Source organism: Pseudomonas sp. VEM90 (assembly GCF_054611535.1).
Genome location: NZ_JBTRAR010000015.1, coordinates 56,507 through 113,567, shown reverse-complemented (window position 1 = coordinate 113,567; position 57,061 = coordinate 56,507). Strand labels below are relative to the sequence as shown.

Here is a 57,061-nt window from a genome sequence, read left to right as displayed (position 1 = left end):
ACGGTTTCGAACGACACGTCGGCGCCACCGTAGGCCTTGGGTACGCTGATGCTGCCCAGTCCGCTGCGGGTAAACAGTTCGATTTCGGCCCAGGGCAGTTTGCGTTGCTGGTCGCGGCGGGCAGCGTGTTCGCGGGCGACCTTGGCCAGTTCGCGGGCGGCTTGCAGGGCTTCGGCGTCGTTGCGCAGTACCTTGGCCGGCAGCAGCGGGGGCGAGCTGTCCAGATCGCTATGGAATTGGGTGTTGGCTTGGCTGGGCATCAGTGCCGCTCCTTGGCTGCACTCAATGCCCTGGCGTTACGCACTGGGGTGATCGTGATCCTGACCATTCCTGACCTCACAAAAATAATGATGTCGCTGCAGTTGATTGCGACAGATGTGTGTTGGTCCGGTGGTCCGGTTTATATACCCTAATGATTTATAAAAATTTTATGAACTAACTCTTTGGAATATGTATAGAAGGGGGATTTGTTATGGGCGTGCCGGCGTCTTCGCGGGTAAACCCGCTCCTACCCATGCCTCAAGATCTGTGCAGTCACTGTAGGAGCGGGTTTACCCGCGAAAGGGCCGGGACAGGTCTACTCGGAGGCAGCAGTCCCGAGGAACTTGCGCAGGAACTGCCGCGTACGCTCTTCCTTAGGCGCCGCAAACAGGACCTTGGCCTCGCCCTGCTCCACGATCACGCCCTTGTCGAAGAAGATCACCCGGTTCGCCACATCCCGGGCAAAGCTCATCTCGTGTGTGACGATGATCATGGTGCGCTTTTCCTCGGCCAGGCCGCGGATGGTCGCCAATACTTCACCGACCAGCTCCGGGTCCAGCGCCGAGGTCGGTTCGTCGAACAGGATTACCTCCGGCTCCATGGCCAGGGCACGGGCGATGGCCACCCGTTGCTGCTGGCCGCCGGACAGGCGCCGTGGGTAGGCGTCTTCCTTGCCCGCCAGGCCGACTTTGGCCAGCAGGCGCCGGCCAAGCTCGATGGCCTGCTCGCGAGGCGTCTTCTTGACGACCACCGGCCCCTCGATCACGTTCTCCAGGGCGGTGCGGTGGGGGAACAGGTTGAAGTTCTGGAACACGAACCCGGCCTGCTGGCGCAAACGGCGAATCGCACTCTGCTGCCCGCCCAAAGGGCGGTTGGCATCGATACTGATGGCGCCGATCTGGATCTGCCCGGCATCGGGAGTTTCCAGCAGGTTCAGGCAGCGCAGGAAGGTGGTTTTACCCGAGCCACTGGGGCCGATGATGGCCACCACTTCACCGGGCTGCACGGTCAGGTCGATACCGTTGAGCACGGTCTGGCCCTTGAACCGCTTGGTCAGGCCTTTCACTTCAATCATGCTCAATGCTCCTGGTCATGCTGGTTGACCCGCGCTTCCATGCGGTTCTGGAAGTGCGCAAGGATGCTGCACAGCACCCAATAGATGACCGCGACCGCCACGTACATGGTGAACACTTCGAACGTGCGCGCGGTAATCAGCTGGGCTTGGCGGAACAGCTCGGGCACCTGGATGGTTGCCGCCAGGGCGGTGTCCTTTACCAGCGAGATGAAGCTGTTGCCCAGCGGTGGCAACGCGGTGCGCAGGGCCTGTGGCAGGATCGCCCGGCGCATGGCTTGCACGCGAGTCATGCCGATGCTGGCGGCTGCTTCCCACTGGCCGCGGTCGATCGAGGAAATCGCTGCGCGCAGGATCTCGCAGATGTAGGCCGCCATGTTCAGCGACAGGCCGATCAGTGAAGCGGGGATCGGGTCCAGCTCGATGCCGATTTGCGGCATGCCGAAATAGATCACGAACAGCTGCACCAGCAGCGGCGTGCCGCGGAAGAACGACACGTATACCCGCGCCAGCCAGTTCAGCGGCAGAATCTTCGACAGCCGCATCAGTGCCAGGGCAAAGCCCAGCACCAGGCCGAAGAACATGCCGCCGACACTGAGCAGCACTGTATAACCCGCGCCCTTCAGCAGGAAGGGTGCGGAGTCGATAACGAGTTGCAGGCTTTCAGCAATCATTTGGTGACATCGGCACCGAAGTACTTCTCGGACAGCTTGGCCAGCGTGCCATCAGCTTTGAGCTTGTCGATGGCCTTGTTGATGGCTGCCAACAGTTCCGGCTCACCCTTGCGCATGGCCACGCCGCTTTCCAGGCGCGAGAAGGCATCGCCGGCAAGCTGGGTGTCCTTGGCTTTTTGCGCGTATTCCAGCGCGGCCAGGCGGTCGATCAGAATGGCGTCGATACGGCCGTTGCGCAGGTCGGCGAACTTGCTTGGGTCGTCTTCATAGGTGCGCACATCGGCTTGCGGTACGTCCTTTTTCACCCACTGCTCGTAGTTGGTGCCAAGGCCTACGCCGACCTTTTTGCCGGCCAGGTCCTGCGCGCCCTTGATGTTCAGCTGCTCGGCCTTCTTCTTCAGGATCAGCGCCTGGATGCCGGAGATAGTGTAGGGCTCGGAGAAGTCGTACTTTTTCTTGCGCTCTTCGGAAATGGTCACCTGATTGACCACCACATCCAGGCGCTTGGATTCCAGCGCGGCAAGGATGCCGTCCCACTTGGTCGGCTGGATCTTGGCCTTGACCCCCAGCTCCTTGGCCAGCAGCTCGGACAGCTCCACTTCGAAGCCGGTCAGTTTGCCGTTTTCGTCCTGGAAGCTGAATGGCGGGTAGGTGCCCTCTAGGCCGACGTTGATGACGCCTTTTTCCTGGATGGTCTTCAATTGCTCGCCGGCGAACGCCTGGCTGAGCAGGCCGGCACCCAGCAGGAGGGCCAGGCTGGCGTTGAGTAGCGGTTTGGCGAATTTCGACATTTCAGAGCCCCGCGCGTGTTGTCTAGGTAGTGAGGTGGCGACTATAGGATTGGCTGCTTTGAGGGTAGGTGACGATCCCCACCCCGTCATCGCGGCTTATGCCTGACTTAGCGCAGGATGGAATAAAGCGTTGTTTTTTCCAAGCCTTGGATTTGCCGTAAAGTGGACTGCATGTAGGCAGGTTCGGTCCTTTCGCGGGCCTGGCGACAAAATCAGATGGCCTATACGGCAGGAGAAAACCGTGAGCGAACAACCTTCATCCGCGCATTGGCAGTTGCAGAGCATTGTCACTGGCCTGCGCGGGGCCCGTGAGCAATGGCGCACCCGCAATGGCCGCAGCATTGGCGAGCAGGGCGGGCGCGAACTGCCGTCGCGCGAAGCGATGCGGCAAATTCTGGAGCAACTGTGCGGCGCGCTGTTCCCCATGCGCCTGGGGCCAGTCGACCTGCGCGAAGAAAGTGAAGACTTCTACGTCGGCCATACCCTGGATGCCGCGCTGACCGCCCTGCTGGCCCAGGCTCGTCTTGAACTTCGCTATGCGGCACGACAGAGCAAGGCTGAGCTGGCTGGGGTCGACGCCCGTGCGCTGGGCCTGATCCAGGGCTTTGCCGCTGCGCTACCGGAACTGCGCGTACTGCTCGACACCGATGTGCTGGCCGCCTACCACGGTGACCCGGCGGCGCGCAGCGTCGATGAAGTGCTGCTGTGCTACCCGGGCATCCTGGCGATCATCCACCACCGGCTGGCGCACCACCTGTACCAGGCTGGCCTGCCGCTGCTGGCGCGGATCAGCTCTGAGCTGGCGCATTCGGCCACCGGCATCGACATTCACCCGGGCGCGCAGATCGGCCCGAGCTTCTTCATTGACCACGGCACCGGTGTGGTCATTGGTGAAACCGCGATCATCGGCGAGCGCGTGCGCATCTACCAGGCGGTGACCCTGGGCGCCAAGCGTTTCCCCAGCGATGAGTCGGGGACTCTGCACAAAGGCCTGCCACGGCACCCGATCGTCGAGGATGATGTGGTGATCTATGCCGGGGCCACGGTGCTGGGGCGCATCACCATCGGCAAGGGTTCGACCATTGGCGGTAATGTGTGGCTGACCCGCAGTGTGCCGGCAGAAAGCAACATTACTCAGGCCAACCTGCAGCTGGATTGCCAGGACAAGAACTGATCCCGCATTGCAATTGCCTGTGCTGGCCTCTTCGCGGGCAAACCGCTCCTACAAAGAACATACCAATGTAGGGGAGGGCTAACCCGCGAAAAGGCCGGAGCAGGACGACACCAATCAGCGCCCCAATTCGCATTGAAATCCGATCCATGTTTAACTTGAACGCTTGTTCAATGAAAAAACGCTGGTCCGCTGCCGGTGTTCAACAGGAGGATTCCTTTGCTGAACCCGTTCATTCCGAACCTCACGTCATTCGACGAGGTGCACGCCCGATGAGTGCACCGAACCCTTCCCTTGCCAATGGCAAGATCCGCATGAACCCCCCGGTGTTCTACTTTGCGGCGAGTTTCATCCTTATCTTTGGCCTGGTAGTCATCTCCAACCCGCAAGCCGCAGGTGACTGGTTGCTGGCGGCGCAGAACTGGGCGGCCAACACGGTCGGCTGGTACTACATGCTGGCGATGACGCTGTATCTGGTCTTCGTGGTGGTCACCGCCTTGTCTGGCTACGGCAAGATCAAACTCGGTGCCGACCACGACGAACCCGAGTTCAGCTACCTGTCGTGGGCCGGCATGCTGTTCGCCGCCGGCATCAGCATCACGCTGTTCTTCTTCTGTGTCTCCGAACCGCTCACCCACATGCTGCAACCGCCCCAAGGCGAAGCAGGCACGGTCGAGGCCGGGCGCCAGGCGATGCAGATCCTGTTCCTGCACTGGGGCCTGCATGGCTGGGGGGTGTTTGCCTTCGTCGGCATGGCATTGGCCTATTTCGCCTACCGGCACAACCTGCCACTGGCTTTGCGTTCGGCGCTGTACCCGTTGATTGGCAAGCGCATCAACGGCCCGATCGGCTATGCGGTGGACGGCTTCGGCATCATCGCCACGGTGTTCGGCCTGGGTGCCGACATGGGCTTTGGGGTGCTGCATCTGAACGCGGGCCTGGACTACCTGTTCGGCATCAGCCACAGCCAGTGGGTGCAGGTGATCCTCATCACCCTGATGATGGGCGCGGCTGTGGCCGTCGCCGTGGCCGGGGTGGAGAAGGGCGTGCGGGTGATGAGCGATATCAACCTGTTCCTGGCCTGTGCGCTGCTGCTGTTCGTGCTGTTTGCCGGGCCTACCCAGCACCTGTTCAACACGCTGATCCAGAACCTGGGCGACTACCTGGGTGCATTGCCGCGCAAGAGCTTCGACGTGTATGCCTATGGTGAAAACCGTGGCTGGCTGGGCGGCTGGACCGTGTTCTATTGGGCCTGGTGGATTGCCTGGGCGCCGTTCGTGGGCCTGTTCATCGCCCGCATTTCCCGGGGCCGCACCATTCGCGAGTTCGTCTTTGGCGTGTTGCTGATCCCGCTGGGCTTTACCCTGGCGTGGATGTCTATCTTCGGCAACAGCGCCCTGGACCAGGTGATCAACCACGGCATGACCGCGCTGGGCCAATCGGCGCTGGATAACCCGTCGATGAGCCTGTACCTGCTGCTGGAAACTTACCCTTGGAGCAAGGCTGTAATCGCCACCACGGTGTTCATCAGCTTCGTGTTCTTCGTCACCTCGGCGGACTCGGGCACCGTGGTACTGTCGACCTTGTCGGCCAAGGGTGGGGGAGCTGATGAGGATGGGCCGAACTGGCTGCGTATCTTCTGGGGGGCGATGACTGCGCTGATCACCAGTGCGCTGTTGTTCGCTGGCAGCATCGATTCGCTGAAGTCTGCAGTGGTACTGACTTCGCTGCCGTTCTCGCTGATTCTGCTGTGCATGATGTGGGGGCTGCACAAGGCGTTCTACCTGGAGTCGCAACGGCAGATCGCGCAGATGCACTCGCTGGCCCCGTTCGCCCAGTCACGCCGCGGCCGTGGCGGCTGGCGCCATCGCCTGAGCCAGGCGGTGCACTTCCCGTCGCGTGATGAGGTGTACCGCTTCATGGACGATGTGGTGCGCCCGGCGATTGCCGATGTGCGTGAAGTGTTCGAGCAGAAGGGCTTGGCACTGATTACCCAGGACGACCCTAGCCATGACAACGTCAGCCTGAAGATTGGCCATGGCGAGGAGCAGCCGTTCATTTACCAGGTGCAGATGCGTGGCTATTTCACACCATCGTTCGCCTTGGGGGGGCTGGGTACGCAGGAGTTGAAGAACCGCCGCTATTACCGGGCGGAGGTGCACCTGAGCGAAGGCAGCCAGAACTATGACCTGGTGGGCTACAGCAAAGAGCAGATCATCAACGACATCCTCGACCAGTACGAGCGGCACATGCAGTACCTGCATTTGGTCCGCTAGACCGACGGGGCCGCTCTGCGGCCCATTCACAGCACAAGGCTGCACATGCAGGTTCATCCTGCAGGGCTGTCGTGCGTCGCGGTCAACCCATCCCGCATTCCACGTCGCAATGCCGCTGGCCTACAGGGGATCGCCTCCGTAGGTCAGCCACTCCCGCGCTAATCAAGAACGAAACTCAGCAGGCTATAAGCAAACGTTTGCTTATAGCTAAAAGCTATTATTAGTTGCGATTCTATAGTGATCGGTAGTAAAAATTTCTAACATATTCCTTAAAAATCTTACAAATTCATAAAACGGTCATTTTGGTTTTATAGGATTGTCATTATCCTGTAGTGCAGGTGGCGTCTTAGACCAAAGTCGCGAAACGTTTAGAAACGATTGACTTGATGGTCACGCTTTGGGACTAAATCGCCCATCCCGGTGAGCGGGGCATCAGACCCCTCCGCCAGAGATACACAAAAATTAGAACGTAGAGGAGCAAAACATGTACAAGTCCAGCCTGGCTGTGGCCGTGGCACTGGGGGTTCTCGCCCAGCAAGCAGGCGCTGCCGGTTTCGTTGAAGACAGCAAACTGTCGCTCAGCTCGCGCACCATGTACTACGACAACAACAACCGTGAAGCCCACGGTACTGTTCGTCCGGATCAGCGCGAAACTGGTCAAGGTTTCAAGCTTGACTATGTTTCGGGTTTCACTGAGGGGACTGTTGGCTTTGGTGTTGATGCCCAGGCATTGTGGGGTATCCACCTGGATGGTGGCCGTGGCTACCACAAAAGCGGCTTCATGCCAGACGACAGCAATGGCTCTTCTGTAAACCAGTGGGCTCGTTTCGGCGCTAACGCAAAAGCGCGCTTCTCCAAAACCGAAGTGCACTACGGTAGTGCGCTGGCGCCTAACCTGCCGATCCTGGTCGCCAACGACGGTCGTGTGCTGCCTCAAACCTTCGAGGGTGGCACCATCCAGTCGAAGGAAATCGACAACCTGACCATCAATGCTGGCCAGCTGACTCACGCCATGGGTCGTGCTTCGAGCAACCGCACAGGGCTTTCCGTTGCCGGCGCATCTGCTGACAGCAACAAATTCCGCTATGGTGGCCTGGACTATAAGCTCACTCCAGACCTGACGTTGCAGTACTACTATTCGAACCTGGAAGATTTCTACAAGCAGCATTTCCTGGGCGCGACCCATGTATTTAAAATCGCTGACGATCAGTCGTTCAAAACCGACCTGCGCTACTTCGACAGCAGCAGCGACGGCAAGAACGGTAGTGGTGGTTACAACTTCGATAACAACAAGGGTTACGCCAAAAACACCGGCGAGGTCGACAACAAGACCTGGTCCGCAATGTTCACGTACACCTTGGGTGGTCATTCGCTGATGTTGGGCCATCAGCAAGTCAGTGATGACGGTGGTTTCGTCTGGCTGAACCAGGGCAGCGTGCTTGACGGCAACGGCGGTAACGAAGGCGCCAGCGGCTCCAGCTTCTACCTGTTCACCGACAGCATGATCAACCAGTTCGCCAAGGCCGGTGAGAACACCACCTTCGGTCAGTATGCCTACGACTTCGCTCGCCTGGGTGTGCCGGGCCTGAAAGCGTCGGTTTCCTACCTGAAAGGTGAAGATGGCAAGAACCGCGATGGCAACGGCCACTTCAGCGAGTGGGAACGTGACGCCCGGGTCGACTACGTTATCCAGGACGGCACCTTCAAGGGCCTGGGCGCCAGCCTGCGTCACGGCGTCTACCGTGGCACCGGCACCAGCTCGCTGGCTGACCAGGACCAGACCCGCCTGATCTTCAACTACACTTACAACTTCCTGTAAGCCGTAGCTGAACAAGAAGCCTCGCCTGATGCGAGGCTTTTTTATGCCTGCAGATCAGTATGTATTTTGGTTATAAATAAATTGTTATTTATTCCTTTTATTCTTGATCGATTGCAGGCACATTGAACCCCTACGGTACAGAACCCAGCCAAGGAGCCGCAGCCCATGAGCCTCAAACTCGGCGATATCGCCCCCGATTTCGAACAGGACTCCAGCGAAGGCAAGATCCGCTTCCACGAGTGGCTGGGCAACAGTTGGGGGGTGCTGTTCTCCCACCCGGCAGACTTCACCCCGATGTGCACCACCGAGTTGGGCCTGACCGCCAAGCTCAAGGACGAATTTGCCAAGCGCGGGGTCAAGGCCATCGCCCTGTCGGTGGACCCGGTCGACTCGCATCACAAGTGGATCGATGACATCAACGAAACACAGAATACCGTGGTCAACTTCCCGATCATCGCCGACGCCGACCGCAAAGTGTCCGACCTGTACGACCTGATCCACCCGAACGCCAGCGACACCCTGACCGTGCGCTCGCTGTTCATCATCGACCCGAACAAGAAGGTGCGCCTGACCATCACCTATCCGGCCAGTACCGGGCGCAACTTCAATGAAATTTTGCGGGTGATCGACTCGCTGCAACTGACCGACAACCACAAGGTCGCCACACCAGGTAACTGGCAGGACGGCGACGAGGTGGTGATCGTGCCTTCGCTTAAGGATGAGGAGGAGATCAAGCAGCGCTTCCCCAAAGGTTACCGGGCGGTCAAACCCTATCTGCGCCTGACCCCTCAGCCCAATCGTTAATGGAATCCTCGTTGCATTGCTCTTAGCCAAGCAGGGATTTTCGGGCCGTTTCGACGGCCCTTTTTTATGCCTGTAAAAAACCTGTGGGAGCGGGCGCGCCCGCGAAGAGGCACTCGCGGATAAAGACAATAATGGAATAAACAAATGAATAAATATGATTTCTAGATATATAAAGCGGCTGTTAATGTTACCTCCAACAGAACACAAGGAAGCGCAGCAATGCTGGTCGTCTCAATCGGTGGTAGCCCAAGTCTCCGTTCACGCTCCGGCGTGCTGCTCGAGCGTTCGCGCCAGTGGCTGCAGGAGCGCGGCGTTGAAGTGGTGACCTTTCAGGTGCGTGACTTCCCCGCCGAAGACCTGTTGCATGCCCGTTTCGATAGCCCCCAAGTGCAACACTTCCAGCAGTTGGTGGCCCAGGCGGATGGCCTGATCGTTTCTACCCCTGTCTACAAAGCATCGTTTGCCGGTGCGCTGAAGACATTGCTCGACCTGCTGCCCGAACGCGCACTGGCCCACAAGGTCGTGTTGCCGATCGCTACTGGCGGCAGCATCGCCCACCTGCTGGCGGTGGACTACGCATTGAAGCCGGTGCTGTCGGCACTCAAGGCACAAGAGACCCTGCAAGGGATCTTCGCTGACGACAGCCAGGTGGCTCACGCAGAAGGCACAAAGCCCGCGCAGTTGGTGCAGGCGCTGGAAGAGCGCCTGCAGGACTCGCTGGAAACCTTTCACTCGGCCTTGGCCCGTCGGCCGAACCCCGTGGCGCCCGGCGTACTGAACGAACGTCTGATCAGCGCTCGCTGGAGCATCTGACCGGCATTACCCGCTTCACCACCTTACTCGCCCGTTAACGAGGCAAGCAGGTGCAACCCGAACCCCATTCGCACAGGAGAGCGCCATGCGCACAGTCTTCTTGCGTCGTGGTCTGGTCGCCCTGTTTGCGGCGGCTGTGTCCTTCGGCGCCATTACTCAAGCCCAGGCCGAGAGCCTGCGTATCGGTTACCAGAAATACGGCACCTTGGTGCTGCTCAAGGCCAAGGGCACGCTGGAGAAGCGCCTGGCCGAGCAGGGAGTACAGGTGCAATGGACCGAATTCCCCGGCGGCCCGCAGCTGCTTGAAGGTCTGAACGTCGGCTCCATCGATTTCGGCGTAACCGGCGAGACCCCGCCTGTGTTCGCTCAGGCCGCTGGCGCCGACCTGCTCTATGTCGCCTACGAACCGCCAGCGCCGCACAGCGAAGCGATCCTGGTGCCCAAGGGCTCGCCCATCCAGGCGGTGAAGGACCTCAAGGGTAAAAAGGTCGTCCTCAACAAAGGCTCCAACGTGCACTACCTGCTGGTCCGCGCCCTGGAAGACGCCGGCCTCAAGTACAGCGACATCCAGCCTGTCTACCTGCCACCGGCCGACGCCCGCGCCGCCTTCGAGCGCGGCAGCGTGGATGCCTGGGTGATCTGGGACCCGTACCAGGCCGCCGCCGAGCAGCAACTGCAAGCGCGCACCCTGCGTGACGGCAAGGGCCTGGTCGACAACCACCAGTTCTACCTCGCCACCCGCAACTATGCGACACAGCACCCTGCGGTGATCAACACCGTGATCGAGGAAGTGCGCGCCGTGGGTGAATGGTCCCAGGCCAACCCGCAGGAAGTGACCGACCAAGTCGCCCCGCTGCTCGGCCTGCCTGCCGACGTCACCCTCACCTCGGTCAAGCGCCAAGGCTACGGCGCTGCGCCGCTGACCCCGGACGTGGTGGCCGCGCAGCAGAAGATCGCCGATACGTTCCAGGCGCTGAAGCTTATTCCCAAGCCGCTGAGCATCAAGGACGTGATCTGGACACCCCCGGCCAAGGTCGCTAGCGCGCCTTGATTGACTGCCTGTGCCGGGGCGCCGCTCCGGCTAGAGCCACCCTTGAGGAGACGACTCCAATGAGCCTTAACATTTTCTGGTTTCTTCCAACCCACGGTGACGGCAAGTACCTGGGCACTTCCGAAGGCGCACGAGCGGTCGATCACGGTTACCTGCAGCAGATCGCGCAGGCCGCCGACCGCCTTGGTTTTGGTGGGGTGCTGATCCCGACCGGGCGCTCCTGCGAGGACTCCTGGCTGGTGGCCGCGTCGCTGATCCCCGTGACCCGGCACCTGAAGTTCCTGGTAGCGCTGCGCCCGGGCATCATTTCGCCCACCGTGGCAGCACGCCAGGCGGCCACCCTCGATCGCTTGTCCAATGGCCGTGCGCTGTTCAATCTGGTGACCGGTGGTGACCCGGACGAGCTGGCGGGTGACGGCCTGCACCTGAACCACCAGGCGCGCTACGAAGCTTCGGTCGAGTTCACCCGTATCTGGCGCAAGGTGCTGGAAGGCGAAAACGTCGATTACGACGGTAAGCACATCCAGGTAAAGGGCGCCAAGCTGCTCTACCCGCCAATTCAGCAACCACGCCCACCGCTGTATTTCGGCGGCTCGTCCGAGGCCGCTCAGGATTTGGCGGCCGAACAGGTCGAGCTGTACCTGACCTGGGGCGAGCCACCGGCAGCCGTTGCCGAGAAGATTGCTCAGGTGCGCGAAAAAGCAGCTGCTCAGGGGCGCGAAGTCCGCTTCGGTATTCGCCTGCACGTGATTGTGCGGGAAACCAACGAAGCGGCTTGGGCAGCCGCCGACCGCCTGATCTCACACCTGGACGATGACACCATCTCTCGTGCCCAGGCTTCGCTGGCGCGCTTCGACTCGGTGGGCCAGCAACGCATGGCTGCCCTGCACGGCGGCAAGCGCGACAACCTGGAAGTCAGCCCCAACCTGTGGGCGGGCGTTGGCCTGGTACGTGGCGGGGCTGGCACCGCGCTGGTGGGCGATGGCCCGACGGTGGCGGCGCGGGTGAAGGAATATGCCGACTTGGGGATCGATACATTCATCTTCTCGGGTTATCCACACCTGGAAGAGTCGTATCGGGTGGCTGAACTGCTGTTCCCCCACCTCGATGTGCAACGCCCGGAGCAACCGAAATCCGGTGGCTACGTAAGCCCGTTTGGCGAGATGGTGGCCAACGACATCCTGCCCAAATCCGTGTCGCAGAGCTGAGGGCCGGGCCATGAGTCGTGCAACTTCCTCCAACCTGACCCAGCGCCTGGCGCCGTGGGCGCTGCCGGTGCTGCTGTTGGCAATATGGCAGCTGGCCGTGAGCGCTGGCTGGCTGTCGACGCGTATCCTGCCGGCACCGAGCGCAGTGGTAAGCGCTGGCGTCGAGCTGGTGCGCAGCGGCGAAATCTGGACCCATCTGGCCATCAGCGGCTGGCGTGCAGGCCTGGGCTTTGTGATCGGCGGCAGCATCGGCCTGGTACTGGGTTTCATCACTGGCCAGTCGAACTGGGGCGAACGCCTGCTCGACAGCTCGGTACAGATGATTCGCAACGTGCCGCACCTCGCGCTGATCCCGCTGGTGATCCTGTGGTTCGGTATCGACGAGTCGGCAAAGATCTTCCTGGTCGCGCTGGGCACGCTGTTTCCGATCTATCTGAACACCTACCACGGCATTCGCAACGTTGACCCAGCGTTGGTGGAAATGGCGCGCAGCTATGGCTTGTCCGGCTTCGGCCTGTTCCGCCAGGTGATCCTGCCTGGGGCGCTGCCTTCGATCCTGGTGGGTGTGCGTTTTGCCCTGGGCTTCATGTGGCTGACGCTGATTGTTGCCGAAACCATTTCGGCCAACGCAGGCATCGGCTACCTGGCCATGAATGCTCGCGAATTTCTTCAGACCGACGTGGTCGTGCTGGCCATCGTCCTGTACGCCGTGCTCGGCAAGTTTGCCGACCTTGCCGCCCGAGGCCTGGAGCGTACCTGGCTGCGCTGGCACCCGGCCTATCAAGTTGCCAGGAAGGAGGGCGCATGACCGTGTTCAAGGAACAGCCGCCACGCCTGCTGCGTGGCATCCCGCTGGCCTCCAAGGGCCTGCGCAAGGCCTTTGGCCAGCGCGACGTGTTAAAGGGCCTCGACCTGCACATCCCGGCCGGCCAGTTCGTGGCTATCGTCGGCCGCAGCGGCTGCGGCAAGAGCACCTTGCTGCGGCTGCTGGCCGGGCTGGACCAGCCCACCGCTGGTCAGTTGCTGGCTGGTGCCGCGCCGCTGGAAGAGGCCCGTGAAGAAACCCGCCTGATGTTCCAGGACGCGCGGCTGCTGCCGTGGAGGAGGGTGATCGACAACGTTGGCCTTGGGCTGTCTGGCGACTGGCGCTCGCGTGCGCTGGAGGCCTTGGAGGCGGTTGGCCTGGCCGACCGCGCCAACGAATGGCCGGCAGCGCTCTCGGGTGGCCAGAAGCAGCGCGTGGCCTTGGCCCGAGCCTTGATTCACCAGCCCCGCCTGCTGTTGCTGGACGAGCCGCTGGGTGCGCTGGATGCATTGACCCGTATCGAGATGCAGCAACTGATCGAGCGCCTGTGGCGTCAGCACGGCTTCACGGTGCTGCTGGTCACCCACGATGTCAGCGAGGCGGTTGCCGTGGCTGACCGGGTGATCCTGATCGAGGACGGCGAGGTCGGGCTCGACCTCACTGTTGACCTGGCACGGCCCCGGGCGCGTGGTTCACACCGCCTGGCCGCGCTGGAAAGCGAAGTGCTCAACCGTGTGCTGTCCGCCCCGGGCACTGCGCCCGAGCCGGACCCTGTAGCCCCTCTGCCCACGCAACTGCGTTGGGCGCACTGAATCCCGGAAGCCAAAAGGAAGCAAACCATGACTATCAAAGCCATCAACGTTCGCAACCAGTTCAAAGGTACTGTGAAAGAAATCCTCGAAGGCCCGGTACTGTCGGAAATCGACGTGCAGACGGCTTCGGGTATCGTCACTTCGGTGATTACCACCCGTTCCGTGCGGGAGCTGGAGTTGCAGGTGGGCAGTGAAGTGATTGCCTTTGTGAAGTCGACTGAAGTGTCTATCGCCAAGCTGTGATGCGGCTGCTCGATATTGGGGCTGCTTTGTAGCCCTTCGCGGGCACGCCCGCTCCCACAGGTACTTCGCAAGCTCCAGGGTGCGCGCGGGCTCTGTGGGAGCGGGCGTGCCCGCGAAGGGCCGCCAAGCGGCCCCAAATTTCTCAGCTGGAACGCTTGGCCAGATACGGCGGCAGATACAACCCCAGATACGCCTCGAATACACGCTTGCCTTCCTCGGCCATGCGCGGGGTGATCGCCTCGTGCAACTGCACCGACCGTGCATACACCCGGTCGCTCAATTCCATGCCCAGGGCAAACACATCCACATCCAGTGGCATCACCGGCAGGTGAAAATGCTGTTCGAACAACTTGTGCATCAAGTCGCCCAGTTCCATGTCGTGCTGCCGGTCGGCCTGCACCACCTCACTCAGGCCATGTTGCGCCAGGATCAGCTGCCGCGCTGCCGCATCCTCGTTATAGATATCAAGCATGCGTTCTTCGATCAGCCGTGACAGCTCGTGCCAGGTGCTGAACGCGCTGCTGTCGATCGGTGCGCTGAGGGCTTCGCGAAACGCCCGGTGTACATCCGCAGTCAGCGCCTCCAGCAAGGCCGGCACGCTGGCGAAGAAGTGATACACCGACGAGGGCGGAATCTGCGCCCGCTCGGCCACGCTGTAGATAGAAAGTGCCGCCACCCCTTGCTCGGCCAACAGCTCACGCGCCGCCGCCAGGATCGCCTCGATCCTGGCCTGGCTGCTGGCGCGCGGTTTGCGCGGGGTGGTGGTGCGGTTCATCAACTGCTGATTGCCAGGATGCTGGCCTGGTAGGCGCCGACGAACAGGTCGAAGTCACCGACTTCTTCCTGTTCCAGCTCGGACTGCCTGGCGAGCGACTCGCGGGCCAGCGTCTCGAATGCCCGCTGTTTTTCGTTGCTCAGTGGTTGCTCGCGGAAAGTCTCGGCGTGCACACGGCTCTGGCGCAGCGAGAACTGGACGAAGCTCTCGTCATGCTCGGTCATGCGTGCCAGCACCTGGGCAGACGGGGTCAGTGAGGTGTCGTCGACCTTGGCCTGCTGGGCATCCAGGGCCTTGGCGTGCTCATCAGAGCCTTGCGCCTGGTCGAGCAGGTTGGCCAACTGGCGGATACGCTCGATCAGCTCGCTGGCCCAGTCCTTCAGGCTGATTGGCTGACCATTGCGGTGCAACTCCAGGCCCGGACGACGACCTTCCTTGACCACGGTCAGGAAGTTGCTGGTGCACTGGCCGCACTCACCGTTGTCCAGTTGCGGGCTGTCTTCCAGCGCGCAGAACAGCAGGAATGCGTCGAGGAAGCGTGCCTCGGTCAGGTCGATGCCGACCGGCAGGAACGGGTTGATGTCCAGGCAACGCACTTCCACATACTGCACACCGCGTGAAGTCAGGGCCTGAATCGGCCGTTCGCCGGAGTAGGTGACCCGCTTGGGGCGAATGTTCGAGTAGTACTCGTTTTCGATCTGCAGAATGTTGGTGTTCAGCTGAACCCACTCGCCATCCACATGCGTGCCGACTTCAACGTACGGCGGGTAGGGCGTGCCAACGGCCTTGCGCAGGCTGTCGGTGTAGCTGGCCAGGTTGTTGTAGCAGGGAGTGAGGCCGGCCTGGGCATTGCTCTGGTAGCCCAGGTCGCTCATGCGCAGGCTGGTGGCGTAGGGCAGGAACAGGGTTTCGGCATCCAGCTCCTCGAGCTGGTGCGGGCGGCCACGCAGGAAGCCTTTGTCCAGTGCCGGCGAGGCGCCGAACAGGTACATCAGCAGCCAGCTGTAGCGGCGGAAGTTACGAATCAGCGCGATGTAGGCCGACGACTGGTAGTCGCGGTCATTTTCCGAACTGCCTTCGTCTTCGCGCAGCAATGGCCAAAGCGCTTCGGGCAGCGAGAAGTTGTAATGAATACCGGCGATGCACTGCATGGTGCGGCCATAACGCAGGGCCAGGCCTTTGCGGTAGACGTGTTTGAGCTTGCCGATGTTCGAGCTACCGTATTCGGCGATCGGGATGTCCTCCTCGGCCGGCAGTGTGCATGGCATCGACGGGCTCCACAGGTATTCGTCGCCCAGCTTGCTGTAGACGAAACGGTGGGTCTCCTCGAGGCTTTCGAGCACCTTGGCCGGGTCGGCCAGCGCCGGGGTGATGAACTCCAGCAGCGACTCGGAATAATCGGTGGTGATCTGCTCGTTGGTCAGCGCCGATCCCAGTGCTTCCGGATGCGGGGTCTGGGCCAGGCGACCTTCGTCGGTCACGCGCAGGCATTCGCGCTCAATACCGTGCAGGCACTGCTTGAGCAGGGGGAGATTGGCGCCGAGCAGGCTCAGGCGGCGGTTGAGGAGGTCGCTCAAGATGTATTCCTTCACGCGTCAGTCGCCCCAATATGGGGGTAGAGATAACGGTCTACAAGGGTAGGAAGAAAGGAACTGGCGTTGTCGCCTGGTTTACGCGGTTCCAGCAGTGCCAGCGCACTGCTGAAAATACCGCAGATATTGCTTGGTGAGCTAGAGAACCGCGAAGGTTCCTTGCGCTTTGGCCACCAGCTTGTCGCCCTGGACTACGTCGGCGTCGACCACCAGCGTGCGCCGCCCGGCGTGCAGCACGCGGGCGGTACACAGCACTTCGCCGTCGCTGACGGCACGCATGTAGTTGATCTTGCACTCGATGGTGACGCTTTGCTGGTCAAAGCCATGGCTGGCCGAGCAGGCCAGGCCCATGGCGATATCCACCAGGCTGAAGATCGCCCCGCCGTGCAGCTTCTGGCCACGGTTGCGCAAATGTGGCTCGAGCGCCAGGGCTACCTCGGCAACACCGGTGTCCAGGTGTTGCAGGCGGCAGCCCAGAAGCTGGCTGAAGGCGCTTTCGACGTATTCACGTGGTACGTCCATTACTTCTTCTTCAACTGCTTTGCGTTGGCGAACAGGGCTGCCATGGCGTTGTTGGCCGGGGCGGCAGTGGCGGTTTCGCGCTGACGCGGTGCCTGCTGCTGGCGATTGCCGCCATTGCCACGGTTGCCACCGCGATTGCCTTCGACCTTCTCGCCCGGGGTGTCGCTCATGCGCATGGACAGGCCGACGCGTTTGCGCGGGATGTCGACTTCCATGACCTTCACCTTGACCACATCGCCGGCCTTGACGGCTTCACGCGGGTCTTTGACGAACTTCTCCGACAGCGCCGAGATATGCACCAGGCCGTCCTGGTGCACACCGATGTCGACGAAGGCACCGAAGTTGGTAACGTTGGTCACCACGCCTTCGAGGATCATGCCCGGTTCCAGGTCCTTGAGGTCTTCGACGCCGTCCTGGAAGGTGGCGGTCTTGAACTCCGGACGTGGGTCGCGGCCGGGCTTGTCCAGCTCTTGCAGAATGTCGGTGACGGTTGGCAGGCCGAAGGTTTCGTCGGTGAACTTTTTCGGGTCCAGGCGCTTGAGGAAGCTGCTGTCACCAATCAGCGAACGGATGTCGCGGTCGGTATCGGCAGCAATGCGCTGCACCAGCGGGTAGGCCTCAGGGTGCACCGCAGAGGCGTCCAGCGGGTTGTCGCCGTTCATCACACGCAGGAAGCCGGCGGCCTGCTCGAAGGTTTTCTCACCCAGGCGGCTGACCTTTTTCAGCGCTGCACGGGTGGCAAACGGACCATTGGCATCGCGGTGGGCGACGATGTTCTGTGCCAGCGTGGCATTTAGGCCGGAGATGCGCGTCAGCAGCGCCACCGAAGCGGTGTTCACGTCCACGCCCACGGCGTTCACACAGTCCTCGACCACCGCGTCCAGGCCACGTGCCAGCTTCAGCTGGGAGACGTCGTGCTGATACTGGCCGACACCGATGGATTTCGGATCGATTTTCACCAGTTCGGCCAGCGGATCCTGCAGGCGGCGGGCGATCGACACGGCGCCGCGGATCGACACGTCCAGGTCCGGGAACTCGCGGGCGGCCAGTTCCGATGCCGAGTACACCGAAGCACCGGCTTCGGAGACCATGATCTTGGTGATTTTCAAGGCTGGATATTTCTTGACCAGCTCGGCCACCAGCTTGTCGCTTTCGCGGCTGGCGGTGCCGTTGCCGATGGCGATCAGTTCCACCGAGTGTTTGGCGCACAGTGCGGCCATGATGGAAATGGTGCGGTCCCAGTCGTTCTTCGGCGCGTGCGGATAGACCGTGGTGTGGTCCAGCAGCTTGCCGGTTGCATCGACCACGGCGATTTTGCAGCCGGTGCGCAGGCCCGGGTCGAAGCCCAGGGTAGCGCGCGGGCCGGCCGGGGCGGCCAGCAGCAGGTCGTGCAGGTTGTGGGCGAACACGTTGATCGCCTCGCCTTCGGCATTGTCGCGCAGTTCGCCGAACAGGTCGGTTTCCAGGTGGGTGTACAGCTTGACCTTCCAGGTCCAGCGCACCACTTCACCCAGCCACTTGTCGGCCGGTCGGCTGCGGTTTTCGATGCCGACGTGGTTGCCGATCATCAGTTCGCACGGGTGCAGGGTGCCGGGCAGTTCTTCGCCTACCTTCAGCGAGACGCTCAACACGCCTTCGTTGCGCCCGCGGAAGATCGCCAGGGCACGGTGCGACGGTGCAGTACGCAGCAACTCGTCATGAGCGAAATAGTCGCGGAACTTGGCACCTTCTTCTTCCTTGCCGGCCACGACGCGGGCGCTGAGCACGGCTTCCTGCTTGAGGTAGCTGCGCAGCTTGTCGAGCAGGGCGGCGTCTTCGGCAAAACGCTCCATCAGGATGTATTTGGCGCCTTCCAGCGCGGCCTTGACGTCGGCCACGCCCTTTTCGGCGTTGACGAAGCGTGCGGCTTCGCTTTCCGGGGCCAGGGTCGGGTCGTTGAACAGGCCATCGGCCAGTTCGCCAAGGCCGGCTTCCAGGGCGATCTGGCCCTTGGTGCGGCGCTTCTGCTTGTAGGGCAGGTACAGGTCTTCGAGGCGGGTCTTGGTGTCGGCCAGCTTGATCTCGCGGGCCAGTTCCGGGGTCAGCTTGCCCTGTTCCTCGATACTGGAAAGGATGCTGGCGCGGCGCTCGTCGAGTTCGCGCAGGTAGCGCAGACGCTCTTCCAGGTGGCGCAACTGAGTGTCGTCAAGGCTACCGGTCACTTCCTTGCGGTAGCGGGCGATGAAGGGCACGGTCGAGCCTTCGTCCAACAGGCTCACGGCCGCCTCGACCTGCTGTGGGCGTACGCCCAGTTCCTCGGCGATACGGCTGTTGATGCTGTCCATGTAAACCACCTGACATTTGTGAATACGGGGGTCGCCTGTGGGCCTTTTGCCCGGCGGCGCTGGATGAAAGCCGCGCATTATACCCATCGCAAACGGCTTGCGGTGATGGCGCCCGGCCAGCCGGAACTGGCGCCGGGGGAAAAATCTGCTAACAATGCTCACGCAACGTGCAGCAATGGCTACGCCATAATGCGCGGCGATATCAGAGGAGTTATTCATGACCGGCACGCCAAACACCGCTGAAGGTGACAAGATTCTCATCGTCGACGACGATCCGGGGCTGAGCAGCCTGCTGGAACGTTTCTTCACCAGCAAGGGCTACCGTGCCCGTGCAGTGCCCAACACCGAGCAGATGGACCGTCTGCTGCAGCGCGAGGTGTTCAACCTGGTGGTGCTCGACCTGATGTTGCCGGGTGAGGACGGCCTGTCCGCGTGCAAGCGACTGCGCCAGCAGAACAACCAGATCCCGATCATCATGCTGACCGCCAAGGGCGACGAGCTCAGCCGCATCAAGGGCCTGGAGCTGGGCGCCGACGACTACCTGGGCAAACCGTTCAACCCGGACGAGTTGATGGCCCGGGTCAAGGCGGTGCTGCGCCGCCAGGCGCCGAGCGTGCCGGGAGCGCCGGGCAGCGAAGATGAATCGGTCACGTTCGGCGACTATGAACTGTCGCTGGCTACCCGCGAGCTCAAGCGTGGCGACGAAGTGCACATGCTTACCACTGGTGAGTTCGCTGTGCTCAAGGCCTTGGTGATGCACGCCCGCGAGCCGTTGACCCGCGACAAACTGATGAACCTGGCGCGCGGCCGCGAATGGGATGCGCTGGAACGTTCCATCGACGTGCAGATCTCGCGCCTGCGTCGCATGATCGAGCCGGACCCGTCCAAGCCGCGTTACATCCAGACTGTCTGGGGCGTGGGCTACGTGTTCGTACCGGACGGAAACGCCGGAAAATGATGCCTGGACGTCGATGAAAACACCGCTCTGGTTTCCGCAAAGTTTCTTCGCCCGCACCCTGTGGCTGGTGTTGATCGTCGTTCTGTTCTCCAAGGCGCTGACCCTGGTCTACCTGCTGATGAACGAGGACGTGCTGGTCGACCGTCAGTACAGCCATGGTGTAGCGCTGACCTTGCGCGCCTATTGGGCCGCCGACGAAGAAAACCGCGACAAGATCGCCGAGGCGGCAGGCCTTATCCGGGTGACCGGCTCGGGTGTGCCCGAAGGTGAGCAGCATTGGCCTTACAGTGAAATCTACCAACGGCAGATGCAGGCCGAGTTGGGTGAAGACACCGAGGTGCGGTTGCGCATTCATGCGCCTCCGGCGTTGTGGGTCAATGCGCCAAGCCTTGGCCCAGGTTGGCTGAAGGTGCCGCTGTACCCGCACCCCTTGCGCGGGCAGAAGATCTGGAACGTGCTGGGCTGGTTCCTGGCCATTGGTTTGTTGTCCACCGCCTCGGCGTGGATTTTTGTGCGCCAGTTGAACCAGCCGCTCAAACGCCTGGTGTTCGCCGCCCGCCAGCTTGGCCAGGGGCGCAGTGTGCGCCTGCCGATCAGCGATACCCCCAGCGAGATGACCGAGGTGTACAAGGCGTTCAACCAGATGGCCGAAGATGTCGAGCAGGCCGGGCGTGAGCGCGAGCTGATGCTGGCCGGGGTTTCCCACGACTTGCGCACACCACTGACGCGGCTGCGCCTGTCGCTGTCGTTGCTGAACAGCGACAACGAGCTGAGCGATGACATGGTTCGCGATATCGAGGACATGGACGCGATCCTCGACCAGTTCCTGGCCTTCATCCGCGATGGCCGTGACGAGCCGGTGGAGGAGGTCGACCTTGCTGATCTGGTGCGTGAGGTGGTGGCTCCGTACAACCAGCCGGAAGAGCGCGTGCGCCTGTGCCTGGAGCCGATTCCACCGTTTCCGCTGCGCCGGGTTTCGCTCAAGCGCATGCTGGGCAACCTGATCGGCAACGCCCTGCACCATGCTGGCAAGGGGGTCGAGGTGGCTGCCTATGTGTCGGGGGATGAGAGTGCGCCGTATGTGGTGCTCAGCGTGCTGGACCGCGGTGCCGGTATTGACGAGTCGGAGCTGGAAACCATCTTCAACCCGTTCATTCGCGGTGACCGGGCGCGGGGTGGCAAGGGCACCGGGCTGGGGCTGGCGATCGTCAAGCGGATTGCTGCGCAACATGGCGGGAATGTGGAGTTGCGTAACCGGTCTGGCGGCGGGATCGAGGCGCGGGTCAGGTTGCCGCTGGGGCTGCTGCTGCCGCGTAATGCTGTGTGAGGCTCACTGGCCTCTTCGTGACTGAAGCCGCTACAGGGGTTGTGCAGTACCTGTGGGGCTTTAGCCGCGAAGAGGCCGGTACAGGCTGAATCAGCCTTTGCCCTTGGTCCGGGTCTGATTGGGCCCGCCATTCTTCTCCAGATGCTCGATGATCATCCCGGCCACGTTCTTGCCCGTGGTGACTTCAATGCCCTCCAGCCCCGGTGACGAGTTTACCTCCATCACCAACGGCCCGTGGTTGGAGCGCAGGATGTCCACGCCCGCCACGCTCAACCCCATCACCTTGGCCGCCCGAATTGCGGTAATGCGTTCTTCAGGGGTGATTTTTATCAGGCTGGCGACGCCACCTCGGTGCAGGTTGGAGCGGAACTCGCCCGGCTTGGCCTGACGCTTCATCGAGGCAATTACCTTATCGCCTACCACGAAGCATCGAATATCTGCGCCACCGGCTTCCTTGATGTACTCCTGAACCATGATGTCCTGCTTGAGGCCCATGAACGCTTCGATCACCGACTCGGCCGCCTGGGGAGTTTCGCACAGCACCACGCCGATGCCCTGGGTGCCTTCCAGCACCTTGATCACCAGCGGGGCACCGTTGACCATCTGGATCAGGTCGGGGATGTCGTCCGGCGAGTGGGCGAAACCAGTGATCGGCAGGCCGATGCCGCGCCGCGACAACAGCTGCAACGAGCGCAGCTTGTCGCGCGAGCGGGCAATGGCGACCGACTCGTTGAGCGGGTATACGCCCATCATTTCAAACTGGCGCAGCACCGCGCAGCCATAGAACGTAACCGAAGCACCTATGCGCGGGATCACCGCATCGAAGCCTTCCAGCGGCTTGCCACGGTAGTGGATCTGCGGCTTGTGGCTGGCAATGTTCATGTAGGCCCGCAGGGTATCGATCACCACCATTTCGTGGCCACGCTGGGTACCGGCTTCGACCAGGCGGCGGGTGGAATACAGACGCGGATTGCGCGACAGCACAGCGATCTTCATGCAGCACCTGTGACAGGGGAAAGGGTGGCCGGGAAGGCCGGTTTGTCTTGTACGTATTTCAGGCCGGGGTTGACCACCAGCTGGCCGTGTATCAAAGCCTTGGAGCCAAGCAACAGGCGGTAGCGCATGCTCTTGCGGCAGGCCAGGGTGAACTCCACCTCCCACACACCATCACCCAGCGCCAATGACGTGCGGATGACGTAGCGAGTCTGGGCGTGGCCGTTGGAGCTCTTGATGGTCTTCATGGTCACCAGCGGTGCTTCGCAGCGGCGGTGACGCAACTGCACCACCGAACCCAGGTGCGCAGTGAAGCGAACCCAGGGCTGGCCGTCGCGCTCGAAGGGTTCCACCTCGGTGGCATGCAGGCTCGATGTGCTGGCACCGGTGTCGATCTTGGCGCGCAGCCCGGCCACGCCGAGGTCAGGCAGGGCGACCCACTCCCGCAGGCCGATCACAGTCAAATGGTCAAATGTCTTCACGAAGCGCACCCTGCGAATGAGGTGGTGAACTTTAAGCACGGCGGGGACTTTTTGCATCCGTATGTGAAGGTAGTACAGTTCGATGAAAGACAGAATCCGAGGTAACGGGATGGCACAAAAAGCCGAAGACGACGACAAGGTTCGCTTGGACAAATGGCTATGGGCGGCGCGCTTCTATAAGACCCGAGCGCTGGCCAAGGCGGCGATCGAGAGTGGTAAGGTGCATTGTCGGGGCGAACGCTGCAAGCCTGGCAAGGAGCCTCGGGTGGGCGACGAGTTCGTACTGCGTACCGGGTTCGATGAGCGCACCGTGGTGGTGAAGGCGCTGTCAATGGTGCGTCGTGGTGCCCCGGAGGCGCAGACGTTGTACGAGGAAACCGAAGAAAGTGTGCGTCGCCGTGAACAGGCCGCTGAGATGCGTAAGGCCGGGGCCATGGGCGTGACCACCGATGGCCGGCCGACCAAGAAGCAGCGGCGGCAGATCCACCAGCTGCATGGAAGTTACGATTGAATGGGGCTGCCGTGCAGCCCCAGGCATCTAACGGAACACCGCCATTCGCCCGACCAGCGGTAACGTGGACAGCAGCTTGAACAACGGCGCTGTCCAGCGCATCAACGCCTCGCTGCCTTTGGCCGCCAGCGGCGTGTAGTAGCTCCAGCCCAACGCCAGCACCGCCATCAGCAAGCCGCCAATGTAGTCGTCCTGCCCCCAGTGGGCACCGGCTACCAGGCGTGGCAGCATGAACAGCAGCGCCAACCCCCAGACAACCAGGTACTGCAAAAGGCCGCGGCTGAACACGCTCATGAACAGCGCCCAGACCAACAGCACCGAGGCGTGATCACCCGGGAAACTCTTGCTGGAACGGTCCTTGAGTTCCCAGGCAGCCTCCAGATTCGGGTAATAGTCACTCAGGTGCACGACGTCGTCGAAGATCATCGATGGGCTCTTGTGTTGCCACCCGGCTGCATCCACCCACTTGGAAAACAGCGCGCGAATCACCACTAAGAGGAGTAGCGTGACCAGAAAGCCGAAAAATGCCTGGCGAACCTGAGCGGCCTTGAACACCCAGTCACCACGGATGAGCACTGCCAGCAGGATCAGACCGACGACGATATCGAACGGGCGCAGGCTGCCAAGTGCCCAGATATTACGCCAGGCAGTATTGTCTGCCAGTGGTGCGTTCAGGCTGCGGAACAGCCACTCGTCGAAAGTCAGGCACAGGATCTGGCCAATGGGCCATAACCAGAAACACAGTAGAGCGATGGGAAGCAGCGTACAGGCTGCCAGTGGCCCCCAGGACCACCTTGCTTGGAACAGTGGTCGATTGTCCATAAAATACCTCTATTGCAAACAGAAATCGGAGCGCCGTGTGAGCGCTCTGTCATGGGCTCTCGCAGGTTCGCGACAACCCTTGTAACCATTTTGTCATCATTTTCAGATAGCCAAAACCTATGAGCGAATTGCCTGATACCGATTTCACCCAACGTTTCATCTTCGACGAGCGCGATGTGCGCGGCGAGTGGGTGTCTCTCGATGACAGCTACGCCGCAGTGTTGGCGCGTCATGAGTACCCCCAGCCGGTCAAGGTGCTGCTCGGCGAGTTGATGGCCGCGACCGCCTTGCTGGTGGGGGCGATGAAGTTCGATGGCCTGCTGATTCTGCAGGCGCGTTCGGCTGGGCCGATTCCGCTGCTGATGGTGGAATGTTCCAGCGACCGCGAGATCCGCGGCATGGCCCGCTACGAAGCGGACCAGATTCCGGCGGGTGCCACCCTGTCGCAGCTGATGCCCGACGGCCACCTGACCCTGACCATCGACCCGGTCAAGGGCCAGCGCTACCAGGGGACCGTCGACCTCGATGGCGCCAACCTGTCGGAATGTTTCACCAACTACTTCGTCCAGTCGCAGCAGCTCAATACCCGTTTCTGGCTCAATGCCGAAGGCGGCAAGGCCCGTGGGCTATTGCTGCAGCAACTGCCGCGTGATCGCCAGCCGGATGATGAAGAGCGCGAAGACAGCTGGCAGCACGTAGTGGCCCTGGCCAAGACGCTCAAGCCGGAAGAGTGGACAGAGGGCAACGAAACCCTGCTGCACCGCCTGTACCACGAAGATGCCGTGCGCCTGTTCGATATTCAGCCTCTGCGCTTCAATTGCAGCTGTTCGCGGGAACGCTCCGGCAATGCGTTGGTCAGTCTGGGCGAACACGACGCCAAGGCGCTGGTGGAAGAGTGTGGCGGGACGGTGGAGATCGATTGCCAGTTCTGCAACGAGCGCTACTTCTTCGATGCCAGCGATGTGGCGCAACTGTTTGCGGGTGGCGGTACTGACGTGGCCTCAGAAACTCGTCACTGAAACGTTAAAGCTCAGGATAATCTCCTGTCGAATTGCGCAAAAGCGCAGTTCTGACAGGAGGGGCCTACTTTTTTTGGGCGTTTCTGGCATAATCCGGCCACTTTTTTCGCTGTAGTAGTTTTTTCAAGACAACTACAAAACGTTTGGAGCACTCGGCCTCGGGCCGGATGGGGTATCTCATGACGCAAGCCAACAACACCGTGTACACCGACCTGAGCGTCGATGAGCTGGTAAAAGAAGCGCTGCAACGCGGTGAAGGCGTACTAGCCGATACTGGCGCACTGGTCGTGGAGACTGGTCACCGTACCGGCCGTTCGCCGGCTGACCGTTTCATCGTCGAAGAACCTTCCACCCAGGACGCCATTTCCTGGGGCCCGATCAACCGCAAGTTCCCGGCTGACAAGTTCGATGCCCTGTGGGCTCGCGTCGAGGCGTTCAACAACGCCCAGGATCACTTCGTTTCCTATGTTCACGTAGGGGCTGCAGCCGAGCACTACCTGCCGGTGAAGATGACCACCCAGACTGCCTGGCAGAACCTGTTCGGTCGTTGCCTGTTCATCAACCCGGAGCAGTTCAACCCGGCTGGCCGCGACCAGTGGCAGGTCCTCAACGTCGCCAACTTCGTGTGCGAACCTGAGCGTGACGGCACCAACTCCGACGGTTGCGTGATCATCAACTTCGCCCAGAAGAAAGTGCTGATCGCTGGCATGCGCTACGCCGGTGAAATGAAGAAAGCCATGTTCTCGGTGCAAAACTTCCTGCTGCCGGCTGTCGACGTACTGCCTATGCACTGCGCGGCCAACATCGGCGAAGAAGGCGATGTGACCCTGTTCTTCGGCCTGTCCGGCACTGGCAAGACTACCCTTTCGGCTGACGAAAGCCGTTACCTGATCGGTGACGACGAGCACGGTTGGGGCGAAGGCGTTGTCTTCAACATGGAAGGCGGCTGCTACGCCAAGTGCATCGACCTGTCCGAGAAGAACGAGCCGGTCATCTGGAAAGCCATCAAGCACGGCGCAGTACTGGAAAACGTCGTTCTCGACGCCAACAAGCACGCCGACTACACCGATGTCAGCCTGACCCAGAACAGCCGTGCGGCCTACCCGCTGGAGCACGTTGCCAAGCGTTCGGAAGCGAACCTGGGCGGCGAGCCTAATGCAGTGATCTTCCTCACCTGCGACCTGACCGGTGTTCTGCCTCCGGTTTCGATCCTGAACAACGAGCAGGCGGCCTACCACTTCCTGTCCGGCTACACTGCGCTGGTCGGTTCCACTGAAATGGGTTCGGGCGGCGGCATCAAGTCGACCTTCTCCACCTGCTTCGGCGCACCGTTCTTCCCGCGTCCGGCTGGCGAGTACGCCGAGCTGCTGATCAAGCGTATCAACGGTTTCAACTCCAAGGTCTACCTGGTCAACACCGGCTGGACCGGTGGTGGTTACGGCGTTGGCAAGCGCTTCAGCATCCCCACTACCCGTGCCGTGATCGCTGCAATCCAGAGCGGCGCACTGGTCGGTGCCGAAACCGAGCACCTGGACATCATCAACCTGGACGTGCCGAAGGCTGTTCCGGGCGTTGAAACCGAACTGCTCAACCCGCGCACCAACTGGGCTGACAAAGCGGCCTACGATGAGGCTGCCAAAGGTCTGGCCAAGCTGTTCATCGAAAACTTCAAGAAGTTCGAAGTTTCCGACGCCATCAAGGCCGCTGGCCCGCAGCTGTAAGCCGAGCTCAGCCGCAACGAGAAGCCGCCCCCAGGGGCGGCTTTTTTGTGGGTTTGGCCCGCGAAAGGGGCGGACCTGCTGGCCAATTTCCACCCGTGGTTCACCGTCGCAGCCGCCATCGTATTCGCGGGTAAACCCGCTCCTACACACTGATCGGTGGTGGGCGCAGGCCGTTGTAGGAGCGGGCTTGCCCGCGAAGGGGCCCGCATAGGCAGCGAAAGTCTGTTTTTTCTGTTTCACTGTCAGCATCCATTGCGAAGACAAGAGCCAGCCAGATGACCGAAGCCCCTCAGCGCACTGCCTTCTCTCACTTTCACCCGATCCTTACCCGCCCCCAGGACAACGACCTGAACGGCCACATCGCCGGTGCAACGGTGCACGGCTTCTTCGAAACCGCGATACAGGCGTTTCTCGTCGAGCAGGCGGAACTGGACCTGCGACACGGTGAACTGGCCGCCTTCGTGGTCAGTTCGGCTGCGGATTTCTATGCTCTGCCGGGCTTCCCGGATTTGCTGGAGGTGGGGTTGGGAGTGACGCGTCTGGCGGGCAGCACGGTAGAGTACCGGCTGGCGCTGTACCGTCCGGGCGAGCCGGACGCGTGCGCGGCAGGTACGGTGGTGCAGGTGTTCATCGAGCGCGCCAGTGGCCGGCCTGTAGCGTTGCCAGAGGCGCTGCAGGTGATCCTGTCCGGCCTTGTGCTGGAGCGACAGGCATAAAAAACCCCGCTGGCAGGGGCGGGGTTTTGTTGCCGGGGCAGGGCCCCAGGCGTTAGTCGCGCCAGTGGCGCTTGTGCTTGCGGTGGCCGTAGTGGCGGCCACGGTCCCAGTGACGACGGTCGTCGTCGTAACCGCGACGATAGCGGCGGCCATCGCGGTAATCGTCTTTGTCGGCCTCTTTGCCCAGGTAGTTACCCAGCGCACCACCGGCACCACCGCCGGCTGCCGCACCAATGTAGCTACCCGTGGTGCCGCCCACGGAGCGACCGACCACGTTACCACCTGCGGCGCCCAGCGCGCCGCCGATAGCGGCTTCACCACGCTGGCGTTTGTCTGCGCCCAGAGCGCCACCTGCCGCACCGCCCAGACCGGCACCAATGGCGCCGCCGGTGCTGCCACCGATGGAGTTGCCCACGACAGAGCCCAGTACCCCACCCAGTGCGCCGCCAATGCCGGCCTCGGTGGTGCCGCCTGCCATGGCAACGCCGCTGAGCAAGCTGAAAGACAACAACAGAATCGAGGAGTACTTCTTCATCAAGAGAGCCTCATAGGGATGACGAGGCGAATTTGAGGCTAAGAGGCGTGGCTGGCAACGGAAATCCGACGAGTAACACGAGTTGTACACAATTCTCTAACTTGCTGTATTTACTATGAAACTTTATCGTTTTTAGGCTGTCCCAGACTGTTATGACAAAGCCCTGAGCCGCCACGGAACAGGGCTTTTTTCATTTTTACAGGATGCGCCCGTCGTCCCGCGCTCGCTCCAGTTTGATGGCAATGAACTTCGATGTTGGCGTATGGCTACCAACGCCAATGCTCTCCAGCGGCACCAGCGGGTTCACCTCCGGGTAATACGCTGCCGCCTGCCCGGCAGGGATGTCGAAGGCCAGCAGGGTAAAGCCTTGCACCCGGCGCTCATGCCCATCCCCCCACAACGAAACGATGTCGACCTTCTGCCCCGGCTGGAAGCCCAGGCGGATGATGTCGGCTTCGTTGGCGAACAGCACCTCGCGCTGGCCGCGCACGCCGCGGTAGCGGTCGTCCAGGCCATAGATTGTGGTGTTGTACTGATCGTGCGAGCGCATCGACTGCATGATCAGGTCTGGCAACTGGCCGCTGGCGCGTACGCGTTCGTCAAGCAGCGTGTCGGGCAGCAGGTTGGCCTTGAAGTTGGCGCGGCCGGTGCTGGTCGCCCATTCGCGGCTGGCCGCGCTGTTGCCCAGATGGAAGCCCCCCGGATGACGCAGGCGCTGGTTGAAGCCGCTGAAACCGGCAATGGTATCGCCGATCAGGTCGCGGATACGGTCGTAGTCGGCCACCAGCCAGTGCCAGTCCACCGGTTGTTTGCCCAGCGTGGCGGCGGCGATGCCGGCGATCACCGCAGGCTCCGAGCGCATTTGCGTCGACAGCGGCTTGAGCTGGCCGTTGGAGGCGTGGACCATGCTGAACGAGTCTTCCACCGTGACTGCCTGTGGCCCGTCGGCCTGCAGGTCGATGTCGGTGCGGCCCAGGCACGGCAGGATCAGTGCCTGCTTGCCATGGACCAGGTGGCTACGGTTGAGCTTGGTGCTGATGTGCACGGTCAGCTCGCAGTTGCGCAGCGCCTGGGCGGTACGCTCGGTGTCGGGTGTGGCTTGGGCGAAGTTGCCGCCCAGGCCGATGAAAACCTTGGCCCGGCCATCGAGCATCGCGTGAATGGCTTCGACGGTGTTATGGCCATTGCGCCGTGGCACGGGGAAGCCAAAGCGCTTTTCGATGGCATCCAGCAGTGCCTCTGGCGGGCGCTCGTTGATGCCCATGGTGCGGTCACCCTGCACGTTGCTGTGGCCACGCACCGGGCACAGGCCGGCGCCGGGCGCGCCGATGTTGCCGCGCAGCATCTGCAGGTTGACGATTTCCTGAATGGTCGGCACCGAATGACGGTGTTGGGTGATGCCCATCGCCCAGCACATGATCACCCGCTTGCCCCGGCAGTACATGCGCGCGGCCAGTTCGATGTCGGCCAAGGTCAGTCCGGACTGTGCCTGGATGTGCGACCACGGCGTGGCGTCCACCACGGCCAGGTATTCATCGACGCCATGGCCATGTTCGGCGATGAAGGCGTGATCGAACACGGCCGGTTCACCGTTGGCCTGGGCTTCGCGTTCCCATTGCAGGACGAACTTGGCCATGCCGCGCAACATCGCCATGTCGCCACCCAGGGCCGGGCGGAAGAAGGCGGTGTTGGTCGGACGGTCACTGTTGGTCAGCATTTCCAGTGGGTTCTGGGGGTGCTGGAAGCGCTCCAGACCACGCTCCTTGAGCGGGTTGATGCACACCACCTGGGCGCCACGTTTTACCGCATCGCGCAGTGGGTCGAGCATGCGCGGGTGGTTGGTGCCGGGGTTCTGGCCCCAGACAAAAATGGAATCGGCGTGCTCGAAGTCGTCAAAGGTGACAGTACCCTTGCCGACCCCGACGCTTTGCCCCAATGCCACCCCGCTGGCCTCATGGCACATGTTCGAGCAGTCAGGGAAGTTGTTGGTGCCGTAGGCGCGCACGAACAGTTGGTACAGGAACGCCGCTTCGTTGCTGGCTCGTCCCGAGGTATAGAACTCGGCCTGGTCAGGGTTGGCCAGCTTGTTCAGCTCGCGGGCGATCAGGGCGAAGGCGGCATCCCAGCTGATCGGCAGGTAGCGGTCGCTTGATGCGTCGTAGACCATCGGTTCGGTCAGACGCCCTTGGTACTCCAGCCAATAGTCGCTTTGCTGCAGCAGCGAGGAGACACTGTAACGGGCGAAAAAGGCAGCATCGACACGGCGCTTGGTTGCTTCCCAGTTCACCGCCTTGGCGCCGTTCTCGCAGAACTTGACCATGCCGCTTTCCGGCGAATCGCCCCAGGCGCAGCCGGGGCAGTCGAAACCGCCGTTCTGGTTGGTCTTGAGCAGGGCGCGAACGTTCTTCAGCGCGTTATCGCTGCCGACCCAGGCCTTGGCCACGCTACGCAGCGCGCCCCAACCGCCGGCGGGGCCGTGGTAGGGCTTGTAGCGAGGGGGGGAGGCTGGGGTGTTGTCCGGAAGAGGTTGGTACGAGGTCACGACTGTTACGACTCCGCCGCTGGGCTGTAGACCCGCGGTGCGCTGTGCTTGGGCAAGTGGATAAGGTTGAGGTTGTGTTTGCGCGCCCATTGCAGGGCAAGGCCGGTGGGCGCTGACAGGCTGACCAGGGTCTGGATGCCGGCACGGAGTACCTTCTGGATCAGCTCCAGGCTGCAGCGGCTGGTGACAATCGCCAGGCCGCCCTGGCTGTCGATGCGCTGTCGCAGCAGGGCACCGATCAGTTTGTCGAGGGCGTTGTGCCGGCCGATGTCTTCGCGGCCGAGCAGCAGTTCGCCTTGGCGGTCCATGAACAGTGCTGCATGCACGGCGCCGCAATGCTGGCCCAGTGGCTGGAAGGCGTCGATGCGCTCGCGCAGGCCGACCAGCCACTGGGCCGGGGGCAGGGGCGCACCCGGCAACACGGCCAGGTCCGGCAGCGCCTGCTCCAGGGCTTCGACACCACACAGGCCGCAACCACTGGTGCCGGCCAGTTGGCGGCGCTGGTTTTTCAGGTTCCAGAACGCTCGGCTGGAAATTTCCAGGTCGGCGTACATTGCCGAACCGCCGCCGGAGAGCTTGAGGTCGTAGATTTCTGCGGTGCCTTCGACAATGCCGCTGCCGACGCTGAAACCGACGGCGAAGTCTTCCAGATCGGTAGGGCTGACCAGCATTACCGCCTGGTTGAGGCCGTTATAGACAATGGCCAGGGCCACTTCCTCGGCCAGCGGGGTGCTGTCGCGTTTGGCGTCGCTGAGCTGGACGTAATCGTAGGTGTTGCTGGCGGCGGGCATGGACAAGGGTGATGAGGCCGCGCAGACCGGAGGCTTGCTGTTCATCGGGGCGCTGAATACCGGCGGCTTTCTGATAGCACAAGCCTAGGCGTGCGGGCCGGCGGCGTCTAATCGCTAGGGTCTATGCCTTGATAGACCGCGTCGATTGGTCGCACCGGGCGGGAGTGGTAAAGCTGGCCTAGACTCCTGTGTCCGAGGTTTCGTCAACAAGGAGAGCGCAATGAGCCTGTTCAGTTTCGTGAAGGAAGCCGGCGAGAAGTTGATCGACCTGCTGACCCCTGGCAACGCCAATGCCGAAGAGCAGCTTAAGAAACACGTGGAAGCTGTCGGCCTGGGCAACCCGAACATTAGCGCCACTGTAGAAGGAGACAAGATCATCCTCAAGGGTGAAGTGGCCAGCCAGGAAGAGAAGGAGAAGATCATTCTGGCGGCGGGCAACATCAGTGGCGTGGCCAGTGTCGAGGACCAGATCACCGTGACCGGGCCGATAGTCCAGGCGGCAAGGTTCGTTACTGTGAAATCGGGCGACACACTTTCAGCCATTGCCATGGTCGTGTATGGCAATGCCGGCCAGTACAACAAGATTTTCGAGGCTAACAAGCCGATGCTCAAGCACCCGGACAAGATCTATCCGGGGCAGGTGCTGCGTATTCCTGACTGATCGCTAAAGTCTGTACAGGCCTCTTCGCGGGCGCGCCCGCTCCCACAGCTACAGCGCCAGCAGTGAATGTGGGAGCGGGCCTGCCCGCGAATGGGGCCTCACAGGCCTTCCAGTAACGCCCGGTAATCCACGACCGCTGCAAATTCTTCGGTATCTCGTGGTTGTGCCTGGCTATCGGGCTGGCGCACCGCCAACAGATGCCCCACACCAAACCGCCGTGCACTGCGCAGAATCGCCAGCGTGTCGTCGATGAACAGGCTGCGCTCCGGCTCGAAGCCGATATCCGCCTGCAAGGCATCCCAGAACTGCGGGCTTTCCTTCGGGTAACCATAGTCGTGCGAGCTGATCAGCCGCTCGAAGTACGGTGCCAGCTCCACCCGTTCCAGCTTCAGCGACAGCGAGTCTCGGTGGGCATTGGTGATCATCACGACACGCTTGCCGGCCTGGCGAATTGCCGCCAGGAAGGTATCGGCATCCGGGCGCAGGGCAATCAGGTCGGCAATTTCCCGTTTCAGCTCGCGAATAGGCAGGCGAAGCTCGCGGCTCCAGAAGTCCAGGCAGTACCAGTTCAATGTGCCGGCATTGCGTTCGAACAGCGGTTGCAGCTCCATTTCCGCCATGGCCCGGCTTACACCGTGCAGTTCGGCATAGCGCTGAGGCAGGTGCTCGAGCCAGAAGCGGTTATCGTAATGCAGGTCGAGCAGAGTGCCATCCATGTCCAGCAGGACGGTATCGATGGCAGACCAGGGAAGAACAGGCATGGGAAACTCTCGATCAGTCGGCAAGCCACGGTATAGTAACCCGTTCACGCCAAGGAGCCGCCCCATGCGCCAGAAACCCACCGTACTCAGCCGCGAGATTGTCGCCAGCAGCCGCCTGTTCCGCGTCGAAGCCGTACAGTTGCGCTTCAGCAATGGCGCCGAGCGCACCTATGAACGCCTGGTGGGCCGGGGTAACGGCTACGGCGCGGTGATGATCGTGGCCATGGTCGATGCCGAGCACGCCGTGCTGGTGGAGGAATACTGCGGCGGCACCGATGAATACGAGCTTTCGTTGCCCAAGGGCCTGATCGAACCGGGCGAAGACGTGCTGGCGGCAGCCGACCGGGAGCTCAAGGAAGAAGCCGGTTTTGGCGCACGCCAGCTGGAGCACCTGACGGAACTGTCGCTTTCGCCGGGCTACATGAGCCAGAAGATTCAGGTGGTGCTGGCCAGCGACCTGTATGAAGAGCGTCTGGAAGGCGATGAGCCCGAGCCGATGCGGGTCGACAAGGTCAACCTGCGTGAGTTGTCAGCCTTGGCCATGCATCCGCAGTTCACCGAGGGCCGCGCCCTGGCGGCGCTGTACCTGGCCCGTGACCTGCTGATTCAGCGGGGGCTGCTGGAGCTATGAACGACCTGCAACTGATGCACGAAGTGGTCAAGCTGGCGCTGACGGCGGGCGAGGCAATCCTGCCATTCTGGCGCGCCGATATCGCGGTAACCAGCAAGGCCGACGATTCGCCGGTTACCGCCGCCGACCTGGCCGCGCACCGGGTAATTGCCGATGGCCTGGTGGCGCTGGCACCGCACATTCCGGTGCTGTCCGAAGAGGACTGCAATATTCCACTGGCCGAGCGCCAAAGCTGGAGCCGCTGGTGGCTGGTCGACCCGCTGGATGGCACCAAGGAGTTCATTGCTGGCAGTGAAGAATTCACGGTCAACATCGCCCTGGTCGAGAACGGCGACGTGGTGTTTGGTGTGGTGTCGATGCCGACCAATGGACGCTGCTACTTCGGTGGGCGCGGCATGGGGGCCTGGCGTGCAGATGCCGGCGAGGCAGCCCAACCGATCCAGGTTCGCAACGCCCCCCCGGAGGGCGAGCGTTTTACCGTGGTTGCCAGCCGTCGGCACTCCAGCGCGGAACAGGAAGCCCTGTTGTCCGGGCTTGGGGCTGCGGTGGGAGAGCTGGAGCTGGCCAATATCGGCAGCTCGTTGAAGTTCTGCCTGTTGGCCGAGGGCAGCGCCGATTGTTATCCGCGCCTGGCGCCGACTTCGCAGTGGGATACTGCAGCGGCGCAAGGCGTGGTGGAAGGGGCCTGCGGCGAGGTGATCGGGCTGGATGGCTTGCCATTCCGGTATCCGCCGCGCGAGTCGTTGCTTAACCCGTACTTCCTGGCATTGCCCGCCAATGCTGCATGGCGCCAGTCCTTCCTGAACCTGATTTGACGGACTCTCACCCTACCCTGTGGGAGCGGGCGAGCCCGCGAAGCAGGTACCGCGGTGCGGGGCACCGGCTTCGCCGGTGTTCGCGGGCCTGCCCGCTCCCACAGGTTTTACGCCAGCCTTTGGGTTTTGTGCAGCGCAGTTGCTTTCAGCGGCTGCTGGGCTAGCGGTGCAGGACGTACTGGCCGCTGAACCTCACCGCCGGCTCGTCACTGCCGTCATTGCTCACCGTGGTCTCCAACGTCAACCGCGCCCGCCCACGACGCTGGTACATGGCCAGGAATCGCTCCCAAGTCTTTTCGTCGGGCGCAGCACAACGCGCCACCGCCGCACCGGTAACCGGCAACGGGTAGCTGATCTGCCCTTCCTGGATGACGATATGCCCGTCATCGATCCCCCGTTCACGCAGGCGCAGGTGCAGCCAGCCCCAACCCACCAGCACTGCTGCGCAGTACAGGCTGCCGCCGAACATGGTGCTTTTGTGGTTGACGTTGGCCGCCAGCGGCAGTTGCAGGCGCAGGGTGTGCTGCTGCCAATCGATCACTTCCAGGCCCATCTGGCGGGTCAGGGGGATGTCGCTGTGCAGTACGGACTGCAGGTACTGGCTATCGGTGCTCATTAACGGTTGTCCTCTTGATCGTCATGCCCGCCGCTGCCGCCGTCGAAGTTCAAGCCGTGCTTGCGCAGCTTGTCATGCAGGGTTTTGCGGGGGATACCCAGTGCTTCGGCCAGGCTCCGCATGGAGCCATGTGGCTGGGCCAGTTCAGCAGCGATCAGCGAGCGTTCGAACTGCTCGACCTGCTCGCTGAGGTTGCCGCTCAGCATGGGTGCTGCCGGTGCTGCTGCCGAGGGGGCCTGGCTATCCAGTGCCAGTTCCAGGCCAAGGGCGAAACGCTCGGCGGCGTTCTGTAGCTCGCGGACATTACCTGGCCAGTCATGACGCAGCAGCAGGGCGCGTTGCGCTGGCTGCAGCGCATGCGGCGACAGACCATGGCGTTGGCTGGCAGCATCGGCGAAATGCTGGAACAGCACCAGTATGTCGTCCCCGCGTTCGCGCAGTGGCGGAATACGCAGCGGCGCGACGTTCAGGCGGTAATACAGGTCCGCGCGGAATCGCCCTTGGTCGGCAGACTGACGCAGGTCTTCCTTGGTGGCGGCAATGATGCGGATATCGAGCGGGATCAACTGGTTGCCACCCAGTCGTTCGACCACCCGCTCCTGCAGCATGCGCAGCAACTTCACCTGCACATCCAGGCTCATGCTCTCGATTTCGTCGAGGAACAGCGTGCCGCCGTTGGCAAATTCGAACTTGCCGATACGGCGCTTCTGCGCGCCGGTGAACGCCCCGGGCTCGTGGCCGAACAGTTCGCTTTCGACCACCGATTCGGCCAGCGCGCCGGCGTTGATCGCCACGAATGGCCCTTCGCTGCGGCTGGACAGGTCGTGCAGGGCGCGAGCCACCACCTCTTTGCCAGCGCCGGTCTCGCCCAGAATCAACACATCGGCGCGGGTGCCGGCCAAGGCACCGATCTGCTCGCGAAGGCGCAGCATGGCCGGTGAATGGCCGACCAGACGGGTTGCCAGTTGCTGGCGGTCGCTCAGCGCCAGACGCAGGCTACGGTTGTCCAGCACCAGCCGGCGCAAGGCCAGGGCACGGCGTACGCTGTCGAGCAGGGCGTCTGTGGCAAAGGGTTTCTCCAGGAAGTCATAAGCCCCGGCGCGCATCGCCTGCACCGCCAGCGGCACATCGCCATGGCCGGTAATCAGCAGCACCGGCAGCTCGCTGTCACGGCCGTGCAGTTGTTCCAGCAACTGCAGGCCATCGATGCCCGGCATGCGGATGTCGCTGACCACCACGCCGGGCCAGTCGGCCTCGATACGCTCGGCCAGGCCTTGAGCTTCGGCCAGGGCGACTACCTTGAGCCCAGCCAGGTCCAGGGTCTGGCTCAAGGCTTGGCGCAGGTGGGGGTCATCGTCCACCAGGATGACCTGGGCTCGGCTGTCGATCAGTGTCTCGGTGGTCATGCCGAGGGGTCCTCCGAATTGGGCAAAGTAGCGCCAGACGCGGCCACACGCAGCTGGAGGGTCAGCATTGCGCCACCTTCCGGGTGGTTGGCCAGTAGCAGTTCACCGCCCAGGGCGCGCATCAGGCTTTCACAGATGGCCAGGCCCAGGCCCAGGCCCTGGGTACGGGTCTTGGTTGTGAAGAACGGCTCCTTGGCGTGCTCCAGGGCCTGGCGGCTGAAACCGGGGCCGTTGTCACGGATGTACAGGTAGACGCAGTCATCACGCTGCTCGGCACTTAGCCACAGGCGACGCGGGTTGGCTTTTTCGGTCAGGGCGTCGAGGGCATTGGCCAGCAGGTTGCCTAGCACCTGGCGCAGGCGGGTCTCGCCGGCCTGTACCCACAAGGTGGCTTCCGGCAGGTCGCGGATCAGCTCTACGGCCATCGCCCGGCGGCGCTTGGCCAGCAGCGCCAGGGCATCGTCCAGGGCCGGCTGCAGGGCCACGCTCTCCGGGGCATGGCGGTCACGACGGGCGAAGGCGCGCAGGTGGGCAATGATCGAGGCCATGCGCCCGGTCAGCTCGCCGATCAGCTTGAGGTTGCCGCGGGCGTCTTCGGTACGTTGGTGGTCGAGCAGGATTTCGGCGTTTTCCGCGTAGCTGCGGATGGCGGCCAGGGGCTGGTTCAACTCATGGCTGATACTGGCCGACATGGTGCCGAGAACCGACAGCTTGCCGGCCTGCACCAGTTCGTCCTGCGCGCGCACGGCCTCCTGCTGAGCGTTTTCGCGCTCCAGCACGGCATTTTTCAGGCGGGTGTTCAGGCCTTCAAGGTCGGCGGTACGTTCGGCCACGCGCTTTTCCAGTTCCTGGCGGCCACGGGCTTCGAAGTCGATGCGGTCGATGTAATGGCGTCGCCGTTGCATCACCAGGCCGGCCAACAACATCAGTACAAGCAGCGTACCGGCACCGATGGCCATGACCGTCTGCACCGAGCGATCAACCAGCGTGCGCGGGGCGAGGATGCTGACTTGCCAGCCGGTTTCCTTGATGTCGCGGGTCTGGGTGATCCAGGCCTGCGGGTTGAGAACCAGCGGCTGTGGGGCCTGGGTCGGATAGGGCTGGATGGCGATGATGGCCTGGCGCTCGGCGTCGGTCAGCGTGCGGGTAGCACGGAAGCGCCAGTCGGGCCGCGAAGTCAGGATGACCACGCCATTGTGATCGGTCAGCAACAGCTGCTCGGGCGTACGGCCCCACAGGGTTTCGGTGTGGTCGAGATCGACTTTGACCACCAGCACGCCGACGATCCGCTCGCGATCCCGCACGGCCGCGGCAAAGAAGTAGCCACGTTTGGCCGAGGTGGTGCCCTGGCCGAAGAAGCGGCCCAGGTGGCCGGCCATGGCTTCGTTGAAGTAGGGGCGGAAGGCGAAGTTTCTGCCGACGAAGGTGTCGTGCTTGTCCCAGTTCGAGGCGGCCAAGGTGTTGCCGCTGATGTCCATCAGGTACATCACCTCGGCACCGGTCTGTTGCACGATGTCCTTGAGCAGGCGGTTGGCGTTGGTCACCGCTTCCAGGCGGAAAGGATCGGCCAGTACATCACGCAGCGCCGGCAGGTCGCCGAGAATTTGCGGCAAGGTCTCGTAGCGGTGCAGGGTACCGAGCAAGTTGGCGACATACAGGTCGAGGGTCTGGCGGTTCTGCGAGGCCAGCTTTTCCTGGTAATAGCGCTCGGCCAAGTGATGCAGGGGCCACAACAATGGGGCCAGGCTCAGCGCCAGCAGGGCCAGGCTGCGCCAGCGGGGACGGCGTGGGGGCGTGGGTTTTGCAATCATCACGTAAATGCGCCAGAAAAGTCTGACGCAATTATGCGCTAGTTAAGGCAGCAGTTCTGCCTCTGCCAATGGCAGGCCTACCTTGTCCTTGTCCGATAACAGCGGTGGCTGCTGCAGCCCCCAGTCGATGTCCAGTTGCGGGTCGTCCCAGCGGATGCAGCGGTCGGCGTCAGGGTTGTAGTAGTCGGTGGTCTTGTAGAGGAACTCGGCCGATTCACTCATCACTGCAAAACCGTGGGCGAAGCCAGGTGGAATCCACAGCTGGCGATGGTTGTCGGCCGACAGGTGCACCGCGACCCATTTGCCGAATGTTGGCGAGCTTTTGCGCACGTCCACGGCGATATCGCGGATTTCCCCGTGTACCACGCGCACCAGTTTGCCCTGGGTGTTTGCCACCTGGTAGTGCAGCCCGCGGAGCACGCCCTTGATGGAACGCGAGTGGTTGTCCTGGACGAACTCCACGTTCACGCCGGTTTGCTGTGAGAACTCACGGGCGTTGAATGCCTCGAAGAAAAAACCACGGCTGTCAGCGAACACCTTTGGCTCGATGATCAGTACTTCAGGGATTGCTGTAGGGGTGATGTTCATAGCGGCTCGCTGGCCCGTCGCTCAAGTATTGACCCTAGTCGGCCTTGCCGGAAATTTCCGCGCGTAGCTGTAACAGGATGCATAAGGTGTGGCTATGGTAGACAGCAGGCCGCTCCTTTCACCAGACCAGCGCTGACGTGTGTCGATTGTTATCGATTTAAATTCGCTGAATGGCGCGGAATTCTTCGATTTTCAGGCTTCAAATATCGATATATATCGGTTATAAATTGAAAAACGCCCCAGCTCACCCGGCTCAGGGCCATCACAGAGGTCACCCATGAAAACCCTCAACTCCACGCCCCGTGCCGATGGTTTCCACATGCCCGCCGAGTGGGCTCCACAAACTCAGGTATGGATGGTCTGGCCGGAGCGCCCGGACAACTGGCGCCTGGGCGGCAAGCCGGCGCAGGCTGCCCACGTAACCCTGGCCAAGGCCATTGCCCGTTTCGAACCTGTGACCGTCGCGGCCTCCGCTGGCCAGTACGAGAACGCTCGGCGCCAACTCGACCAGCCGAACATTCGCGTGGTTGAAATCAGCAATGACGATGCCTGGGTGCGTGACACCGGCCCTACCTTCGTCATCAACGACCATGGCGAAGTGCGCGGTGTAGATTGGGGCTTCAACGCCTGGGGCGGCTTCGATGGCGGCCTGTACGCACCCTGGAACCGCGACGAGGAACTGGCCGCCAAGGTGCTGGAAATGGAGCGCTGCCAGCGCTACCAGACCGAAGGTTTTGTGCTGGAAGGTGGTTCGATCCACGTAGACGGCGAAGGCACCGTGATCACCACTGAGGAATGCCTGCTCAACCGCAACCGCAACCCTCACCTGAGCCGCGAGCAGATCGAAGCGGTGCTGCGCGACCACTTGGCAGTCGACACCGTGGTGTGGCTGCCCGACGGCTTGTACAACGACGAAACCGACGGACACGTCGACAACTTCTGCTGTTACGTGCGCCCGGGCGAAGTGTTACTGGCCTGGACCGATGATTCCAACGACCCCAATTACGCGCGCTGCCACGCAGCCATGGACGTGTTGAAGAACACCCGCGACGCCAAGGGCCGCGAGTTCATCGTGCACAAGATGCCGATCCCGGGCCCGCTGTTCGCCACTGCCGAAGAGTGCGCCGGTGTCGACCAGGTCGCCGGCAGCCAGGAGCGTGACCCGTCGGTGCGCCTGGCGGGTTCGTATGTGAACTTCCTGATCGTCAACGGTGGCATCATTGCCCCAAGCTTCGACGACCCGGCAGATGCTGAAGCCAGAGCGATCCTGGCAAGGATCTTCCCCGACCATGAGGTGGTGATGATCCCGGGCCGCGAGCTGCTCTTGGGTGGCGGCAACATTCACTGCCTTACCCAACAGCAGCCAGCGCCGGTCAAGCGCTGAGCGCATAATGGATAAAGAGGCCCGTCACATGACGGGCCTCTTTTTTGCGCGGGCGACGCCCGGAGGCCGAGCTGGCATACGTTTTGTATTGTTTTTCAAACAGATAGCGAGATGGCATGGCCAGGCCGCGCCTCTGATCTGTAACAATACCAACGTAAATTAGCCGCTCACGGGCCAGGGAGTACGTGTGGACATGAACGCAGCAAGTGAGTCGGCTTTGCGCCCATCGGCAGTTGATCGCCAATCGCTCAGGCTTGTGGCGAAGTGGTTGAAACACCATGGAAGCATCAGGGTCAGGACGACCGACCCACGACGTCTGCTTGCCGGGCGATACCCCCAAGGGTTGATCAGTGAAGCAGAGATGCAGGCGCTGATGGCGGTGTGGCACTGATCGATTGCACCTGTACCTGCCTCTCCGCGGGCTTGCCCGCTAAGAGGCAGGTACAGTCAACAAAGATCAGAAGCTGTAGCTACCCGTCACCACAAGGCTACGCGGATCGCCCACCTGGATCTGCGCCGCACTGGTCGCCGAGCTGTAATAGGTCTTGTCGGCAATGTTGCTCAACGCCGCCCGCACATCCCAGTCATGCGTACGGTAGCCCGCCAGCGCATCCCAGCGGCCGTACCCCGGCAACAACGTGGTGTTCTGGTTGTCCGCATAACGCTCGCCCACCAGTGTCAGCCCGGTTTCGGCGTACCAGCCCAGTTCTGGCTTCCAGGTCACGAACAGGCTGCCATTGCGCTTGGCCACGTCATTGATGCGGTTGCCTTCCTGGCCGTTCTTGTCCTTGACGATGGTCGCATCCTGCAGGCCAATGCCGCCGCGTACATACCAGTTGCCGACGATGTTGCCGGTGGCAGTCAGCTCGATGCCGCGTGAACGCTGCATGCCGCTGAGCAAGATGATGTTCGGGTCGTTCGGGTCGCGGGTGCGGCGGTTGTAAAGTTCCAGCTCGTAGATAGCCAGGGTGGTGGTCAGGCGCTGGTCCAACCAGTCGCTCTTTACGCCTATTTCTTTCTGCCGGGTCTCTTCCGGGTCGGTTTTATTGGTGTTGCCCTGTGCCCCTGGGGTGATGCCGATCAAGCCGCCACCCACCGGTGAGAAAGTTTTGCTCCACGAGGCGTAGAACGAATGGTCGCGCCATGGCGTGTAGACCACGCCCAGGCGTGGGCTGGTGCTGTTGCTGTCCTGCGGTTCGCGCAAGCCATCCTTGTTGGTGGTTTCCACTTCGAACTGGTCAAAGCGCACGCCGGCGAGAACCTGCCACTGATCGTTCAGGCGAATCTGGTCCTGCAGATAAACCCCGCGGCTGTCGACCACGGTGTGGTTGTTGCTCGATACCGCCAACGCACCATTGTGCGGCTGGCTGGGTTTGCCCAGGCCTGGCAGGTCCTGTCTGCCAGCGCTGTACAGCAACGGGTCGCGCCGCTGGTTGCCGAACTCCAGGCCCAGCAGCAGCTTGTGTTCAAGGCCCAAGGTGTCGAAGTCGCCCTCGGCCTCCAGGTTGTTGAACAGGTTGCGGGTGTTCAGGTCCTGCTGCCAGCGTTGGCGGGTCAAGGTATTGGTGCCGGCGTCGTAGCCCGTGACATAGGTGTTGTCGAACTCGCTGTCGAGTTTGAACAGGCCCAGGGTGTGGCGCAGTTGCCAGGTTTCGTTCAACTGGTAGTTCAGCCGCGAACGCAGCGACTGGGCGCGATCATCGATGTAGTCGCGCTGGTCGCCGTAGGTGGTGCCGCGGCTGACGTCGGCGGGGCGACCATTGACCCCAGGAATGCCACGGTCGGGCGTGCGGTTGTAGCGGCTGTATTCATACTGCACCAGCCAGTTCAGGTCGGGGGTGATCTGCCAGCTGATCGACGGGGCGAACAGTTGGCGGCTGCCGTCGATACCATCGCGGAAGCTGTTGTTGTCCTGGTTGCCCATGTTCAGGCGCAGGCTGACCGTGTCGCTGGGGTCGGCGCTGAGGTCGGCATACAGGCTGCGCAGGTCTTCGCTGCCGGCCTGTGCTTCGATGGTCGAGCGGCGACCCGGCTCCGCTGCCTTGCTGACCCTGTTGACGATGCCGCCCTGGCTACCACGGCCATACAGCACCGCTGCCGGCCCCTTCAACACCTCGACCCGCTCGATGTTGTGCAAGTCGCGGATGTACTGGCTGTCGTCGCGGATACCGTCCAGGTAGAAGTCGTTGCTGGCCTCGAAGCCGCGGATGCGTACGCTGTCAAAACGAGTGTCGGCGCTGCTGCTGACGTTTGGGATGCCCTCCAGTGCCTTGCCCAGCGTGTTGCTGCCGTAGTCCAGCACATTGGCGGTTTTCACCGTATCGATGGCCTGCGGCACATAACGCACAGGCGTCGAAGTGCGGGTTGCGGTGCTCACCTCCTTGACCCGCGGGTTGTCCTTCTCGCGCTCGCTGTCGGCGGTAACCGACGACTCCGGCAGCGTGGTGGTGGCGGCACTGGCCAGGCTGGCGCTGAAAAGCAGCGACAGGCCGAGCGTCAGGGGTGAAAGGCGGCAGGGTACAAGCATGGGCACATTCAGACCGGGCAGTTGAAAATAAGGTGCGAATGGTAATGCTTGCTATTTGCTCTTGCTTGGGTATTTGTAAAGGGTTGTCTTTACATATGTATCTGTTTGTAACGGCCTCTGCGGCCACGCTTTGCCTGCTCACAGGAAATTGTCCGTTTGATCAAAAGGCAATTTCCTACACAAGATAAATTGCCCGCTGATAGCGCAAACCTGCATGAAAATGCACCGGATACGCCGAATTTCTTGGTTATATCAACCTGCATTTCACGACTTTTTGACATTTGTAATCTCGCGCGGCTAGGATTCGGCCAACGCCTGCTGGCCATGGTATTGGCCAGGCTGCTGCCAAGGGCCGCCGTGAACTTACCGGTTGGCCCGCCCGGCTGGATCCGCATAGCGTCGAACCTACGAAGGGGCGTTGGTTCCCGGCGTCATATTGCAGCGCGTTTTTGATTAAGAAATAAGGAAAACAACATGTTGAAAACCAGGACCAGCCTGGTCGCCCTGGCGATGATCGCCGCGACCCAGGCTCAGGCCAATGACCAGGCTGACAGCAAGGGTTTCATCGAGGACAGCCACGCCAACGTCCTTCTGCGCAACGCCTACATCAACCGTGACAAGAAGCATGGCACCGACGACCAGATCGAATGGGGCCAGGCGTTCATCGCCAACTTCTCCTCCGGCTTCACCCAGGGCACCGTTGGCGTCGGTGTCGACGCATTCGGCCTGTACGCCGTGCGCCTGGATGGTGGCAAAGGCCACAACGGTGGTGGCGGCGTCGACTTCTTCAAACCGCACGAAACCACCAATGCCGAAGGCAACGCCAGCTCGCCGCACAACCTGGCCCGTGGTGGTGCTGCAGTGAAGTTCCGCATTTCCAACACCGTGCTGAAGTACGGTGACCAGATGCCAGCACTGCCAGTACTGCAGTACGACGATGCACGTCTGTTGCCAGAAAGCTTCACCGGCACCCTGATTACCTCCAAAGAGATCCAGGGCCTGGAACTGAACGCTGGCCGCTTCACCCAGGAAGCGCGCAAGAGCGCCGAGCGCCGTGATGGTGGTGGCCTGAAGTCGATCAACGTCTTCGGTGCCAGCTACAAGTTCACCGACAACTTCACCGCTTCGCTGTACACCGCCGACAACGAAGACGTGATGAAGAAGCACTACCTGGGCTTGAACTACGTCTTCCCGATCGCCAGCGACCAGTCCCTGACCCTGGACTTCAACGGCTACAAGTCGGATATCAACAACAAGTACGTAAAAGCCGCAGGCCTGAACGGCGACTCCAACACCATCTGGAGCCTTGCAGCCACCTATGCGTACGGTGCGCACTCGTTCACCCTCGCTCACCAGCGCAGCACCGGCAGCACTGGCTACAACTACGGCTTCTACCAGAACGCCGGTGGCGTGGGTGACGGTGGTTCCACCATCTACCTGGCCAACTCGTACTGGTCCGACTTCAACGCCGAAGACGAGCGCTCCTGGCAGCTGGGCTACGGCCTGGACTTCGGTGCCTACGGCATTCCGGGCCTGACCTACAAGCTGGCCTACGTGGTGGGTGACAACATCAACACCCGTAACGTCGCCAACCCGCAAGGCTTCGGCGAAGGTAAAGAGCGCGAGATCTTCAACCAGATCCGTTACGTGGTGCAGGACGGCCCGGCCAAGGACCTGTCGATCAAACTGCGTAGCTCGTTCTTGCGTACCAACAACGCCGTGCAGCAGAACGGTTACAACGACGACGGCAACGAAGTCCGCGTATTCGTCGAGTACCCGATCAGCATCTTCTGATCCGCAGTTCTTCGCATGAAAGCTGGGGCCGCGCTGCGGCCCTTCGCGGGCTTGCCCGCTCCCACAGGTAAAGCGCCGCCTTCGATGGCGCTGCAAATTGTGGGAGCGGGCACGCCCGCGAAGGGCTGCAGGGCAGCCCCAGTCATGTTTGTCATGCAGGTTCAGTCTCTTCGTGGCGCAGTCTTGATGCCACAGTTCGTGTTGCAGTGTCCCCCGTCTCCGGTGCAAAGCTGTCGCTACGCGCCATCCGCCACATCCGTGCATAAAACTCGCTTTCGATCGAGCCATTGAGTAGCTCCCCCGGCTTTAGGAATGTGTGCAAGTCCGAAAACAACCCGATTTCGCTGGGGCTGATGCGCCGTGCCAGGTGCTTGGGCTTAAGCTCCGAAGGGTGCTCCAGGCCTGCGGCAGCCAGCATCTCGGCCAGTGCGTGCAGTGTGTTGCGGTGGAAGCTGGCCACCCGTTCGGCCTTGTCTGGTACCACCAGGGCGCGCTGGCGCAGAGGGTCTTGGGTCGCCACGCCGGTCGGGCACTTGTTGGTGTGGCAGCTCTGCGACTGAATGCAGCCAATGGCAAACATGAAACCGCGTGCCGAGTTGACCCAGTCAGCGCCGATGGCCAATACGCTGGCAATGTCGAAGGCGCTGACGATCTTGCCCGCGGCACCAATGCGGATGCTGGAGCGCAGGTTCAGGCCGACCAACGTGTTGTGCACGAACATCAGGCCTTCGCGCATTGGCACGCCCATGTTGTCGCTGAACTCGCGAGGTGCTGCGCCGGTGCCGCCTTCTTTGCCGTCGACAACGATGAAGTCAGGGTTGATGCCGGTGGCGAGCATGGCCTTGGCAATGCCCATGAACTCCCATGGGTGGCCCAGGCAGAACTTGAAGCCCACGGGCTTGCCGCCCGAAAGCTCGCGCAGGCTGGCTACGAACTGCAGCAGCTCCACTGGTGTGCGGAAGGCGCTGTGCGCGGCCGGTGAGATGCAATCCTCGCCTGCACGTACGCCACGGGTCTCGGCAATTTCGGGGCTGACCTTGTGCCCCGGTAAAATGCCGCCGTGGCCAGGCTTGGCGCCCTGGCTGAGCTTGATCTCGATCATCTTCACCTGTGCCGAGCGGGCCTGTTCGGCGAAACGCTGTGGATCGAAACGACCGTCCTCGGTGCGGCAGCCGAAATAGCCGCTGCCGATTTCCCAGATCAGGTCGCCGCCGTGCTCACGGTGGTACGGGCTGATGCTGCCTTCGCCAGTGTCATGGGCAAACCGGCCCATGCGCGCGCCGCGGTTGAGCGCGGCGATGGCGTTGGCGCTGAGGGCGCCGAAACTCATCGCCGAGATGTTGAAGATCGAGGCCGAGTAGGGCATTCGGCATTGCGGCCCGCCGATGGCAATGCGGAACGAGGCAGGGTCTGGCGTGGCCACCGGCAGCATGGAATGGCTGATGAACTCGAAACCAGGTTGGTAGGCGTCGTTGAGCGTGCCGAATGCTTTCTCGGCGCTTTCGTTCTTGGCGCGGGCGTAGACCAGCGAGCGTTGCGAGCGGGAGAACGGCAGCTTGTCGTCGTCACCTTCGATCAGGTACTGGCGGATTTCCGGGCGGATGGTTTCGATCAGGTAACGGATATTGCCCAGGATCGGGTAATTGCGTCGCACCGCATGGTGGCTTTGGCGCAGGTCATTCAGACCGACCAGGCTGAGCAGCGCGGTGATCAGCGTTACCGGCCACAGCCAGGCATGTTGGGCCAGCAGGGGCAGGCTGGCGAAAGTGAAGACAAGGCAGAGTACGAGGCAGGCGTAGCGGCTGGGAAGAGAGTGTTTCATGGGTCCATCGCAGGCAGGATGACCGGGCATAGGATAGGCAAACGCAGGGGACGGAAAACCTGGGTAACCGGTAAAAGACTGTTACCTGATTGCGAATTCCCAGGCCTGCGCAGCCCTATGTTGTGGGCGGCCTTGTGTCGCGATGGGCTGCTCCCACAGAAGATCGCGTTAGCCAGGCAGCAGTATGCTGACCCGCAATCCACCGCTCTCACGGTTCGACAGCATCAGCTCACCCCCATGGCTGGTGGCGATCCGCTGGGCAATGCTCAGCCCCAGCCCATATCCGCCGGATGCCTGGTTACGCGACCCCTCACCGCGCACGAACGGGTCGGTAATGGTCGTCAGCAGCGCTGGCGCAATCCCCGGCCCGCGGTCGTCGATGTGGATGAACACCCCTGTGGTGGTCCGCTCCAGCGTGACAGAAACATCCTTGGCATAACGCAACGCATTGACCAACAAGTTCTGCAGGCAGCGCTGCAGCAGCAGGGCATCTCCCCGCAGGCTGTTCACCCGGCCGTGCACCGGCAGTGGTTCCTGGTCCGTCGCCAGGTCCGCACACTGGCGCGTCACCAGCCGGTCCAGGTCCACTTGCTGCAAATTCTGCTGCTCTCCGGCACGCAGGTAATCCAGAACCTGACCGATCATATCGTCCATCTGCGTGATGTTCTGCCGCAGGCGCTGGCGGTGTTCGTCATCGGGTAAGCGCTCCAGGCGCAGGCGCATGCGAGTCAGTGGGGTGCGCAGGTCGTGAGACACGGCGGCCAGGAAGTAGGCCTTGTCGTTGACCATGGCAATCAGCCGCTGCTGCATGGCGTTGAACGCCTGCGCCGCCTGGCGCACTTCCTCCGGGCCATCCAGCGCCAGGGGAGGCTGTTCGAGGTTACTGCCCAGACCGCGTGCGGCATCGGCCAGGCGCCGCAACGGGCGCAGGCACAGGCGCACGGCAATCAGGCACACCAGCAACACGGCGACAATACGCAGCGCATACACCCGCAGCAGGTAATCGCTGATCAGCACCCAGGCCGACTCGCCGCTCCAACCCTGCAGTTCCTGGCCCGCAATGGTCAGCCAGTGGCCATCGGCCAGCGGCACCGCGAACTGGATATGGGCCTGGGCCGTGCGCAGGCCGAACAGGCTGCGCCAGACGATCGGTTGGCCCAGTTCGTCGGTGAGTTGCACGTTCATCAGGCGCACGTCCTGGGCATGCCCCAGTTCGTACTTCAGGGCCTGCTGCAGCAACAGCTCGACCCGTCTGCGCCCAGGGCGCTCGTCATGCTCTTGCGCAGGCAGGCTTTCGACGCAGCGAAGCTGGTAGTGGGCTGGCGCCTGCAATGTACCGCCGTGGCAGTCGGCTTGGGTAACCAGGGGGGCGCTGCGTGCAGCAACCAGTCGCACGGGCACCTCTAGCGCCTGGGCGAAACGCACATCGAACCAGATACTGCTCGACATCAACTGGATCACCAGCGTGCCACTGACCATGATCAGCAGCAGTTGACCAAACAAGGTGCGTGGCCACAGCCGGTGAAACCAGCGCATGTCAGGCCCCGGCCGTGAGGCTGGCGATACTCAGCAGGTAGCCTTCGTTGCGGATGGTCAGGATTTGCGCGGCCCCCGCCGGCGCCCGGCGCAGTTGCTGGCGCAGGCGGCTGACGCACATGTCCACCGAGCGGTCGTCGGGCAGGTGGTCGCGGCCGAACGCGCTGCGGGTCAGTTGATCACGCGAGACCACACGGTTGTTGGCTTCCAGCAGTTCGCGCAGCACGCGGTAGTCGGAGCGCGGCAGGGTCAGGGTCTCGCCATCCGGGCGGGTGAGCAGGCGCTTGACGTGTTCCAGACGAAAGCCTGCGAACAGCTGGGCGTCCACCACGGGCTCTTCGGCACAAGTGCCCAGGCGTTGCGGACGACGTAGTACGGCTTTGATCCGGGCGATCAGTTCGCGTGGTTCGAAGGGCTTGGCCAGATAGTCGTCGGCGCCCACCTCCAGGCCGATGATGCGGTCCAGCGTGCTGCCCTTGGCTGACAGCATGATCACCGCCAACCCCGGGGTGGCCTGCAGCTGCCTGCACAGGCTAAGGCCGTCCTCACCCGGCAGCATCAGGTCGAGCACCACCAGTTCCACTTTGTGCCGGGCCAGCTGGTCGCGCATCTGTTCACCGTCGGCTGCGGCCAGCACGTTGTAGCCGGCATCGCTCAGGTAATCACAAAGAAGTTCGCGGATTTCGTCGTCATCATCGACAACCAGCAGGGTCGTGCTCATGCAGAAAAACACCTGTTAGGTGAGGGCCGGTGGCGCTCGTTACGTTCAATTACATCCCCGTACATGTCGGGGCTGGAGCCCGGAGGGCTGATCCCTAGAATCCTAACAAAAAATCATCTGCAAATACGAAGCCTTCCCAAATGAATCCCAAGAGCATCCCGACAGTGTTCACCCCCTTCAGTCAAAGTGGCAGTCGCCTCAAGCCGCTGGCCTTCTGCGTTGCCGTCGCCATCAGCGGTGGGGCAATGGCTGCCGACGGCAAACCCCTTGTACTGGACGCCACGCAGATCGAAGACAGCGCATTATTGCCTGCCGACGAGGCCGGCCAGTTGGGCTACACGGTCGAGAGCACCCGTAGCTCCACAGGCCTGGCACTGACACCACGGCAGACGCCGCAATCGGTTACCACCATCACCCGCCAGCAGATGGATGACCGCGACATCCACACCATCGAGCAGGCACTGGGAACCACCCCAGGCGTAACAGCCAACAAGTCCGAGGTGGGTGGGCGTACCGACTACCGCGCCCGTGGTTACTCGATCAGCAATTGGAAGGTCGATGGCCTGCAGACCCAGGGCGGTTCCGATTTCAGTGGCAGCGGCAATGCGCTGAACATGGACCTGTACGAACGCATCGACATCGTGCGCGGCGCCAACGGCCTGCTGGGCGGCACCGGCGACCCCTCGGCAACCGTCAACCTGATCCGCAAGGCACCCACCAAAACCTTCGGCGGCAGTGCCTATGCCACTTACGGCAGCTGGGACAAGCGTCGTCTGGGGGCTGACTTGAACCTGCCTCTGTCCGAAGATGGCCGCCTGCGTTCGCGCTTCGTGATGACCCAACAGGATGCCAACTCCTTCCGTGACAACCAGTCCGAGCGCTCCCGCGCCGCGTTGGCCAACTTCGAATTCGACCTGGACGACGCCACCACCCTGGGCGCCGGTTACCAGTATGAGTACAACAAGGTTGTGGGCGGCGGCTGGGGGGCGAACATCCCGATCTGGTACCGCGATGGCAGCAAGACCGACTTGCCGCGCAGCACCAACGTGGTGCCCAGCTGGAGCTTTGGCGAATACACCACCCGCACTGCGTTCGGTTCGCTAGAGCACCGCTTCGACAACGACTGGACCCTGGACCTGAAAGCCGCCCAGGCCACCACCGAAGCCCTGAACCACCGGGGCCTTGCCAAGGTGAACTCGGCAGGGCGCGGCAGCTACGGTGGCTATTGGGACCAGGACGGCAGCGGCGCCGTACTGAACGGTTTGCACAGCTCCAGCGACACCACCCAGCAGTCGGCGCAGATCGACCTGTCTGGCCCGTTCCAGCTGTTCGGCCGCACCCACCAGGCGATGGTCGGCTACAACGACAGCCGCACCGTCGGCTGGTCACCCCAGTACACCTGCACCATGGTCGGCGACGGCATGGCCAGCGCGCCTGCACTGGGCTGCCAGTTCCGCGCCAACAACGGCTTCCCGGTGACCGACTGGCATAATGGCGTGGATGACGACTACGACCTCATCGCCTCGCGCAGCGGCCTTCACAGCAAGACCACCACCCGCCTGCAGGGCATGTACGCCGCCACCCGCCTGAGCATCACCGACCCGTTGTCGGTAATCGTTGGCGTGCGCACCAGCAACTATTCCTCGGTCACCCGCAGCGTGGCCGGCGAGCGCAGCAGCCAGGAAGAAAACGGCATCGTCACCCCCTACCTGGGCGCGGTGTATGACCTCAACGACAACTACTCGGTATACGCCAGCTACACCGATATCTTCACGCCGCAAACCTCTGAAACCAGCAGCGGCAGCAAGGTCGAGCCGATTCGTGGGCAAAGCTACGAAACAGGTATCAAGGGTGAGTGGTTCGATGGTCGCCTGAACGCCTCGGCGGCCTACTTCCGCACCAAGCAGGAAAACAAGGCCGTGTTGGACGGCGACCTGACCACCCCGACCGGCGGCAGCGCCTACAAGGCCGGCTCCGGGCAGGAAACCGACGGTATCGACCTGGAAGTCGCAGGCGCCCTGACCCCCAACTGGAACGTCTACGCCGGTTACACCTACCTGCACTTCCGCCGCGTCGACAGCGACGGCCGCAGCGACCCGTCGCACCTGTTCAAGGCCTCCACCACCTACCGCCTGAGCGGCCCGCTCGACCGCCTGACCCTGGGCGCCGGCGTGACTGCGCAGACCAACATCCGCGCCATCTCCAGCCCGGCAGGCCAACCCACCAACGGTGTGAGCAATGGTGCCACTGACGTGAACTGGTCCGGTTATGCCATCTGGAATGCCATGGCCAAGTACCAGCTGACCGACGACACCAGCGTCAGCCTCAACGCCAACAACCTGTTCGACAAGCACTACTACAGCCAGTACGGGTTCTATGCCGGGGCGATCTACGGCGACCCGCGCAACCTGTCGTTGACGGTAAGCACCGCGTTCTGATCAGCTCTTCCACAAGGCCTGGCGCTGTACCTGTAGGAGCGGGTTCACCCGCGAACACCGGCGCAGCCGGTGCCTGCAACCGCATCGCCAGCGTCGCGGGCACGCCCGCACACGGAATCAGCGCTGGGCTCAAGGCCTGCGCTGGGCCGCCAAGCGGCCCTTTCTCACCTGGGCTCTGCCGCTTGCCCTAGATCAACCGGCTTCTCCAGCTGGCCCTCGAAGCTATTCCAATCCTCACCAAACAGCTCCACCGGATGCATGGTCCGGTCTGCGCCATTGCCACAGGCTAGCGCCTTGGCAGGGCAGTACAGGTCGCAACCCCAGCAGATACGCTCGGGGTGGCGAGGGTTTGTGGGGAATCTCTTGGCCATGCTCAACCTCCCTCAGGGCTACCTGATCTGAACGTAAAACCCTCGCCCAGCCCGTCGTTTGACCGCCATCAATCCATTGGCGATCAACTGAGGTGAATGTTTTACAATCTTTCGAGCCTCGCCTTGGCGGGGTATCGCAGGGTCGATGATGCACCTTGCTGTATCGCAAAAGGAGTTGCTCTGGTGCACCATTCAACCGGCAAGCGCGGCGTGAGTTACGATCCGCCTCAACGGCGGCAACGCAGGGACATTCCATCCATCGTGCGCCGGGTGACGCTGGGCATTGTGGTCGTCTGGTTGGCACTTGTGGCAAGCCTGGGCGGGTGGATAGCGCAGCGCCTTACGACAGAAGAACTCGACAACCTGGCGGCAGGCGCCGAATACGAGGCCCAGATTACGGGGCGTGTGGTAGACCGCCTGTTCACCGAGATGGCCAGCGTGGCCAACATGGTGGCTCGTCAAAGCGAGGTGATCCAACTCGCTGCCCGATATCGCCATGATCCGCCTGGCTTCGCGGCACTCACGCGTGAGGAGCGCGCTTCGAAGTTCACCCGTGACCCGTTGGTGCGAAGCGTGGGTGATTTCATGGATAGATTGGCCAGTGATCTTCACTATGCCCGTATCTACATGAACAACCTCTCAGACGATACGGTGACGGCCAGCAACTGGGCGGAGTCATTCAGCATCGTTGGCCAGATCTATACGGGCAGGGCCTACCTCCTCGACGCATTGCGCACCGGCAGTGGTGAAATGTTCGGCATTGCCCGCCTGAACAAAACCCCCTCCTATTTCGTAGCCAGCCGCATCGACGATGCTGACGGCAAGCCACTCGGCTCTGTCACGGTCAAGTTCGATGCCCCGGACATCGCCCTTTACCTGACAGGGCGTCACATTGCCTTGATTGTGAACCGTCAGGGGCGCGTGACCACCGCGTCCAGCGAACCCTTCATGCTGCGTAACGTGGCGGCACTGCTCCCCCCCGATATTCGCAGGCCTCTGGATGGCGACGAAGAGCCGGGCGAGCCCATGGATATCCGCGCTGTGACAGGCGCGGGTCAGGCCGATCAATGGCTCATTGGCGGGCACCCTTATCTGGTTCATCGCCAGCCCCTGAACGACGCGCAATATCAGCTGCTGACGCTGGCAAAGCTTGATCACCTGCAGCCGATGCGTCAGCAGTACTACTGGACCGGAGCCTCTGTGGCGGCGCTCGGGTTGATCTTGATTTTGCTCTCCAGCCGTGTGGCCGGGCAGATGCTGCTGCGCCGCCAGGAAGAACGCTATGCAGCCAACTATGACGCGCTGACCGGGTTGAAGAACCGGCGTGCGATCCTGGCTGCCTTGCATCGGCATTTCGCGTTGGCGAAGCGAACGGGGCAGGGGGTGCTGGTGGCATTTATCGACCTCGACGAATTCAAGGCGATCAACGACACCTACGGGCACGAGGTGGGGGACAAGTTCCTGATCGAAGGCAGCCGGCGCTTGCAGGGCGGGTTGCGGGCAACGGATGAACTTGGGCGCTGGGGTGGTGACGAGTTCGTTGTGATCGGCTTGACCGCTTCGATCAACCCGGACGAAATGGCCAAAACTGCCGCAGCGATGCGCAGGCGGCTGGTGCCGCTGCTGATTGGTAGCTACGAGTTTGACGACTGCCGGTTCGATTACGCGGGTGCGAGTTTTGGTATTACGAGTGTTGATCCCGCTGCGACTTCGCTGCAGGCCGCGCTTAAAGCGGCGGATCAGTTGATGTATGCCGATAAAGAGGTGCGGCGGGGGTTGCGGAGGGTTTGAGAGGGGTGAGGGCGGGCATAACGGCACCCACCTTTCGGTGAGAGTTCTCTGGGTAACTTCACAGCCGGTCGGTTACCATATCGCCAAATTGGCGATACGATCATGCCATGTCTACCAAATACCGATTTCGCGACAAGTACCGCATCGAGCCAAGGGAAAGGGATCATCTACCACCCCACGTTCACCTTACGGGCGGTGCGGTGGATGTGGTGATCAGTCTGGAATCTGTGACTGTTAGCCAAGGCAGGGCACCTGCGAAAGTGGTGCAATAAGCCCTGGCCTGGGTCGCGGCCCATCAGGTCGATTTGTAGGAGTGGATGAAATGGCATCGATGAAACGTCCCCGTCTGAAGGGGGTACAGCCCCGATCGGGCGCCAGCCTTGAGCTTACCTTTACCAATGGGCAGCATTTCACCCTGGATATGAGCGATGCCCTCAAGACGTATCCTGGCTTGGCGCCACTGTCCAAGCGCAAAGCGTTTGAAGGCGTCGTATTGGGCGACGGAGGATGGTCGGTGGAGTGGCCTGCGCTGGATATTCAGATTGGTGCGGACACCCTGCTACTGGATGCGCTTGCCCAAAACGCACCTGATGAAAACACCCGAGTTTTCATTTGCTGGCGCTTGCGGCACCGGATGACGCTCGACCAGGCTGCTGAAGCGCTGGGAGTCAGCGCCCGCAGCATCAGCCGCTACAGCAGTGGTCGTGAAGCGGTACCACGCACATTGGCGCTGGCATGCCTGGGGTGGGAGAGCTTGGAGCAAAGAGCCGCCTGATAGGGCTTTCTGACGCTTGTGGGAGGGCTGAGGTTTCGCTGTTCCGGTCTGAGATTGCCAGGGCCGCTTTGCGGCCCATCGCGGCGCAAGGCTGCTCCCACAGAAGACGCGACTTACTGGCGAATCCACTTCTCTGCGCGACGTTGGAGAACAGGCGGAACGCAAACTATCGCGGAGGGGGGGCCGGAACACCTTTGAGAACGCCGTAGCTGAAAGCCGAAAAGGCCCACCTTTCGGTGAGCCCTTTTTGATACTGCGTAGGGTGCGGCACCAGGAGTCGAACTGGCACGCTAACATATTAAAAAATATATCGTTTTTAACAAAATCTTTTCCTCAATATCCCTAAAAGTACCCTGGTCAGAGGGGTGGTTTTTGTTGATTGAATGTTCAAGTAACGAACCTTTACATGGGGCAAGACAACCGTAAAACAGGAGCAACCTACCGTAAAAATAGGCCCGCAGCTTGAATGCAGAAAAGTGGTTGTGATATCAATTCCATTTTGCCACTATCTCTGAATGCAGATGGCACTGCAAAAATAGGGTAATACCAAGGGAAGTGAAGGCCGTGACCGATAATTCGAGCGCAGTTTCTGCATCAAGTAAGGCGAGTGCGCCTAAATATAGCGTTTTACCTGCTATCCATGACGCAGCACAACAAGCCCGGAACTTAAGGCAAGTAATGCAAGACGATAAACAGCGAATAGGCTGTTTTGTCGGTGCAGGCTGTCCCTTGGGTGTTTACGACGCTGATGGTATAAAAAGTATTGTATTGATTCCTGCCGTTGTAGAGTTGACAGCTCGCATTGCAATAGGGCTTAAAGCAAGCGACGAAAACGCGGGCGGTGCTACGAAGTATAAGGAATATTGGGATTTCTTATGTGCTGAATGCCAGGCAGACGATGAAAAATCTCCTACTGTTGAAGATGTTCTCACAGAGTTGCGTACGCTAGCGAATCGTAGAGGGAGTTCTAGCGTCTTAGGAATGACCAAGAAAGAGTTACGTGATCTCGACGAGATAATATGTGCTCTCATTCTTGATGAAGTCAATAAACCATTGCCAGCGTACCGTAATGCGTACACTCGCTTTGCATCTTGGGTGGGGGGCGTCCATCGTGACGCGCCTATAGAAATATTCACCCCAAATTATGATGTTCTGTTTGAACAGGCTTTTGAGCAGCATCCGCTTCCCCACTTTGATGGATTCGTAGGTTCACACAAGCCTTGGTTCGACTTAGCGTCTATTGAGCACGATTTAATACCTTCCAGATGGACGAGATTATGGAAGCTACACGGGTCAGTTAACTGGGAGAAAAGCGAAGAAGTAGTAAACGGAGTAAAAGCTACACGGGTTGTCCGCGTTACGCGGGAAGCTGAAGCCGGTAAGGTCATGATTTTTCCGTCGCATCTCAAATACGACCAAAGCCGCCGCATGCCATATCTAGCTATGCTTGACCGATTAAGAGCTTTTTTTCAAGGAAAGGATGCTCCAAGATTAATTGTGTGTGGCTACTCTTTTCTCGACGAGCATTTGAACGAGATTTTACTAGATGGGCTGCGAGGTAATCGCAATGCGCAATGCTTCGCCTTAATGTACTCAGGTCTCGATCAACACTCCAGAGCTGTTGAGTACGCAGTGAAGCAAAGTAATCTAACCGTTCTTGCTTGGGATGGAGCCGTTGTGGGGAACCGTGTAGGCCGATATCGCTCTGGAACTATTGGCGGAAAAGAGCATATTCCGTGGTTGACCGAAGAGGAGGTGGGAGTCGACGAGCGAAAAGAACTTCAGCCTCGTAGTCGGTTGGGTGATTTCCACTATTTCGGTCTATTTCTTGAACAGCTATGCGGTGGAAGTAACTACGATGCGTAGCGCTAACTTAAACTCTGATCCTTCCAGACTAGGCAGTGTTGAGGATGTTAACGGTTCAAGCATTAGCGTGAAGCTTGCGGATAGCACTCCTGCAGGTCTTCTATTCGTACATGGTGAAGCATATCGAGTTGGGCAAGTAGGCGGATTTGTTCGTATTCCGTCTGGATACGTTGATCTATACGGAGTTATATCGCAAGTTGGCGCTGGGGCTGCCCCTGGTCCCCCAGAGCTTGCTACACAGTTTGGTAATCGTTGGCTCAGAGTCGAGCTCGTAGGGCAAGGACGAAGAGGAACTAAATTCGAACGGGGTATTGCTCAATATCCGTCGATAGGTGACTCAGTCCATGTTGTTACTGAATCTGATCTAAAAACGGTGTATGCCCCAGAAGATGACGATGGATATGTAGCTGTTGGTCGAGTTGCAAGTGCTGAATCAATTCGTGCATATCTTGATATAAATAAACTAGTTACCCGCCACTCTGCTGTGGTTGGAAGTACCGGTTCAGGAAAGTCAAATGCTGTAGCAAATTTGCTGGGCGCTGTCTCTGATCGTTCACGCTTCCAGTCAGCTCGCGTAGTATTGTTTGATCTTCATGGAGAGTATGCGAATGCCTTTGGTGAGCAAGCCCGAGTTTTTCGAGTTGGTGCTGATCCAACCTTAGGAGAAAGAGAACTGTATATCCCGTTTTGGGCACTCACGGCCGAAGAATTTACTTCAATGGCAATGGGATCTGTCACCGGAACGGCATTAGTTTTATTGCAAGAAAAGTTACTATCTAGTAAGCGAGCATCGAAACCGGGAGGTGCTCCGCATGGTTTGCCTGACCTCGCTGTCACGGTTGACACTCCGCTACCGTTTTCAGTGTATCAGCTTTGGCACGATTTATATTCGTTACACTGTGCAACTCATACAGTAAGTAAGAATCAGAATCAAACCGAGACGACAAGAGCTTATCTTGAAGATGGGGTGCCTCCGGTAAAAGCGGTCGGGGACAGTGAGCAACTCTTACGACCTCGATTCAGGCCAATTACAACGGAGGCTGGTGCAGAAAAGATCTATGGTGGGCTCTATGGAGATTTGCCACGCCCTCATCTTGATAGCTTAGAAAGTAAACTTCGTGATCCGCGAATGCAATTTTTGTTTCGCCCTGGACCTTGGTCCCCAGACACCGACGGTACAACTACCGCTGATCTTGATGCTCTGCTCGAATCTTGGGTGGGTGTGGATACACCCATTTCTGTATTTGATTTATCAGGTATACCCACGGCAGTCGTCGATGACCTAATAGGTGCCGTACTTAGGATATTGTACGACGC

Annotated in this window: 51 protein-coding genes (2 of these 51 cut by a window edge); 27 read left to right on the top strand and 24 right to left on the bottom strand. The window is 61.3% G+C overall.

All coding sequences use genetic code 11. The features are described 5' to 3' along the window. From ACYCCG_RS15950 to tcyJ, 4 genes are all read right to left on the bottom strand, one after another. Positions 1-260, bottom strand: partial view of an SfnB family sulfur acquisition oxidoreductase gene (locus tag ACYCCG_RS15950; protein ID WP_339443439.1) — the beginning only. 982 nt of this gene lie to the left of the window's left edge; only the first 260 of its 1,242 coding nucleotides appear in the window; the start codon lies at positions 258-260; its stop codon lies beyond the left edge, outside the window. Between the two features lie 317 nt (positions 261-577). Next, entirely contained in the window at positions 578-1,336 is a 759-nt protein-coding gene (gene tcyN / locus ACYCCG_RS15945; protein WP_459671092.1) for an L-cystine ABC transporter ATP-binding protein TcyN, read from the bottom strand. Between the two features lie 2 nt (positions 1,337-1,338). Then, positions 1,339-2,007, bottom strand: a complete 669-nt coding sequence (gene tcyL / locus ACYCCG_RS15940) for a cystine ABC transporter permease (protein ID WP_176685264.1) — start codon at positions 2,005-2,007, stop codon at positions 1,339-1,341. Further along, positions 2,004-2,798: a cystine ABC transporter substrate-binding protein gene (tcyJ, locus tag ACYCCG_RS15935; protein ID WP_209968772.1), complete on the bottom strand. Its 795-nt coding sequence runs from the start codon at positions 2,796-2,798 to the stop codon at positions 2,004-2,006. Before tcyJ ends, tcyL begins: the two co-directional genes overlap by 4 nt. 241 nt (positions 2,799-3,039) lie before the next feature. On the opposite strand from tcyJ, the gene epsC reads away from it, so the two are divergent. The 10 genes from epsC (at position 3,040) to ACYCCG_RS15885 (ending at position 13,800) form a co-directional block, all read left to right on the top strand. Beyond that, positions 3,040-3,972 carry a serine O-acetyltransferase EpsC gene (gene epsC, locus ACYCCG_RS15930; RefSeq protein WP_176685262.1) on the top strand — a complete coding sequence of 311 codons (933 nt, stop codon included), beginning with the start codon at positions 3,040-3,042 and terminating at the stop codon, positions 3,970-3,972. 311 nt (positions 3,973-4,283) lie between these two features. Further along, complete coding sequence (gene betT / locus ACYCCG_RS15925) at positions 4,284-6,245, top strand: choline transporter BetT (protein ID WP_176685299.1); 1,962 nt, start codon at positions 4,284-4,286, stop codon at positions 6,243-6,245. A 484-nt stretch (positions 6,246-6,729) separates the two neighbouring features. After that, a complete protein-coding gene (locus ACYCCG_RS15920; protein WP_339534241.1) occupies positions 6,730-8,064 on the top strand; it encodes an OprD family porin in 1,335 nt (444 codons plus the stop codon). Positions 8,065-8,229: 165 nt separating this feature from the next. Next, positions 8,230-8,868, top strand: a complete 639-nt coding sequence (locus ACYCCG_RS15915; RefSeq protein WP_459671089.1) for a peroxiredoxin — start codon at positions 8,230-8,232, stop codon at positions 8,866-8,868. Positions 8,869-9,087: 219 nt separating this feature from the next. After that, positions 9,088-9,681 carry an NADPH-dependent FMN reductase gene (gene ssuE / locus ACYCCG_RS15910; RefSeq protein WP_459671087.1) on the top strand — a complete coding sequence of 198 codons (594 nt, stop codon included), beginning with the start codon at positions 9,088-9,090 and terminating at the stop codon, positions 9,679-9,681. 85 nt (positions 9,682-9,766) lie between these two features. Beyond that, complete coding sequence (locus ACYCCG_RS15905) at positions 9,767-10,732, top strand: sulfonate ABC transporter substrate-binding protein (protein ID WP_459671085.1); 966 nt, start codon at positions 9,767-9,769, stop codon at positions 10,730-10,732. Positions 10,733-10,791: 59 nt separating this feature from the next. Next, positions 10,792-11,940, top strand: coding sequence for an FMNH2-dependent alkanesulfonate monooxygenase (gene ssuD / locus ACYCCG_RS15900; RefSeq protein WP_339443442.1), 1,149 nt, complete (start codon positions 10,792-10,794; stop codon positions 11,938-11,940). Between the two features lie 10 nt (positions 11,941-11,950). Continuing rightward, complete coding sequence (gene ssuC, locus ACYCCG_RS15895; protein WP_209968763.1) at positions 11,951-12,748, top strand: aliphatic sulfonate ABC transporter permease SsuC; 798 nt, start codon at positions 11,951-11,953, stop codon at positions 12,746-12,748. Beyond that, positions 12,745-13,557 (top strand): aliphatic sulfonates ABC transporter ATP-binding protein, encoded by an 813-nt coding sequence (gene ssuB, locus ACYCCG_RS15890; protein ID WP_176685256.1) that lies wholly within the window; start codon positions 12,745-12,747, stop codon positions 13,555-13,557. The genes ssuC and ssuB overlap by 4 nt, the downstream gene beginning before the upstream one ends. Positions 13,558-13,584: 27 nt before the next feature. After that, complete coding sequence (locus tag ACYCCG_RS15885; protein WP_003255829.1) at positions 13,585-13,800, top strand: TOBE domain-containing protein; 216 nt, start codon at positions 13,585-13,587, stop codon at positions 13,798-13,800. A gap of 142 nt (positions 13,801-13,942) precedes the next feature. Here ACYCCG_RS15885 and ACYCCG_RS15880 read toward each other — a convergent pair whose 3' ends face one another. The 4 genes from ACYCCG_RS15880 to ACYCCG_RS15865 all read right to left on the bottom strand — a co-directional run bounded on the left by ACYCCG_RS15880 (position 13,943) and on the right by ACYCCG_RS15865 (position 19,013). Further along, the gene (locus ACYCCG_RS15880; RefSeq protein ID WP_339534234.1) at positions 13,943-14,575 is read right to left on the bottom strand and encodes a TetR/AcrR family transcriptional regulator; all 633 of its coding nucleotides are present in this window, start codon (positions 14,573-14,575) and stop codon (positions 13,943-13,945) included. Further along, entirely contained in the window at positions 14,575-16,152 is a 1,578-nt protein-coding gene (gshA, locus tag ACYCCG_RS15875) for a glutamate--cysteine ligase (protein WP_245354971.1), read from the bottom strand. Before gshA ends, ACYCCG_RS15880 begins: the two co-directional genes overlap by 1 nt. 153 nt (positions 16,153-16,305) lie before the next feature. After that, positions 16,306-16,689, bottom strand: a complete 384-nt coding sequence (locus ACYCCG_RS15870; RefSeq protein WP_021782595.1) for a PaaI family thioesterase — start codon at positions 16,687-16,689, stop codon at positions 16,306-16,308. Further along, positions 16,689-19,013 (bottom strand): Tex family protein, encoded by a 2,325-nt coding sequence (locus ACYCCG_RS15865; RefSeq protein ID WP_021782596.1) that lies wholly within the window; start codon positions 19,011-19,013, stop codon positions 16,689-16,691. Before ACYCCG_RS15865 ends, ACYCCG_RS15870 begins: the two co-directional genes overlap by 1 nt. A gap of 217 nt (positions 19,014-19,230) precedes the next feature. On the opposite strand from ACYCCG_RS15865, the gene ompR reads away from it, so the two are divergent. Continuing rightward, complete coding sequence (ompR, locus tag ACYCCG_RS15860) at positions 19,231-19,971, top strand: osmolarity response regulator transcription factor OmpR (protein WP_012270052.1); 741 nt, start codon at positions 19,231-19,233, stop codon at positions 19,969-19,971. A 13-nt stretch (positions 19,972-19,984) separates the two neighbouring features. Further along, positions 19,985-21,298: an ATP-binding protein gene (locus ACYCCG_RS15855; RefSeq protein WP_176685251.1), complete on the top strand. Its 1,314-nt coding sequence runs from the start codon at positions 19,985-19,987 to the stop codon at positions 21,296-21,298. A 90-nt stretch (positions 21,299-21,388) separates the two neighbouring features. Here the strand turns inward: ACYCCG_RS15855 and rimK are convergent, their stop codons facing one another. After that, positions 21,389-22,294, bottom strand: a complete 906-nt coding sequence (rimK, locus tag ACYCCG_RS15850) for a 30S ribosomal protein S6--L-glutamate ligase (RefSeq protein ID WP_021782598.1) — start codon at positions 22,292-22,294, stop codon at positions 21,389-21,391. Beyond that, positions 22,291-22,773, bottom strand: coding sequence for a retropepsin-like aspartic endopeptidase RimB (rimB, locus tag ACYCCG_RS15845; RefSeq protein WP_028697326.1), 483 nt, complete (start codon positions 22,771-22,773; stop codon positions 22,291-22,293). Before rimB ends, rimK begins: the two co-directional genes overlap by 4 nt. 109 nt (positions 22,774-22,882) lie before the next feature. On the opposite strand from rimB, the gene ACYCCG_RS15840 reads away from it, so the two are divergent. Continuing rightward, the gene (locus ACYCCG_RS15840; protein WP_021782600.1) at positions 22,883-23,284 is read left to right on the top strand and encodes an RNA-binding S4 domain-containing protein; all 402 of its coding nucleotides are present in this window, start codon (positions 22,883-22,885) and stop codon (positions 23,282-23,284) included. A 27-nt stretch (positions 23,285-23,311) separates the two neighbouring features. Here the strand turns inward: ACYCCG_RS15840 and ACYCCG_RS15835 are convergent, their stop codons facing one another. Next, complete coding sequence (locus tag ACYCCG_RS15835; RefSeq protein WP_176685250.1) at positions 23,312-24,106, bottom strand: phosphatase PAP2 family protein; 795 nt, start codon at positions 24,104-24,106, stop codon at positions 23,312-23,314. Between the two features lie 119 nt (positions 24,107-24,225). On the opposite strand from ACYCCG_RS15835, the gene hslO reads away from it, so the two are divergent. From hslO to ACYCCG_RS15820, 3 genes are all read left to right on the top strand, one after another. Beyond that, complete coding sequence (hslO, locus tag ACYCCG_RS15830; RefSeq protein ID WP_103443305.1) at positions 24,226-25,125, top strand: Hsp33 family molecular chaperone HslO; 900 nt, start codon at positions 24,226-24,228, stop codon at positions 25,123-25,125. Positions 25,126-25,304: 179 nt separating this feature from the next. Next, on the top strand, positions 25,305-26,846 hold the full coding sequence (locus ACYCCG_RS15825) for a phosphoenolpyruvate carboxykinase (RefSeq protein ID WP_176685249.1): 1,542 nt from the start codon (positions 25,305-25,307) through the stop codon (positions 26,844-26,846). Between the two features lie 275 nt (positions 26,847-27,121). Further along, positions 27,122-27,562: an acyl-CoA thioesterase gene (locus tag ACYCCG_RS15820; RefSeq protein ID WP_176683646.1), complete on the top strand. Its 441-nt coding sequence runs from the start codon at positions 27,122-27,124 to the stop codon at positions 27,560-27,562. A 52-nt stretch (positions 27,563-27,614) separates the two neighbouring features. Here ACYCCG_RS15820 and ACYCCG_RS15815 read toward each other — a convergent pair whose 3' ends face one another. The 3 genes from ACYCCG_RS15815 to fdhD all read right to left on the bottom strand — a co-directional run bounded on the left by ACYCCG_RS15815 (position 27,615) and on the right by fdhD (position 31,475). Next, positions 27,615-28,097, bottom strand: coding sequence for a glycine zipper domain-containing protein (locus tag ACYCCG_RS15815; protein ID WP_104960602.1), 483 nt, complete (start codon positions 28,095-28,097; stop codon positions 27,615-27,617). 196 nt (positions 28,098-28,293) lie between these two features. Then, positions 28,294-30,639, bottom strand: a complete 2,346-nt coding sequence (locus tag ACYCCG_RS15810) for an FdhF/YdeP family oxidoreductase (protein ID WP_339443448.1) — start codon at positions 30,637-30,639, stop codon at positions 28,294-28,296. 5 nt (positions 30,640-30,644) lie between these two features. Next, positions 30,645-31,475, bottom strand: a complete 831-nt coding sequence (gene fdhD, locus ACYCCG_RS15805; protein WP_176683644.1) for a formate dehydrogenase accessory sulfurtransferase FdhD — start codon at positions 31,473-31,475, stop codon at positions 30,645-30,647. Positions 31,476-31,650: 175 nt separating this feature from the next. On the opposite strand from fdhD, the gene lysM reads away from it, so the two are divergent. Beyond that, entirely contained in the window at positions 31,651-32,091 is a 441-nt protein-coding gene (gene lysM / locus ACYCCG_RS15800; RefSeq protein ID WP_021782607.1) for a peptidoglycan-binding protein LysM, read from the top strand. Positions 32,092-32,189: 98 nt separating this feature from the next. Here the strand turns inward: lysM and yrfG are convergent, their stop codons facing one another. Beyond that, positions 32,190-32,852, bottom strand: coding sequence for a GMP/IMP nucleotidase (gene yrfG, locus ACYCCG_RS15795; protein WP_176683642.1), 663 nt, complete (start codon positions 32,850-32,852; stop codon positions 32,190-32,192). Positions 32,853-32,916: 64 nt separating this feature from the next. On the opposite strand from yrfG, the gene nudE reads away from it, so the two are divergent. Next, positions 32,917-33,483, top strand: a complete 567-nt coding sequence (gene nudE / locus ACYCCG_RS15790; protein ID WP_339443449.1) for an ADP compounds hydrolase NudE — start codon at positions 32,917-32,919, stop codon at positions 33,481-33,483. Continuing rightward, on the top strand, positions 33,480-34,298 hold the full coding sequence (gene cysQ, locus ACYCCG_RS15785) for a 3'(2'),5'-bisphosphate nucleotidase CysQ (protein ID WP_209968740.1): 819 nt from the start codon (positions 33,480-33,482) through the stop codon (positions 34,296-34,298). Before nudE ends, cysQ begins: the two co-directional genes overlap by 4 nt. Positions 34,299-34,458: 160 nt before the next feature. On the opposite strand, the gene ACYCCG_RS15780 is transcribed toward cysQ, so the two are convergent. Genes ACYCCG_RS15780 through rfbC form a run of 4 tightly spaced genes read right to left on the bottom strand, consistent with a single transcriptional unit; the run spans position 34,459 to position 38,719 of the window. Then, positions 34,459-34,914, bottom strand: coding sequence for a thioesterase domain-containing protein (locus tag ACYCCG_RS15780; protein ID WP_176683640.1), 456 nt, complete (start codon positions 34,912-34,914; stop codon positions 34,459-34,461). After that, a complete protein-coding gene (locus tag ACYCCG_RS15775) occupies positions 34,914-36,320 on the bottom strand; it encodes a sigma-54-dependent transcriptional regulator (RefSeq protein WP_176683639.1) in 1,407 nt (468 codons plus the stop codon). The genes ACYCCG_RS15780 and ACYCCG_RS15775 overlap by 1 nt, the downstream gene beginning before the upstream one ends. Further along, on the bottom strand, positions 36,317-38,131 hold the full coding sequence (locus ACYCCG_RS15770; RefSeq protein ID WP_176683638.1) for a sensor histidine kinase: 1,815 nt from the start codon (positions 38,129-38,131) through the stop codon (positions 36,317-36,319). The genes ACYCCG_RS15775 and ACYCCG_RS15770 overlap by 4 nt, the downstream gene beginning before the upstream one ends. A 42-nt stretch (positions 38,132-38,173) precedes the next feature. Next, positions 38,174-38,719, bottom strand: coding sequence for a dTDP-4-dehydrorhamnose 3,5-epimerase (gene rfbC, locus ACYCCG_RS15765; RefSeq protein ID WP_176683637.1), 546 nt, complete (start codon positions 38,717-38,719; stop codon positions 38,174-38,176). Between the two features lie 277 nt (positions 38,720-38,996). Between rfbC and aguA the strand changes: the two genes are divergently transcribed. Next, positions 38,997-40,103, top strand: a complete 1,107-nt coding sequence (gene aguA / locus ACYCCG_RS15760; RefSeq protein WP_019438876.1) for an agmatine deiminase — start codon at positions 38,997-38,999, stop codon at positions 40,101-40,103. A 457-nt stretch (positions 40,104-40,560) separates the two neighbouring features. Here the strand turns inward: aguA and ACYCCG_RS15755 are convergent, their stop codons facing one another. Beyond that, the gene (locus ACYCCG_RS15755) at positions 40,561-42,630 is read right to left on the bottom strand and encodes a TonB-dependent receptor (RefSeq protein ID WP_176683636.1); all 2,070 of its coding nucleotides are present in this window, start codon (positions 42,628-42,630) and stop codon (positions 40,561-40,563) included. 474 nt (positions 42,631-43,104) lie between these two features. Between ACYCCG_RS15755 and ACYCCG_RS15750 the strand changes: the two genes are divergently transcribed. Continuing rightward, complete coding sequence (locus ACYCCG_RS15750; protein WP_392460609.1) at positions 43,105-44,424, top strand: OprD family porin; 1,320 nt, start codon at positions 43,105-43,107, stop codon at positions 44,422-44,424. Between the two features lie 151 nt (positions 44,425-44,575). On the opposite strand, the gene ACYCCG_RS15745 is transcribed toward ACYCCG_RS15750, so the two are convergent. From ACYCCG_RS15745 to ACYCCG_RS15735, 3 genes are all read right to left on the bottom strand, one after another. After that, a complete protein-coding gene (locus tag ACYCCG_RS15745) occupies positions 44,576-46,246 on the bottom strand; it encodes an FMN-binding glutamate synthase family protein (RefSeq protein WP_459671071.1) in 1,671 nt (556 codons plus the stop codon). A 168-nt stretch (positions 46,247-46,414) separates the two neighbouring features. Next, positions 46,415-47,782, bottom strand: a complete 1,368-nt coding sequence (locus ACYCCG_RS15740; protein WP_459671069.1) for an ATP-binding protein — start codon at positions 47,780-47,782, stop codon at positions 46,415-46,417. Between the two features lies 1 nt (position 47,783). Further along, a complete protein-coding gene (locus ACYCCG_RS15735; RefSeq protein ID WP_459671067.1) occupies positions 47,784-48,503 on the bottom strand; it encodes a response regulator in 720 nt (239 codons plus the stop codon). 140 nt (positions 48,504-48,643) lie between these two features. Here ACYCCG_RS15735 and ACYCCG_RS15730 point away from each other — a divergent pair, with 140 nt between their 5' ends. Then, positions 48,644-50,941: a TonB-dependent siderophore receptor gene (locus ACYCCG_RS15730; RefSeq protein ID WP_459671065.1), complete on the top strand. Its 2,298-nt coding sequence runs from the start codon at positions 48,644-48,646 to the stop codon at positions 50,939-50,941. Positions 50,942-51,105: 164 nt separating this feature from the next. On the opposite strand, the gene ACYCCG_RS15725 is transcribed toward ACYCCG_RS15730, so the two are convergent. Continuing rightward, positions 51,106-51,312 (bottom strand): DUF3079 domain-containing protein, encoded by a 207-nt coding sequence (locus ACYCCG_RS15725; RefSeq protein WP_459671063.1) that lies wholly within the window; start codon positions 51,310-51,312, stop codon positions 51,106-51,108. 180 nt (positions 51,313-51,492) lie between these two features. Here ACYCCG_RS15725 and ACYCCG_RS15720 point away from each other — a divergent pair, with 180 nt between their 5' ends. The 5 genes from ACYCCG_RS15720 to ACYCCG_RS15700 all read left to right on the top strand — a co-directional run. Continuing rightward, positions 51,493-53,103, top strand: coding sequence for a GGDEF domain-containing protein (locus ACYCCG_RS15720; RefSeq protein WP_459671128.1), 1,611 nt, complete (start codon positions 51,493-51,495; stop codon positions 53,101-53,103). Positions 53,104-53,210: 107 nt separating this feature from the next. Next, on the top strand, positions 53,211-53,375 hold the full coding sequence (locus ACYCCG_RS15715; protein ID WP_459671061.1) for a DUF4160 domain-containing protein: 165 nt from the start codon (positions 53,211-53,213) through the stop codon (positions 53,373-53,375). 50 nt (positions 53,376-53,425) lie between these two features. Beyond that, positions 53,426-53,878: a DUF2442 domain-containing protein gene (locus tag ACYCCG_RS15710; RefSeq protein ID WP_459671059.1), complete on the top strand. Its 453-nt coding sequence runs from the start codon at positions 53,426-53,428 to the stop codon at positions 53,876-53,878. 564 nt (positions 53,879-54,442) lie between these two features. Beyond that, positions 54,443-55,744 carry an SIR2 family protein gene (locus ACYCCG_RS15705; RefSeq protein ID WP_459671057.1) on the top strand — a complete coding sequence of 434 codons (1,302 nt, stop codon included), beginning with the start codon at positions 54,443-54,445 and terminating at the stop codon, positions 55,742-55,744. Continuing rightward, a protein-coding gene (locus ACYCCG_RS15700; protein ID WP_459671056.1) for an ATP-binding protein crosses the window boundary here: on the top strand, positions 55,680-57,061 show its 5' portion. 550 nt of this gene lie beyond the right edge of the window; the window shows 1,382 of its 1,932 coding nt (coding positions 1-1,382); it begins with the start codon at positions 55,680-55,682; the stop codon falls past the right edge of the window. Before ACYCCG_RS15705 ends, ACYCCG_RS15700 begins: the two co-directional genes overlap by 65 nt.

Bases quoted from the DNA above. Each gene is read 5' to 3' on its own strand.
- tcyN (WP_459671092.1), bottom strand. From the start codon at position 1,336: ATGATTGAAGTGAAAGGCCTGACCAAGCGGTTCAAGGGCCAGACCGTG.
- tcyL (WP_176685264.1), bottom strand. From the start codon at position 2,007: ATGATTGCTGAAAGCCTGCAACTCGTTATCGACTCCGCACCCTTCCTG.
- tcyJ (WP_209968772.1), bottom strand. From the start codon at position 2,798: ATGTCGAAATTCGCCAAACCGCTACTCAACGCCAGCCTGGCCCTCCTG.
- betT (WP_176685299.1), top strand. From the start codon at position 4,284: ATGAACCCCCCGGTGTTCTACTTTGCGGCGAGTTTCATCCTTATCTTT.
- ACYCCG_RS15920 (WP_339534241.1), top strand. From the start codon at position 6,730: ATGTACAAGTCCAGCCTGGCTGTGGCCGTGGCACTGGGGGTTCTCGCC.
- ACYCCG_RS15915 (WP_459671089.1), top strand. From the start codon at position 8,230: ATGAGCCTCAAACTCGGCGATATCGCCCCCGATTTCGAACAGGACTCC.
- ssuE (WP_459671087.1), top strand. From the start codon at position 9,088: ATGCTGGTCGTCTCAATCGGTGGTAGCCCAAGTCTCCGTTCACGCTCC.
- ACYCCG_RS15905 (WP_459671085.1), top strand. From the start codon at position 9,767: ATGCGCACAGTCTTCTTGCGTCGTGGTCTGGTCGCCCTGTTTGCGGCG.
- ssuD (WP_339443442.1), top strand. From the start codon at position 10,792: ATGAGCCTTAACATTTTCTGGTTTCTTCCAACCCACGGTGACGGCAAG.
- ssuC (WP_209968763.1), top strand. From the start codon at position 11,951: ATGAGTCGTGCAACTTCCTCCAACCTGACCCAGCGCCTGGCGCCGTGG.
- ssuB (WP_176685256.1), top strand. From the start codon at position 12,745: ATGACCGTGTTCAAGGAACAGCCGCCACGCCTGCTGCGTGGCATCCCG.
- ACYCCG_RS15885 (WP_003255829.1), top strand. From the start codon at position 13,585: ATGACTATCAAAGCCATCAACGTTCGCAACCAGTTCAAAGGTACTGTG.
- ACYCCG_RS15880 (WP_339534234.1), bottom strand. From the start codon at position 14,575: ATGAACCGCACCACCACCCCGCGCAAACCGCGCGCCAGCAGCCAGGCC.
- ACYCCG_RS15870 (WP_021782595.1), bottom strand. From the start codon at position 16,689: ATGGACGTACCACGTGAATACGTCGAAAGCGCCTTCAGCCAGCTTCTG.
- ACYCCG_RS15865 (WP_021782596.1), bottom strand. From the start codon at position 19,013: ATGGACAGCATCAACAGCCGTATCGCCGAGGAACTGGGCGTACGCCCA.
- ompR (WP_012270052.1), top strand. From the start codon at position 19,231: ATGACCGGCACGCCAAACACCGCTGAAGGTGACAAGATTCTCATCGTC.
- ACYCCG_RS15855 (WP_176685251.1), top strand. From the start codon at position 19,985: ATGAAAACACCGCTCTGGTTTCCGCAAAGTTTCTTCGCCCGCACCCTG.
- rimK (WP_021782598.1), bottom strand. From the start codon at position 22,294: ATGAAGATCGCTGTGCTGTCGCGCAATCCGCGTCTGTATTCCACCCGC.
- ACYCCG_RS15840 (WP_021782600.1), top strand. From the start codon at position 22,883: ATGGCACAAAAAGCCGAAGACGACGACAAGGTTCGCTTGGACAAATGG.
- ACYCCG_RS15835 (WP_176685250.1), bottom strand. From the start codon at position 24,106: ATGGACAATCGACCACTGTTCCAAGCAAGGTGGTCCTGGGGGCCACTG.
- hslO (WP_103443305.1), top strand. From the start codon at position 24,226: ATGAGCGAATTGCCTGATACCGATTTCACCCAACGTTTCATCTTCGAC.
- ACYCCG_RS15825 (WP_176685249.1), top strand. From the start codon at position 25,305: ATGACGCAAGCCAACAACACCGTGTACACCGACCTGAGCGTCGATGAG.
- ACYCCG_RS15820 (WP_176683646.1), top strand. From the start codon at position 27,122: ATGACCGAAGCCCCTCAGCGCACTGCCTTCTCTCACTTTCACCCGATC.
- ACYCCG_RS15815 (WP_104960602.1), bottom strand. From the start codon at position 28,097: ATGAAGAAGTACTCCTCGATTCTGTTGTTGTCTTTCAGCTTGCTCAGC.
- fdhD (WP_176683644.1), bottom strand. From the start codon at position 31,475: ATGAACAGCAAGCCTCCGGTCTGCGCGGCCTCATCACCCTTGTCCATG.
- lysM (WP_021782607.1), top strand. From the start codon at position 31,651: ATGAGCCTGTTCAGTTTCGTGAAGGAAGCCGGCGAGAAGTTGATCGAC.
- yrfG (WP_176683642.1), bottom strand. From the start codon at position 32,852: ATGCCTGTTCTTCCCTGGTCTGCCATCGATACCGTCCTGCTGGACATG.
- nudE (WP_339443449.1), top strand. From the start codon at position 32,917: ATGCGCCAGAAACCCACCGTACTCAGCCGCGAGATTGTCGCCAGCAGC.
- cysQ (WP_209968740.1), top strand. From the start codon at position 33,480: ATGAACGACCTGCAACTGATGCACGAAGTGGTCAAGCTGGCGCTGACG.
- ACYCCG_RS15780 (WP_176683640.1), bottom strand. From the start codon at position 34,914: ATGAGCACCGATAGCCAGTACCTGCAGTCCGTACTGCACAGCGACATC.
- ACYCCG_RS15775 (WP_176683639.1), bottom strand. From the start codon at position 36,320: ATGACCACCGAGACACTGATCGACAGCCGAGCCCAGGTCATCCTGGTG.
- ACYCCG_RS15770 (WP_176683638.1), bottom strand. From the start codon at position 38,131: ATGATTGCAAAACCCACGCCCCCACGCCGTCCCCGCTGGCGCAGCCTG.
- rfbC (WP_176683637.1), bottom strand. From the start codon at position 38,719: ATGAACATCACCCCTACAGCAATCCCTGAAGTACTGATCATCGAGCCA.
- aguA (WP_019438876.1), top strand. From the start codon at position 38,997: ATGAAAACCCTCAACTCCACGCCCCGTGCCGATGGTTTCCACATGCCC.
- ACYCCG_RS15755 (WP_176683636.1), bottom strand. From the start codon at position 42,630: ATGCTTGTACCCTGCCGCCTTTCACCCCTGACGCTCGGCCTGTCGCTG.
- ACYCCG_RS15750 (WP_392460609.1), top strand. From the start codon at position 43,105: ATGTTGAAAACCAGGACCAGCCTGGTCGCCCTGGCGATGATCGCCGCG.
- ACYCCG_RS15745 (WP_459671071.1), bottom strand. From the start codon at position 46,246: ATGAAACACTCTCTTCCCAGCCGCTACGCCTGCCTCGTACTCTGCCTT.
- ACYCCG_RS15740 (WP_459671069.1), bottom strand. From the start codon at position 47,782: ATGCGCTGGTTTCACCGGCTGTGGCCACGCACCTTGTTTGGTCAACTG.
- ACYCCG_RS15735 (WP_459671067.1), bottom strand. From the start codon at position 48,503: ATGAGCACGACCCTGCTGGTTGTCGATGATGACGACGAAATCCGCGAA.
- ACYCCG_RS15730 (WP_459671065.1), top strand. From the start codon at position 48,644: ATGAATCCCAAGAGCATCCCGACAGTGTTCACCCCCTTCAGTCAAAGT.
- ACYCCG_RS15725 (WP_459671063.1), bottom strand. From the start codon at position 51,312: ATGGCCAAGAGATTCCCCACAAACCCTCGCCACCCCGAGCGTATCTGC.
- ACYCCG_RS15715 (WP_459671061.1), top strand. From the start codon at position 53,211: ATGTCTACCAAATACCGATTTCGCGACAAGTACCGCATCGAGCCAAGG.
- ACYCCG_RS15710 (WP_459671059.1), top strand. From the start codon at position 53,426: ATGGCATCGATGAAACGTCCCCGTCTGAAGGGGGTACAGCCCCGATCG.